This is a genomic window from Achromobacter sp. Root565, from assembly GCF_001427425.1.
Taxonomy (GTDB): Bacteria; Pseudomonadota; Gammaproteobacteria; order Burkholderiales; family Burkholderiaceae_B; genus Achromobacter; species Achromobacter spanius_D.
Genome location: NZ_LMGO01000005.1, coordinates 621,453 through 678,990, shown reverse-complemented (window position 1 = coordinate 678,990; position 57,538 = coordinate 621,453). Strand labels below are relative to the sequence as shown.

52 protein-coding genes and 2 tRNA genes (2 of these 54 only partly in view) are annotated in these 57,538 nt (G+C 64.7%); 29 read left to right on the top strand and 25 right to left on the bottom strand.

The genetic code is table 11. From position 1 onward, the window contains the following. From ASD71_RS19745 to ASD71_RS19720, 6 genes are all read right to left on the bottom strand, one after another. On the bottom strand, nt 1-1,137 hold the 5' portion of the coding sequence (locus ASD71_RS19745) for a hypothetical protein (protein WP_056568519.1). It extends 909 nt beyond the left edge of the window; only the first 1,137 of its 2,046 coding nucleotides appear in the window; its start codon is at nt 1,135-1,137; its stop codon lies off the left edge, out of view. Between the two features lie 9 nt (nt 1,138-1,146). Next, nucleotides 1,147-1,479, bottom strand: coding sequence for a DUF2304 domain-containing protein (locus ASD71_RS19740; RefSeq protein WP_056568516.1), 333 nt, complete (start codon nt 1,477-1,479; stop codon nt 1,147-1,149). Then, complete coding sequence (locus ASD71_RS19735; protein WP_200949452.1) at nt 1,476-2,132, bottom strand: glycosyltransferase family 2 protein; 657 nt, start codon at nt 2,130-2,132, stop codon at nt 1,476-1,478. Before ASD71_RS19735 ends, ASD71_RS19740 begins: the two co-directional genes overlap by 4 nt. 36 nt (nt 2,133-2,168) lie before the next feature. Then, nucleotides 2,169-2,534 (bottom strand): hypothetical protein, encoded by a 366-nt coding sequence (locus ASD71_RS19730; RefSeq protein WP_056568511.1) that lies wholly within the window; start codon nt 2,532-2,534, stop codon nt 2,169-2,171. After that, complete coding sequence (locus ASD71_RS19725; RefSeq protein ID WP_056568508.1) at nt 2,531-3,340, bottom strand: class I SAM-dependent methyltransferase; 810 nt, start codon at nt 3,338-3,340, stop codon at nt 2,531-2,533. Before ASD71_RS19725 ends, ASD71_RS19730 begins: the two co-directional genes overlap by 4 nt. Before the next feature lie 201 nt (nt 3,341-3,541). Next, a tRNA-Ser gene (locus ASD71_RS19720) sits at nt 3,542-3,629 on the bottom strand. Nucleotides 3,630-3,795: 166 nt separating this feature from the next. Between ASD71_RS19720 and ASD71_RS19715 the strand changes: the two genes are divergently transcribed. The 18 genes from ASD71_RS19715 to ASD71_RS19630 all read left to right on the top strand — a co-directional run bounded on the left by ASD71_RS19715 (nt 3,796) and on the right by ASD71_RS19630 (nt 26,774). Then, a complete protein-coding gene (locus ASD71_RS19715; protein ID WP_056568506.1) occupies nt 3,796-4,773 on the top strand; it encodes an NAD(P)H-quinone oxidoreductase in 978 nt (325 codons plus the stop codon). A 160-nt stretch (nt 4,774-4,933) separates the two neighbouring features. After that, nucleotides 4,934-5,680 carry a triose-phosphate isomerase gene (gene tpiA / locus ASD71_RS19710; protein WP_056321524.1) on the top strand — a complete coding sequence of 249 codons (747 nt, stop codon included), beginning with the start codon at nt 4,934-4,936 and terminating at the stop codon, nt 5,678-5,680. Nucleotides 5,681-5,701: 21 nt separating this feature from the next. Further along, the gene (gene secG, locus ASD71_RS19705) at nt 5,702-6,166 is read left to right on the top strand and encodes a preprotein translocase subunit SecG (protein WP_056568499.1); all 465 of its coding nucleotides are present in this window, start codon (nt 5,702-5,704) and stop codon (nt 6,164-6,166) included. A 77-nt stretch (nt 6,167-6,243) separates the two neighbouring features. Next, the gene (locus ASD71_RS19700) at nt 6,244-7,185 is read left to right on the top strand and encodes a LysR substrate-binding domain-containing protein (protein WP_056568497.1); all 942 of its coding nucleotides are present in this window, start codon (nt 6,244-6,246) and stop codon (nt 7,183-7,185) included. 81 nt (nt 7,186-7,266) lie between these two features. After that, nucleotides 7,267-8,664 carry a VOC family protein gene (locus ASD71_RS19695; protein ID WP_056568496.1) on the top strand — a complete coding sequence of 466 codons (1,398 nt, stop codon included), beginning with the start codon at nt 7,267-7,269 and terminating at the stop codon, nt 8,662-8,664. Between the two features lie 113 nt (nt 8,665-8,777). Further along, nucleotides 8,778-8,862: transfer RNA gene (locus ASD71_RS19690), tRNA-Leu, on the top strand. A 537-nt stretch (nt 8,863-9,399) separates the two neighbouring features. Beyond that, nucleotides 9,400-10,020 carry a YrbL family protein gene (locus ASD71_RS19685; protein WP_235512259.1) on the top strand — a complete coding sequence of 207 codons (621 nt, stop codon included), beginning with the start codon at nt 9,400-9,402 and terminating at the stop codon, nt 10,018-10,020. Between the two features lie 477 nt (nt 10,021-10,497). Continuing rightward, on the top strand, nt 10,498-11,898 hold the full coding sequence (locus ASD71_RS19680; protein ID WP_056568494.1) for an SrfA family protein: 1,401 nt from the start codon (nt 10,498-10,500) through the stop codon (nt 11,896-11,898). Between the two features lie 18 nt (nt 11,899-11,916). Next, the gene (locus ASD71_RS19675; protein WP_056568485.1) at nt 11,917-15,078 is read left to right on the top strand and encodes a virulence factor SrfB; all 3,162 of its coding nucleotides are present in this window, start codon (nt 11,917-11,919) and stop codon (nt 15,076-15,078) included. Nucleotides 15,079-15,096: 18 nt separating this feature from the next. Beyond that, the gene (locus ASD71_RS19670) at nt 15,097-17,796 is read left to right on the top strand and encodes a virulence factor SrfC family protein (RefSeq protein ID WP_056568483.1); all 2,700 of its coding nucleotides are present in this window, start codon (nt 15,097-15,099) and stop codon (nt 17,794-17,796) included. A 3-nt stretch (nt 17,797-17,799) separates the two neighbouring features. Then, nucleotides 17,800-18,792, top strand: coding sequence for a hypothetical protein (locus ASD71_RS19665; protein ID WP_156395231.1), 993 nt, complete (start codon nt 17,800-17,802; stop codon nt 18,790-18,792). Next, the gene (locus ASD71_RS19660) at nt 18,789-20,753 is read left to right on the top strand and encodes a vWA domain-containing protein (protein WP_200949450.1); all 1,965 of its coding nucleotides are present in this window, start codon (nt 18,789-18,791) and stop codon (nt 20,751-20,753) included. Before ASD71_RS19665 ends, ASD71_RS19660 begins: the two co-directional genes overlap by 4 nt. 8 nt (nt 20,754-20,761) lie before the next feature. Further along, a complete protein-coding gene (locus ASD71_RS19655) occupies nt 20,762-21,466 on the top strand; it encodes an ABC transporter ATP-binding protein (RefSeq protein ID WP_235512257.1) in 705 nt (234 codons plus the stop codon). Continuing rightward, entirely contained in the window at nt 21,466-22,677 is a 1,212-nt protein-coding gene (locus ASD71_RS19650) for an ABC transporter permease (protein WP_056568476.1), read from the top strand. The genes ASD71_RS19655 and ASD71_RS19650 overlap by 1 nt, the downstream gene beginning before the upstream one ends. Then, entirely contained in the window at nt 22,667-24,280 is a 1,614-nt protein-coding gene (locus tag ASD71_RS19645) for an SUMF1/EgtB/PvdO family nonheme iron enzyme (RefSeq protein WP_200949448.1), read from the top strand. The genes ASD71_RS19650 and ASD71_RS19645 overlap by 11 nt, the downstream gene beginning before the upstream one ends. 16 nt (nt 24,281-24,296) lie before the next feature. Next, a complete protein-coding gene (locus ASD71_RS19640; protein ID WP_056568473.1) occupies nt 24,297-25,034 on the top strand; it encodes a hypothetical protein in 738 nt (245 codons plus the stop codon). Then, on the top strand, nt 25,031-25,534 hold the full coding sequence (locus ASD71_RS19635; RefSeq protein WP_056568470.1) for a hypothetical protein: 504 nt from the start codon (nt 25,031-25,033) through the stop codon (nt 25,532-25,534). The genes ASD71_RS19640 and ASD71_RS19635 overlap by 4 nt, the downstream gene beginning before the upstream one ends. A gap of 34 nt (nt 25,535-25,568) precedes the next feature. Continuing rightward, the gene (locus tag ASD71_RS19630; RefSeq protein WP_156395230.1) at nt 25,569-26,774 is read left to right on the top strand and encodes a hypothetical protein; all 1,206 of its coding nucleotides are present in this window, start codon (nt 25,569-25,571) and stop codon (nt 26,772-26,774) included. A 22-nt stretch (nt 26,775-26,796) separates the two neighbouring features. On the opposite strand, the gene ASD71_RS19625 is transcribed toward ASD71_RS19630, so the two are convergent. From ASD71_RS19625 to ASD71_RS19570, 12 genes are all read right to left on the bottom strand, one after another. After that, a complete protein-coding gene (locus tag ASD71_RS19625; protein WP_056568463.1) occupies nt 26,797-27,429 on the bottom strand; it encodes a helix-turn-helix domain-containing protein in 633 nt (210 codons plus the stop codon). 86 nt (nt 27,430-27,515) lie between these two features. Further along, nucleotides 27,516-28,442: an N-carbamoyl-D-amino-acid hydrolase gene (locus tag ASD71_RS19620; protein ID WP_056568460.1), complete on the bottom strand. Its 927-nt coding sequence runs from the start codon at nt 28,440-28,442 to the stop codon at nt 27,516-27,518. Continuing rightward, the gene (locus ASD71_RS19615; RefSeq protein ID WP_056568458.1) at nt 28,439-29,899 is read right to left on the bottom strand and encodes an amidohydrolase family protein; all 1,461 of its coding nucleotides are present in this window, start codon (nt 29,897-29,899) and stop codon (nt 28,439-28,441) included. The genes ASD71_RS19620 and ASD71_RS19615 overlap by 4 nt, the downstream gene beginning before the upstream one ends. Nucleotides 29,900-29,937: 38 nt before the next feature. Further along, on the bottom strand, nt 29,938-30,936 hold the full coding sequence (locus ASD71_RS19610) for an ABC transporter ATP-binding protein (RefSeq protein WP_056568455.1): 999 nt from the start codon (nt 30,934-30,936) through the stop codon (nt 29,938-29,940). An 8-nt stretch (nt 30,937-30,944) separates the two neighbouring features. After that, nucleotides 30,945-31,952, bottom strand: coding sequence for an ABC transporter ATP-binding protein (locus ASD71_RS19605; protein WP_056568453.1), 1,008 nt, complete (start codon nt 31,950-31,952; stop codon nt 30,945-30,947). Nucleotides 31,953-31,960: 8 nt separating this feature from the next. After that, nucleotides 31,961-32,836 (bottom strand): ABC transporter permease, encoded by an 876-nt coding sequence (locus tag ASD71_RS19600; RefSeq protein ID WP_056568451.1) that lies wholly within the window; start codon nt 32,834-32,836, stop codon nt 31,961-31,963. 13 nt (nt 32,837-32,849) lie between these two features. Further along, on the bottom strand, nt 32,850-33,785 hold the full coding sequence (locus tag ASD71_RS19595) for an ABC transporter permease (RefSeq protein ID WP_056568448.1): 936 nt from the start codon (nt 33,783-33,785) through the stop codon (nt 32,850-32,852). 52 nt (nt 33,786-33,837) lie between these two features. Then, a complete protein-coding gene (locus ASD71_RS19590; RefSeq protein WP_056568445.1) occupies nt 33,838-35,409 on the bottom strand; it encodes an ABC transporter substrate-binding protein in 1,572 nt (523 codons plus the stop codon). A 69-nt stretch (nt 35,410-35,478) separates the two neighbouring features. Then, nucleotides 35,479-36,924 (bottom strand): M81 family metallopeptidase, encoded by a 1,446-nt coding sequence (locus tag ASD71_RS19585; RefSeq protein WP_056568443.1) that lies wholly within the window; start codon nt 36,922-36,924, stop codon nt 35,479-35,481. Nucleotides 36,925-37,042: 118 nt separating this feature from the next. Then, nucleotides 37,043-37,441 carry a RidA family protein gene (locus ASD71_RS19580; protein ID WP_056568441.1) on the bottom strand — a complete coding sequence of 133 codons (399 nt, stop codon included), beginning with the start codon at nt 37,439-37,441 and terminating at the stop codon, nt 37,043-37,045. 43 nt (nt 37,442-37,484) lie between these two features. After that, a complete protein-coding gene (locus tag ASD71_RS19575; RefSeq protein ID WP_056568440.1) occupies nt 37,485-38,621 on the bottom strand; it encodes an FAD-binding oxidoreductase in 1,137 nt (378 codons plus the stop codon). 117 nt (nt 38,622-38,738) lie between these two features. Then, complete coding sequence (locus ASD71_RS19570; RefSeq protein ID WP_056568437.1) at nt 38,739-39,230, bottom strand: MarR family winged helix-turn-helix transcriptional regulator; 492 nt, start codon at nt 39,228-39,230, stop codon at nt 38,739-38,741. Between the two features lie 133 nt (nt 39,231-39,363). On the opposite strand from ASD71_RS19570, the gene ASD71_RS19565 reads away from it, so the two are divergent. From ASD71_RS19565 to ASD71_RS19520, 10 genes are all read left to right on the top strand, one after another. Beyond that, complete coding sequence (locus ASD71_RS19565; protein ID WP_056568434.1) at nt 39,364-40,629, top strand: flavin-dependent oxidoreductase; 1,266 nt, start codon at nt 39,364-39,366, stop codon at nt 40,627-40,629. Beyond that, nucleotides 40,626-41,111, top strand: a complete 486-nt coding sequence (locus ASD71_RS19560) for a DUF3237 domain-containing protein (RefSeq protein WP_056568433.1) — start codon at nt 40,626-40,628, stop codon at nt 41,109-41,111. The genes ASD71_RS19565 and ASD71_RS19560 overlap by 4 nt, the downstream gene beginning before the upstream one ends. A gap of 44 nt (nt 41,112-41,155) precedes the next feature. Further along, entirely contained in the window at nt 41,156-42,121 is a 966-nt protein-coding gene (locus ASD71_RS19555) for a tripartite tricarboxylate transporter substrate binding protein (RefSeq protein WP_056568430.1), read from the top strand. A 73-nt stretch (nt 42,122-42,194) separates the two neighbouring features. After that, on the top strand, nt 42,195-42,725 hold the full coding sequence (locus tag ASD71_RS19550; protein ID WP_056568426.1) for a hypothetical protein: 531 nt from the start codon (nt 42,195-42,197) through the stop codon (nt 42,723-42,725). Between the two features lie 210 nt (nt 42,726-42,935). Continuing rightward, nucleotides 42,936-43,535, top strand: coding sequence for a nitroreductase family protein (locus tag ASD71_RS19545; RefSeq protein WP_056568423.1), 600 nt, complete (start codon nt 42,936-42,938; stop codon nt 43,533-43,535). Nucleotides 43,536-43,695: 160 nt separating this feature from the next. Next, a complete protein-coding gene (locus ASD71_RS19540; RefSeq protein ID WP_056568420.1) occupies nt 43,696-44,124 on the top strand; it encodes a VOC family protein in 429 nt (142 codons plus the stop codon). A gap of 13 nt (nt 44,125-44,137) precedes the next feature. Next, nucleotides 44,138-45,064 carry a LysR substrate-binding domain-containing protein gene (locus ASD71_RS19535; protein ID WP_056568414.1) on the top strand — a complete coding sequence of 309 codons (927 nt, stop codon included), beginning with the start codon at nt 44,138-44,140 and terminating at the stop codon, nt 45,062-45,064. A 136-nt stretch (nt 45,065-45,200) separates the two neighbouring features. Next, the gene (locus ASD71_RS19530) at nt 45,201-47,282 is read left to right on the top strand and encodes a DUF4387 family protein (RefSeq protein WP_056568412.1); all 2,082 of its coding nucleotides are present in this window, start codon (nt 45,201-45,203) and stop codon (nt 47,280-47,282) included. A gap of 127 nt (nt 47,283-47,409) precedes the next feature. Next, complete coding sequence (locus ASD71_RS19525) at nt 47,410-48,237, top strand: lysozyme inhibitor LprI family protein (protein WP_056568409.1); 828 nt, start codon at nt 47,410-47,412, stop codon at nt 48,235-48,237. A 273-nt stretch (nt 48,238-48,510) separates the two neighbouring features. Next, a complete protein-coding gene (locus ASD71_RS19520) occupies nt 48,511-49,353 on the top strand; it encodes an META and DUF4377 domain-containing protein (protein WP_056568406.1) in 843 nt (280 codons plus the stop codon). Between the two features lie 49 nt (nt 49,354-49,402). On the opposite strand, the gene ASD71_RS19515 is transcribed toward ASD71_RS19520, so the two are convergent. From ASD71_RS19515 to ASD71_RS19505, 3 genes are all read right to left on the bottom strand, one after another. Continuing rightward, nucleotides 49,403-49,846, bottom strand: coding sequence for a CopD family copper resistance protein (locus tag ASD71_RS19515; RefSeq protein WP_056569476.1), 444 nt, complete (start codon nt 49,844-49,846; stop codon nt 49,403-49,405). A 237-nt stretch (nt 49,847-50,083) separates the two neighbouring features. Further along, nucleotides 50,084-52,546 (bottom strand): penicillin acylase family protein, encoded by a 2,463-nt coding sequence (locus tag ASD71_RS19510; RefSeq protein ID WP_056568403.1) that lies wholly within the window; start codon nt 52,544-52,546, stop codon nt 50,084-50,086. 120 nt (nt 52,547-52,666) lie between these two features. Then, entirely contained in the window at nt 52,667-52,876 is a 210-nt protein-coding gene (locus ASD71_RS19505) for a hypothetical protein (protein WP_056568400.1), read from the bottom strand. Between ASD71_RS19505 and ASD71_RS19500 the strand changes: the two genes are divergently transcribed. Further along, nucleotides 52,875-53,924: a hypothetical protein gene (locus ASD71_RS19500; protein ID WP_056568397.1), complete on the top strand. Its 1,050-nt coding sequence runs from the start codon at nt 52,875-52,877 to the stop codon at nt 53,922-53,924. The two genes, ASD71_RS19505 and ASD71_RS19500, sit on opposite strands and share 2 nt — an antisense overlap. Before the next feature lie 12 nt (nt 53,925-53,936). On the opposite strand, the gene ASD71_RS19495 is transcribed toward ASD71_RS19500, so the two are convergent. From ASD71_RS19495 to ASD71_RS19480, 4 genes are all read right to left on the bottom strand, one after another. Next, a complete protein-coding gene (locus ASD71_RS19495; protein WP_235512251.1) occupies nt 53,937-54,815 on the bottom strand; it encodes a hypothetical protein in 879 nt (292 codons plus the stop codon). A gap of 161 nt (nt 54,816-54,976) precedes the next feature. Then, on the bottom strand, nt 54,977-55,309 hold the full coding sequence (locus ASD71_RS19490; protein ID WP_056568395.1) for a DUF4148 domain-containing protein: 333 nt from the start codon (nt 55,307-55,309) through the stop codon (nt 54,977-54,979). A 291-nt stretch (nt 55,310-55,600) separates the two neighbouring features. Further along, nucleotides 55,601-56,686: a LuxR C-terminal-related transcriptional regulator gene (locus ASD71_RS19485; protein ID WP_056568393.1), complete on the bottom strand. Its 1,086-nt coding sequence runs from the start codon at nt 56,684-56,686 to the stop codon at nt 55,601-55,603. A gap of 298 nt (nt 56,687-56,984) precedes the next feature. Continuing rightward, a protein-coding gene (locus ASD71_RS19480) for a DUF6138 family protein (protein WP_056568390.1) crosses the window boundary here: on the bottom strand, nt 56,985-57,538 show its final stretch. It continues 1,135 nt past the right edge of the window; the window shows 554 of its 1,689 coding nt (coding positions 1,136-1,689); the start codon falls outside the window, past its right edge; the stop codon is at nt 56,985-56,987.

Sequence of the window (57,538 nt, the reverse complement as noted above, 5' to 3'; positions counted from 1 at the left end):
GGCAGCCAGCGCCACCAGGATGATGGGCATGACGTTGTTGCGCATCAGGCCCGCAAACAGACCTGAGACGACGAGCGCGGTCAACATGCCCCACGAGGGCAATGCGTTCCTTGGCTGGCGAAACAGATTCAGCACCGCCCAAACAAAGAACAGGATGCCGGTCACGCAAAGCGGATCCTTGCCCAGGTTGGTGAAAAACGTGAAGTACTGCGGGGTGATGGCAAGAACCGTTGCCACGCCCAGATTGGCGGGAAACGATAATCCCCGGTGGCGCAATTCGCGCAGAACCAGCGCCATGCCAAACGCCGCCAGCACTGCCTGGATCGCGATCAACGGCAACGGAGAGCTGCTCATCGACGCGAATGAACGCATCAGATACGTCGTCGGATAGCCCAGCGGCTCAAACAGCTCGCCCCGTCCGGCCGCCTGGGCCCACTGGAGAGAGCCGTCATAGCTGACGTTGCCAGGCAGGAAGGCAATCAGCGTGGCGCCCGACGTGATGAGAAAGGGCAGGGCGCTGAACACAATCTCGATCCGGCGCGGGTGGGGCCGGGGCGTTTCATCGGCACGGGCAGGCCGCGTCATCTGCCAGGTAATGGCGGTGAGCAGGATCAGAATCGCCATGGCGGCAAAGATCCGGGTCGTCACGCCGAAGCGGGGCGCCTCTGCGCTGGCCGCGAAGGACGAGCCCGCGCCGCCAATGACCAACGTGGACAACGTCTCCTGGTCTGCGCGCAAGGAGATCAGGCGCTGATCGCCCGCGCCGTTGTCCACCGTGGCCGAACCGCCTTTTGCGTGATGCACGAACGTCAGATTGACCGGGGTGTTCCGCGCCACGATTTCCAGGGGGGCGGCCGGCGCCTGCGCGCTCAGAACCGTCGAGTCCGCGCCTCGGATGATTTGCCAGCCGCTTGCGGGGACGGTCAGGATTCCGCGGGATAGGTAGGAATCGAAGTCGTTGCCGTACAGCGCCACGGTGACGCTGCCTTCCTGCGATGTGGCAGGCGAAATCCTGACGCGATATTCCGGCTGCAACGCCCCAAGGTTCAACGACAGGTAGATGAGCGTTGCAGTCAGAATCAGTGCGAGCCAATGCCCCGCGGTGAAATGTTGCCACGCAGAGGGCTTGGTTGCCATGGCGTTTGTTCAGTCCAACGGTTTGCTGCCGGCGCGCGCATTCTGCAGCGCGACGTAACGCGCGAGATTGGTGATGGCCCGATGTTGCGTATTGATGTGGCGCGCGAGCAGGATCAACGCGTTGATGACCGCCACCAGAAGCAGAATGATGAAGAAGTCCAGGCCTCGGCCGATACCGAAGAAATGCGCGATCCGCGACGTGATCTCCGGATTCCAGACGAAGTAGATTCCCACCAGATACCCGAGGCAAAGCAGGATGCAGACCCAGGTCGGCCGGATGAAGGCAAAGCTGTAGACCGCCATGAAAAGAAATACGACGGTCAGCAAAATGCTGAAAATCATTTGGAGACTCTCCCCATCAGCAATTCCATCAGGATGCGGATCGCATTGGAGCTTCGTTGCCCCTTTCTGATGGAATATTCCGTATACACGATGGTTACCGGGTGCTCGATGAAGCGCACCTTGTGCGCCGCGATATGGTCGAGAATCTCTGACGCGTGTGCCATCCGGTTTTGCTTGAACTCGAACTCTTCGCAGAATTTGCGGGTCAGTGCGCGAAAGCCGTTGTGCACGTCGGTCAGGCGAATCCGCGCGGTAAGGCGTGTGTACAGCAAGGCGCTGGTCAGCACGAGCCTGCGTGAAAACGGAATATTGGTCTTGGTGCCCAGAAAGCGGCTGCCCAGCACGGCGTCGACTCCGCTCGCCTTCAGCGCGGCGAGCATGGGCAGGATTTCGCGGGCGTCATGCTGGCCGTCGGCATCAAACGTGATGATGTATTGGGCCTGCTGCCGCAGGGCATACGCGATTCCGGTCTGCAGCGCGGCGCCCTGGCCGAGATTGATGGGATGCGAGAGGACATGCGCGCCCGCGTCCAGGGCCGCCTGCGCTGTCGCATCCGACGAACAGTCGTCACACACGACGACGTTCCTGACGTACGGCAGCACCCCCGCAATCGTGTTGGCAATGACGCTGCCTTCGTTATAGGCCGCGATCACGACCCATACGTTGTCTTCGCAATTTGATGTCATGGTTCACTCCGTCCCCAGGATGATCAGCCCGATTCCGATAACTGCCAGGCCGGCGATAAAACGGGGAGTGAGCGTTTCGCCAAAAAAATACCAGCCGCCCAACGAGGCAACGGCCAGGCTGATGATGGTGAAGGGATAAGCGCGCGAAAGCGGGATGAACGTCAGCAGCCACACCCAGAAAATCAGCAGGACGCCGTAGCTTGCCGCGCCGAGCAGGAATGGCCAATCCGAAGCCAGCGAGAGCAGGCGTGCAAACAGCCCTTGGTGTTCGTTGGGCAATTGGCGCTGCGCGGAAAACTTGAGCAGCAGCTGACCGGTGCCCATGCCCACCGAGAAAAGCGTGACCAGCAGGATGTGAACCGCCTTCACACGGCCTCCCGCTTGCGGAAGACGAGCCGCATCGCGTCAAACAGATTGACCGGCACACCCATGCGGTGCATCCACGCAGGCAGCGTCGGCCGCAGCGAAACATACCGGAGCACCTGGTACACGATCAGGCCAATCGGCACCTTTTTCCAGGGATGGTCCATGTGAACCAGGTCGAGCCCCAGGCGGTCGCACAGCGCCTTCAGGGACTTCGGCGTGAAGAACCACAGGTGTTGAGGAGGCGTCATGAGGCGCCAGTTGCTGCCGGTGGCTTTTGCGACGGCGGAGGAGAAGTCGCCCGTCGTCATGAGCAGCAGTCCGCCCGGCTTGAGGGCGCCGGAAGCCGCTTCAAGCGACGCGACCGGATCGGGCAAATGTTCGATAACGTCCAGCAGGACCACGACGTCGGCATCCGTGAAGCGGGACAAGGCCTCTTTGGATACTTCGCCGTGGTAAACCTTGTCGTGTCCCCGGGCGTTGCAGCTTTCGACAGCCTCTTCACAAAGTTCGACGCCGCCGACCTCATAGGACGACGCCTTCGCCTCGTCGAGAAAATAGCCGTAGGCGCAGCCCAGCTCAATGAGGCGGCCGCTGCCCGCACCCAGCTTTTTCAGCAGCGCGATGTCTTGCCTGAACTGTGCGTGCAACACTTCGCTAGCCTGGACGTAATTTGAATACCCGTCCTCGCGGCCGCCATTGAAATACGAGGAATCGTAATAGGTGGCGGCATCGAATTGGCCGGGTTCAGCCTTGCCTGCGCCGCATCCCCGGCAGCGATAGATGGGTATTCCTGCCTTGTGATAGGCCAATTCGAACGCGGAGCTGGTTTGGCACAGAGGGCACGCAGGCACTGTAGGCATGGGAATAGTCGACTTTTGAGAAAGACAGATGTTCGGGCAATGCTGTCAGTGGCCGCCCCACGCCGGTTGATGCGTCAAGGAGCGCAGCGATTCGCTCGCGGGGGCTTGCGGCGGCCGCAGCCCGCGGAACATCCGTTACAACAAACGCTTTGGCGGAGGCGGTGAGATTCGAACTCACGAACGGTTGCCCGTTGCCGGTTTTCAAGACCGGTGCAATCGACCACTCTGCCACACCTCCCGTCGTCGCCATTCAGGCAAGGCTCCGACATTATCGGCTGGCCTGTCCTGCTTTTGCTGACGTTTTGCGGTTTTGCGGCCGCCAGGCAAACATTCTGCCCAGAACGGAAACGCGATATGCCGCAAAGGGCGCAATAATAATCCATTTGCTGCAAAGGAGGCACGCGATGCACGCTGTTGAAATTACCCGCCCCGGTGGCCCCGAAGTCCTCGTCCCCGTGGAACGCCCCACGCCCGAGGCCGGCGCCGGCGAAGTTCTGATCAAAGTGAGCGCTGCGGGCATCAACCGCCCCGATGTGTTCCAGCGCAAGGGCAACTACGCGCCGCCGCGCGGGGCGTCCGACCTGCCGGGCCTGGAAGTGGCCGGTGAAATCGTCGGCGGCGACGTGGCCGGCAGCGGCTTTGCCGTGGGCGACAAGGTTTGCGCCCTGGTGGCGGGCGGCGGCTATGCCGAGTACTGCGTCGCGCCCGTGGCGCAATGCCTGCCCATTCCCAAAGGCTTGTCCGACATCGAGGCCGCCGGCTTGCCGGAAACCTATTTCACCGTGTGGAGCAACGTATTCGACCGCGGCCGCCTGTCCGAAGGCGAGGCGCTGCTGGTCCATGGCGGCGCCAGCGGCATCGGCACCACGGCCATCCAGCTCGCCCGCGCGATGGGGCACAAGGTGTATGCGACGGTCGGCAGCGACGATCGCGCCCGCGCTGTCGAGGCGCTGGGCGCCGACAAGGGCATCAACTACAAGACGCAGGATTTCGTGAAGGAAGTGCTGGACGCCACGGGCGGACGCGGCGTCGACGTGATCCTGGACATGGTGGCCGGCGACTACATCGCCCGCGACATGCAGTGTTTGGCGGACGACGGCCGTATCGTCATCATTGCCCAGCTTGGCGGCTCGCACGCCAATGTGGATACCGCGCAGGTCATGCGCCGCCGCCTGACCATCACCGGCTCCACCCTGCGTCCGCGTCCGGTCGCCTTCAAGGGCGCCATCGCCCGCGCCCTGCGCGAACAGGCCTGGCCCCTGCTGGAAAAAGGGGCCATCAAGCCCATTGTCCACGCCACGTTCCCGCTGGCCGAAGCTTCCAAGGCGCACGCCATGATGGAAGGCGGGGAAAATATCGGCAAAATCATCCTGACAATGTAAGAAACGCGCGGCGTTCGGCGTATCGCCGCGCAACAGGATACAATCTCGGGTTTCGCCTGGAATTTTTTCCAGGCAGGCCCGTGGGCGGTTGCTGCACAAGGACTCTCTTTCAGGGCCCGCAGGTTCACCACCTCACATCCAATCGTCAGACAAATTCGCCATGACTTCAGTCGAAAACCGCGCCCGCCTCGTGCTGGGCAACTGGAAGATGCACGGCAACCTTGCCGAGAACGCCGCGTTGCTGACCGAGCTTCGTGCCGCGGATGCGGCGGGCCACTGCGAAATCGGCATCTGTGTTCCGTTTCCCTACCTGGCGCAGGCCGCTTCGGCGCTGACCGGCAGCAGCGTGTCCTGGGGCGCGCAAGATGTCAGCGCGCACGACAAGGGCGCGTACACGGGTGAAGTCTCCGGTTCGATGCTGAAGGAATTCGGCTGCCGCTGGGCGCTGGCCGGTCACTCCGAGCGCCGCGTGCTGCACGGCGAAACCGACGAGATCGTGGCTGCCAAGGCCCAGGCCGCGCTGGCCGCCGGCCTGACCCCCGTGGTTTGCGTGGGTGAATCCCTTGCCGACCGCGAAGCCGGCAACACGCTGGCGGTGATCGAACGGCAGCTCAAGCCCGTGCTGGCGTTGGGCGCCGATGCCGTTTCCCGCATGGTGCTTGCCTATGAACCCGTCTGGGCCATTGGCACCGGCCGCACGGCCTCGCCCGAGCAGGCCCAGGAAGTCCACGGCGCCATCCGCGCCGCCCTGCGTGCGCTCGGCGCCGCGCAAGTCCAGGTGTTGTACGGCGGCAGCGTCAAAGCCGCCAACGCCTCCAGTTTGTTCGCCATGACTGATATCGACGGAGCCCTGGTCGGCGGCGCGTCGCTCGTGGCCGAAGAGTTTTTGCGAATTGCCGCCATCTAAGTTTCCGTTCCGGAGTCTGTAATGCCCCTGATGCTCAAAATTCTGCTGGCCGTCCAAGTGATCTCGGCGCTGGCTATCATCGTCCTGGTCCTGCTTCAGCAGGGCAAAGGCGCCGACATGGGCTCCGCTTTCGGTAGCGGCTCGTCGGGTAGCCTGTTCGGCGCCACCGGCGCGGCCAACTTCCTGTCGCGCGCCACCAAGTGGGCCGCGGTCGTGTTCTTTGCGTCCACCGCCGGCCTGGCCTATGTCAGCCATAAGGGCACCAGCGGCCCCGCCGTGGATTCCGGCGTGATGCAAAGCTTCCCGGCCGACCGTTCGGTCCCGCAGGCTCCGGGTTCCTCCGTGCCCGCCACGCCAGGTGCATCGTCGGTGCCGGGCGCGTCCTCGGTACCTGCCGCTCCGGCTCCCGACGCCTCCGTGCCGGCGGCCCCGGCTGCTCCGGCTGGCGAAACGCCGGCGCAAGCACCTGCCGCTCCGGCAAAGTAAGGCGCAGCAGCAAAAAGGCCGGCGTAAGCCGGCTTTTTTTATGCTTGCCGCATTGAAGCGATCTGCCTGGAATAGCCATGGAAAAGCGATTGATGCCGTCGATGATGGCGCTGCAGTGTTTCGAGGCGGTGGCGCGGCACATGAGCTTCACGCGCGCGGCCGAGGAACTGCACATGACGCAGAGCGCGATCAGCAAGCAGATCGCGCAATTGGAGGCCCTGCTGCGCAACCCGCTGTTCCTGCGCGTGCGCCGCCGGTTGCAGCTGACGCCCGCGGGCGCGCTGTACCAGTCCGAGGTCAAGGCAATCCTGAATCAGGTCGACATGGCGTCGCGCGACATCCAGACCTACGGCAGCGAGACGCAGGTGCTGACCATCGGCACCCAGCCGACCTTCGGGTCGCGCTGGCTGATTCCCCGCCTGCAGCGCTTCATGGCCGCGCATCCGGACATCCAGTTGAAGGTGCGCAGCGAAACCCACCCGTTCGACCTGATGCAGGCCAAGATCGACATTTCGTTCTTCTTCGGCCATGGCGCGCTGCCCGGTGCGCAGTGCGTCGAACTGTTCGAGGCCGATGTCGTACCGGTGTGCTCGCCCGCCATCCTGCACGGCGGCAGGCCTGATAGCCTGGATGCGCTGAGCCGTCAGACGTTGATCCAGTGCGCTTCCCGCCCCGAGGCGTGGCACGACTATTTCTCCCGGCAGCAATTTCAGTCCGACCGCAGCTATCTCGGTCCGCGCTTTGACACCTTCTACATGTGCGTCCGGGCGGCCGAGGGCGGTTGCGGCATCGCGCTCACGCCGCGCCTCTTGGCCGAGGAAGAGCTGCAGGCCGGCAAGCTGGTCATCCCCTGGGATTACGTGCAGCCTAGCGACGGCGCGTATTTCGTGGCGTATTCCGAGCATTCGGCCGAGGTGCCGAAGATCAAGCAATTCGTGGCGTGGGTGCAGGACGAAGCCAGCCAGCCGGAGGGGCGGGGCGCGCCGCGCCCGCTGTCCATGAAAAAACGGACTGATTAAGCCGAATTTTTTCATTTGATCGGAGCCGGGCGGCGTGATGTGATGCGGGCCATCCATTTTCATCGATGTACCGAGCCCGTCATGAGTCAGAACTTCGTCAATCCCGATCAGATCCGCGCCTGGTTTTCGCGCGCCATGTCCGACATGTACAAGCAGGAAGTCCCGCTGTACGACACGCTGCTGGACCTGGTGGCGCAGGTGAACGCCCGAACGATGGCCGAGCAGCCGGAACTGGCCGCGCAACTGGCGCGCACCGGCGAGATCGAGCGCCTGGATATCGAACGCCATGGCGCCATCCGCGTCGGTACGCCGGAAGAACTGGCGAACATGCGCCGCGTGTTCGCCGTGATGGGCATGCTGCCTGTGGGCTACTACGACCTGTCGCCCGCCGGCGTGCCGGTGCATTCGACGGCCTTTCGCGCCACGCACGAAGCGGCGCTGCAGGCCAGCCCGTTCCGCGTCTTCACCTCGCTGCTGCGCCTGGAGCTGATCGGCGACGTGGCCCTGCGCGAGAAGGCCGCCCGCATCCTGGCCGCGCGCCAGATCTTCACGGACCGGGCCCTGGCGCTGACCGCCCGCTTCGAGGCGCAAGGCGGCCTGAACGAGGCCGACGCCCGGGAATTCGTGGCCGAGGCGCTGCACACGTTCCGCTGGCACAGCGAGTCCACGGTCAGCCTGGACGACTACCGCGAACTGCATGGCCAGCATCGCCTGATCGCCGACGTGGTGGCCTTCAAGGGCCCGCACATCAACCACCTGACCCCGCGCACGCTGGACATCGACGAAGCGCAGGCCGAGATGCCGCGCCGCGGCGTGTCGGCCAAGGCCGTGATCGAAGGCCCGCCGCCGCGCAAGTGCCCGATCCTGCTGCGCCAGACCAGCTTCAAGGCGCTGGAGGAGCCCGTGCGCTTTGCGGGCGCTGACGGCGCCAGCGCGGTCGGCAGCCATACCGCCCGCTTTGGCGAGATCGAGCAGCGCGGCGTGGCGTTGACCCGCAAGGGCCGTGCGCTGTACGACCAGTTGCTGGACCTGGCCCGCAGCCGCATCAGCGGCGCGCCCAACGAGGGCAATGCGGCGGCCTACATGCAGAACCTGCAGGACTGCTTTGCGGCCTTTCCGGACGACTACGCGGCGCTGCATGACCAGGGCCTGGCGTACTTCCGCTATTTCCTGACCGGCAAGCCGGGCACGCCGGAGGCGTCCGAGCTGCCGGCCTTGATCGAGCAGGGTTACATCCAGTTCGAACCGCTGGTGTACGAAGACTTCCTGCCCGTCAGCGCGGCCGGCATCTTCCAGTCGAACCTGGGCGACAAGGCGCAGGCCGAATACGCGCAGAACGCCAGCCAAACGGCGTTTGAAGCCGCGCTGGGCGCGGCGGTGATGGACGAGCTGGCGCTGTACGACGCCACGCAGGCGCGTTCGCTCGCGGCGTGTTTGCAGGCGCTCGGCGTGGAGGCGGGGGCGGCGGTGGCGGCCTGATCGGACTGGATTGCCGCCCTTACACGGATAAAGCGGGACAGCTTTCCCGCATTCAAAAATACGTGATAGAATGCTCGACTTTCCAGCAAGGTTCGCCTTGTTGAAGTGGTCAAGCCGACGTGGTGAAATTGGTAGACACGCTATCTTGAGGGGGTAGTGGCGAAAGCTGTGCGAGTTCGAGTCTCGCCGTCGGCACCAAGAAATTCCTCGCAATAAACCCGCATCTCTCTACAGAGGGTGCGGGTTTTTTGTTGGCTGGTCCAAAGAAGATCGGTGGAAATCGGGTAGCTAGCGCCCGGATCAGGCTGGAAAACAGATTTCCAGATACTGGAACAAAGCGCCCCGCAAGGCCCAGCCCCCCTGAAAACCGCGACAATTCAGGGGAAACCCCATCCGGCCGCGCGCCGGCGCTCGCTTGTGCCGCGGCTGCCCGGCGAATAACATGTCGCCAGCTAACTATCAAGCCAACATCGCAATCCGTCGCTCGCGCCCCAGGATCGCGCCAACTTTTTCAATGTTTTCCCGCACCTTCGAATCTCCGAGCCGACATCGGCATGACCGACCGCATCCTCATGCCGGAGCTTTCCGGCATTGGGCGAGGCCGCGTCCGTGCTGAACGCTTCGGTCCGGCCAAAGATAGCCAACAAGAGGACGACCCCGTGGAATGGCCTGCAAGTCATTCCCCGGCTGGCACTCGCTCCTGCGGAATCGGCCAGCCCGTTCGAGGTTCTGGATTTGAAGCCGCTGTCCATTGCCGCGGCGGGCAGCGAGCGCGACGTGTATCTGCATCCGGCAGACAGCTCCCTGCTGATCAAGATCGTCAATGGCGTGCGCCGCAGCCAGGCCAACCGTAAACGCCCCTGGTACAAGCGTTTCCGGCGTGACGCCTCGCATCGCGTGTTCATCATGGAAGCCGTCGAATACATCGCCACCACGGCCCAGCAGGGTGCGCATGGCGGCAATGTGCTGATGGCGCGCATCTTCGGCCTGGTGTTGACCTCGAAGGGTTTGGGCCAGGTGGTGGAACGTATCGTCGATGCGCATGGCAACCTGGCGCCGACGCTCAAGGAAGTGGTTGCACGTCAGGGGTTTTCGCCCGAACTGCGCTATCGCCTGCACGAATTCATCATGGCGCTGGTCGACGCGCATGTGGTGTTCAACGACGTCAGCGCCAGCAACATCGTCGTGGGCTTCAATGCCGAAGGGCGCGAAGGTCTTTATCTGGTGGACGGATACGGCTCCAAGCAGCTCATTCCGGTGTATTCCTGGAGCAAGGCGCTGAACGGCCGGCGCATCCTGCGCCGGTACGACACGATGGCCAAGAAGCTCTTGGCCGCGAGCGAACGCCGGCACTAGGCGTGCATTTCGCCGATGGGGCGTCCCCGCCTATTCATGGCGGATAAGCGTCACTCGCATTTACCTCCGATGTTCTCGATTTTTGCGCTGTCTACTCGACCGGACAGGAAGCGAGAATCTCGGGCGCGAGTTTCTGAATATCACTTCCTGATAGCGCCGGCAGCGCCTCCTCCTTGATATTGCTTTTGATGACTTTCAGCGCACAGGAGCAATAACTGCTGTTTCCGCTGCTCGCCGCAACACAGTTCTTTTCGAAATTGCGATCAAAGTCAGATTGCCGCGAGCAGCTAGTTAACATCACAAGCGTCAGAAACATAAAAATACATTGGCGCAAATTTTTGTGACGCATTGTTAGACTTATCCCTATAATTTCAAATTGTCCCGAATTAAACCACGGGGCCGTCCATGCCCGCGTGACGGAGATTGAGGGCTGTTCGTTCAGATTCTGGGCGATAAGAAGCAGAAACGTAACAAAACATGCTAGGCGTAAAATTACGTAGCGAAAACGTCGACCAGTTTGATGTCTTAGGCGAACGAGGGCAGGCCATACACCTTGTCGCCAGCCAAATCCTGACTGTATTGAAAGGCAAGCGGCCCGATCTGCTTGCCAATTTCGCCGTGCCGCAGCCCAGTGAAAACGGCACTCGCATCGATTGGTACGCGCCGGGTCCAGGAACCGTGGTTGCGTGGAACGCGGCGACTGAAACAGAGCAGTCGCGCGCATTGACCAGACTTGAATCGGTACGGGCTGGCGTGGCGCAGTTGCGGGAATCCGTCCAAGCGAAGGGCACCGGCAACGATGCCGCCTTGTTGGGCCAGTTGCTGAAATGGATCCTGCACCATCCTGACAACAGCTTTGTGTACCTCGTGGACGGCCAGCCGGTCATCACGTTCTGGGGTTTTGTGCACAGTGGCGCGGATCGATCCCTGGACCCTCTGCACGCCCTGCGGCCGAGCGCATTCGCGGAATCGGTCCCGCAGGCGCCTCTCGCAAGCACAGCGACCCAACCACCCTTGTCCTCGCCCGCGCTGCCTCAGCTAGTCGCGACCGCGCCTTGGTGGAAACGGTGGTGGATGTGGCTGCTCTTGCTCCTTGCCTTGCTGGCCTTGTTGTTTGGTTTGCGGGCGTGCATGCCAGGCCTCGCGCCCAGCGTGTCCTTGCCGGTCGATACCGCGCGAGCTCCGGCGCCGCGGGACGTGGCGCGGCCGCACGCCCTTCCGGAGCTGACGCCGCCGTCTGGGGTCTCACATTGGAGCGCGCCGGTGGCGAACGGCGGTGGCGCCAGCAGTGGCTTGCCCGCTACTGCGGGCAGTTCGCTGCCGGGAGGGACACCGCCGGCGCCCGCCATGGGTACCCCTGGCGGGGCTGCGCCTGCCGTTGCCGGTGCAGACCGCGGCGCGCCAGCGACGCCGCCTTCCGTCGCGGACGCCGCCAGTGTGCCTTCTACGCCGCCAGTCCCGGAGGCCTCCGCCAGCCCGAGCGACACCGCGCCGCCGGAAAACAAGGACGCCCTGCAGATTCCGGCTGACGCGGGAGAAGGGAATGCCGATTTCCTGAACGGCAATTGGCGCGCCGGCGCGGGTATTCAGGACCGCGACACCGGCCAGCCGCTGCGTCTGCACTACCAGTTCAAGAACGGGGAAGGGAACGTCACTCTCAATCGTCACAACGGAGTGCAGTGTTCTGCGCCGGTCAGCGCCGCCTTGAGCAAGGGCTCGTTGATGATCAGCAACAGCGTCGCGGCGCAGTGCAGCGATGGAGGCACCTACGAAATGCCCCAGATCCAGTGCCAGCCCGGCGCGTCGAGTATCGCGTCGTGCGCCGGCAATTATGGGGATACCCGATTCCCCATCTCCATGCGTCGCGCCCAACCCTAATCGTTAAGAGAATCTGCCATGTTGCCCCCAGTTGATACCTACGACGCCGACAAAGACAACGTTGAGCTTTTCGGAAACACGGGCGTCCAGTTCCTGGACCTGGCTTGCGCGCTGCCTGAACTCAAGCGGGAGCCGGAGGGTGAGTTCTGCATGCATCCCTCTGGCAGGATGCCCATCCGGCTTTACGTGCCGGACGACGGCAAGCCCGGCTATGAAGACAGGCCGGGCAACTTCTTCGAGACGAGGGCCGTCTTTTCCCTGCCGCTGCAGGAAAGCCTGGAGCTGTTCGACGGCTACTGGCTGCCTGCCCCCTTCTTTCGCTACAAATCCGACAGCCAGTTCGACCGGGGTCCGAAAAACTGGGCGCGCCTGCGCATCGTCAAGCTCGCTGAAGCTGACGCTAATGGCAATACGCACCGTTTGACCCTGGCCTTCGACACGCGCACGCGCGGGCGCGACGACGCTCGCGATTACATCGAGCCCTACGACGAAGACATGGAGACGGGCGCCTTGTTTCGCCTTGCCTTCAATCTCCACGAAATGCAGTGGTTCCTTGACGAACAGGAATGGGTCGTCAAGTGGCTTGAAAGTATCTTTCGCGAGCGCCGGGACGACCTCGAAAACCGGGAAATTGAAAAGGCGCTCGCAAAGAAGGAGCACATTGCCCACTACTTGAACCTCCTCAGCCTGATGCGCGAGGCAGCGCCCACCACGCGCTCCAACAAGGAGCTGAAGGATAAAGTCAGGATCAAGCTGCCGCGCATCAAGGTGCTGAACATGCTTGCGCCTGGCAGCAATGGCCGCAAGGTGATCCGGGGTGGAAGCGTGCCGGTCGACCTGGTGCTGGACGTGGGCAACTCGCGCACTTGCGGCATCCTGATCGAGGAGCACAAGCAAAACGACAACGGTTTGAACGACTACAGCTTCCTGACCTTGCGCGACATGACAAGGCCGGAGCATGTTTACCATCATCCGTTCGAGTCGCGCGTTGAATTCGCGCCGGTCAGCTTCGGCAAGGATGACCTTTCTCTGCAAGGCGGACGCGACGACGCGTTTGTCTGGGTCTCGATGGCGCGGGTCGGCACCGAAGCGACGAACCTGGCCGCGCGCAAGGAAGGCACGGAAGGGTCCACCGGACTGTCCAGCCCCAAGCGTTACCTCTGGGATGCCGAGGATGCCTACGAGACTGGCTGGCGGCCCAATGCTTCAACGATCAAGGGCGAAGCGCCTGAATGGGCGACGCTCGGGCCTTTGAAGAACCTGATCGACGAGAAGGGCATTCCTTTGTATGGACCGTGCCCGCTTTACGAAGGCGAGGAAACTTCAGGCTTTCCCGCGTTTGAGGCGCATTACACGCGCAGTGCGTTGATGGGCTTCATGTTGAACGAAGTGTTCGCGCAGGCGGTGTCGCAGATCAATAGCTGGTTGTATCGTTCGCGCAAGAAAGATCGGACCCTGCCTCGCTTCCTGCGTGCCATCATCCTGACCGTCCCCCCCAGCATGCCGCAGGTGGAGCGTGGCATCTTCAAGCAGCACGCGCAACGCGCACTCAGCCTGCTCTGGAAGAGCATGGGCTGGCACACCGGCGATGGCGACCCCGTCGAGGACAGCGAGGATGAGAAGCACGACCTGTTCGTCATTCCCTTGCCCAAGATCGTCATCAAGTGGGACGAAGCGACCTGCGGTCAATTGGTTTACCTGTACACGGAGGTCGTCACCAACTTCAACGGCTATGCCGAGGAGTTCTTCGATGCGATCGCGCGGCGCGAGAAGCCGGATCGTGAATGCATCACCGTGGCCTCCCTGGATATCGGCGGCGGCACGACCGACCTTGTCATCACCGACTACAAGCTGGACCGCGGCGCGCGGCAATCGGCCAACAGCTTCGTCCCGATCACCCCCACGCAGCGCTTTCGCGATGGCTTCAAGGTGGCGGGAGACGACATCGTCCTGGAGGTCATCCGCAAGTACGTGCTTCCCCAGCTGGAAGCCGCGCTCAAGGAGGCAGGCGCCCGGGAAACGGCGAGCCTTATGGAAATCCTGTGCGGAAGCACGGGCGATGACGAACGTCAGCGCCTTCTGCGCCAGCAGCTCACGTTGCAGTGCCTCTATCCCTTGGCGCTCGTACTGCTCAAGGAGTACGAAGGCTATGACCCGGAGAAGCCGGCAGAGCGCAAGGAACAGACCATCGGCGAGTGGCTGCACGATAAGCAGCCGCTTAGTAGCGCGGTGCGGGGATTCGTGGGCAAGGCACTCAATGAAGCCGCCGGGCAGCCGGTCGAGTTTGACCTGGAGGGCGTGGTCCTGACGTGCGACCCGCTCAAGATGCACTTTGACTTCCTGACCGACAACCTCGATATCTGCAATACCTTGCGGAACCTTTGCGAGATCGTCAATTACTTCGAGTGCGACGTGTTGTTGCTGACCGGCAGGCCGTCTGTCCTGCCGGGCGTGCAGGCCGTGATCCGCAAGGCCGTGCCGTTGCCGCCGGGGCGGCTGGTTTCCATGCACAACTACCGCACTGGCGACTGGTTCCCGTTCCGCAAGGCCGGACGCATCGACGATCCCAAGACCACGGCATCGGTAGGCGCCATGGTGATCTGGCTGTGCGAGAACAATCGCATTCCGACCTTCAAGATCAATACCGGCACGCTACGACCGAAACCCCTGATCCGCCATTTCGGCGAGATCGGCAACGACAACATGCTCAAGCACGGCAACGTGCTGTTTGCCGACATCCATACGCGGCAGTCCGATGACGGCAAGACGTCCATGGACCAGAGCATCGAGTTGCCCCTGGGGCCGGACGGCGACGTCATTCCGTTCAAGATGGAAAACACTGCGCGGCTGGGCTACCGGCAGCTCAAGGCGGAACGTTGGCCGGCGACGCCGATGTATGTCCTGGGCTTCGACCGGGAGTGGGAGCAGGAATACAAGCGCATGCAGGAAGCCAATCCGAACAGGACCCATGCCTCGGGCCGCGTGTATTTCAAGGTCGCCAAGCCCACCGAGCAGGAGCGCAAGGCGGGCTTGATCAGCGATCGGCTGCTGGTCGCCAAGACCGCACCCCTGACGGACGACGCGCGAGGCAAGCCGGAGGTGAGGCTGCAACTGAACACGCAGCTCCGGATCGGGAAGGCGAATTTCTACTGGCTGGATAGCGGTAGCGTGAAAGGTTGATTCAGGATTGATTGCGACATGAGCGAATCTCAGGAAAAAATTGCGAACCAATGGCGTGCGATTCATCGCGGCGCGGGCCGTGCAATTGCATGGATAGACGCCGTGCGCGGCAACTCCAAGCGGCTCGACGACAAGGCCGATGCCTTGATCCACGGGTTGCGCCGGACCAGCAACAAGGCGCGCAGCCTCGAGCGTGCGGCGGGTCACCCCATGGCCATCGGGTTCTTCGGCTTGTCCCAGGCGGGAAAGTCGTATCTGATTTCCACCCTGGCGGCGAGCGAAGACGGCCGCCTGGAAACGGAGTACGGCGGTCAACGCGTCGACTTCTTGACGTCGGTGAATCCTTCCGGCGGCGGTAGCGAGGCGACTGGACTGGTGACCAGGTTCACGCGGACCAAACCTGCCATCCAAGATGCTGCCTATCCCATCGAAGTGCGCCTGTTCCGGGAAATCGATCTCGCCAAAATACTGGCGAACGCATGGTTCAAGGACTTCGACCAAGGAAAGGTCGAATACAAGATCAACGGCAATGGCATCAAGTCGATCCTTGAGCGGTTTGCCGAGCGGGCGTCGCATGAGCCTCAGCCCGGCGTAAGCGCTGACGACGTCGTGTCCCTGTGGGACTATGTGTCCGAATCGTTCGGCAACCACGTCCAAGCGCTGGAAGGCGACCTTAAAAGCGGATACTGGCCGCAGGCGGTCGCCCTGGCGCCTCGGCTGTCTCCCGCCGACCGCGCGGAGTTCTTCTCGCTGTTGTGGGGCGAGGAAAGGGAGCTGACGAAGGTTTACGCGCAAATGGCCGAAAGCCTACGCGCCATCGGCAATGCCGACGTCGCGCATATCCCGCTCGACGCCGTGCAGGATCACAGCGACGGCCCACCCAGCATCATGAACGTCACGATGCTGGACCAGATCGGCGGCGGTGACGGCGCAACAATCAAAGTGCGCGCGGTGAAGGGGGGAGCATTGGGCGAGCCGGTCAGCATCCGGCGCTCGAATCTTGCTGCCCTGACGACGGAGCTGGTTTTTCCGCTGGTGAACCCGCCGCGGGAACGCAGCCTGGAAACGGTCGACCTGCTGGATTTCCCCGGTTACCGGGGCCGATACGACAAGGCCCGTTTGAGCGAAATTCCGAACAACCCGGTAGGCGAGCTGCTGCGTCGTGGCAAGGTGGCCTACCTGTTCGAGCTGTACACCGAAAATCAGGAAATGAACGGCCTGGTGCTGTGCACGCCGGCGCACAAGCAGCCCGAAACGAGCGCGGTAGTGCCCGTGCTCGATCGGTGGGTCAGGCGAACGCAAGGCGATTCGGGCCGTGATCGCGCCGAAACGTCTGGCTTGTTGTGGGCCGTGACCATGTTCAACGCGCGCGTCACGGACATGCTGCAGAAGGAAGACAAGTGGCACCAGGAGTGGAAGGGCTTGAACGACATTGCGTTCAAGATTTATGAAAGCCTCGACTTCATGCGTGACTGGAAAGGCGGAAAGCCGTTCAGCAACACGTTCCTCGTGCGCACGCCTTCCTACTCGGACTTCACGACCAAGGACGGCCACAGGGAAGTCGGCGTGTCTCCTGAGAAGCGGGATGCACTGAGCCGGATGCGAGAGAGCTTCGTCAGCGCCGATGTGCTGCGCAGCCGGTTCCCGCAGGCTGGCGAGGCGTGGGACGCCATGATGCAGCTTGACGACGGCGGTATGGGACGCCTGGCCGGCGCCATCGCGCAGATCAGCGACATCGGGTTCAAGCTCGATCGGCTGCGTTCCCAGGTCGAGGACGCACACCACACGATCGCCGATGTTGGCGTGGGCCTGTTTTACCGTGAAGGCAGCGATGTCGAAGCGGCACGAAAGAAGAAGCGGGAACTGGCTGACAAGGTCGCGCCCGTGTTGCGTGGCATCGCCGAGAACTCCAAGGCCTATTTCATCCTGTCGGAGTTGATGCACGCCCTGGAGATTCCGAGCGAAGCACTCCGCAATCTGTATCTGAACGGCGCCGACGTGCCGCAGGTGCGGCGGATAGAGGCCGAGGTGAAAGCGGCGCCCGCGAGCGCTGGAGACGATCTGTTTGCCAGCCTGCTGGACAGCGGCAGTGGCGGCGGAGACGACGCGCCTGCCATCGCCGCTGCGGATGTGCCCGTTGATACCTACGAACACTGGTTCGCCGATTCGGCGTTCAAGCTGTGGCTCAATCACTTGAGCGAGATTCCCGCCCGTACGCGCCAGCACGCGATGCTCAAGAACATTCCGCAGGATGTTCTGGAAATTGTCGTGGAAGAGCTGCGCAACGCCGCCTATCGGGACAATGCCAATGGCCACAACCTGCCCAAGCAGATGCTGCTTAGCCTGCTCGCGCGCTCGGACAGCGCCTCCAAGCGCGATCAGATGGTCATGAGCCAGGTGCTGCGCGTGCAAATGGTGCTGCGCGACTTCATTGCGTGGCTGGGTTACCCCGGCATGAACGACGACGACAAGCCTGCCAGCGCATCGGTGGCCAACGGCAAGGTCTTTGCAAAGACCACATCGCTTGACGCCGCCACCGGCCTGCCCGACCTGCCCGAGAAGAACGAAATGGGCAAGGGGCGCGAGTTTTTGAAGGACTGGGTTGCTTGCCTGACGGACATGATCGTCAAGAACGCAGGCTACACGGCCGGGCAGGAAATCAGCGATGAGCAGAACGAGGCGCTGGGCGCCATCATTGCGGACATCAGGAAAGGTTGATTTATGGCTGTATTTATATCTTTGAGTCCGCTGCCGAGCCGGCGCGCGGGTTACGCCGAACTCCAGATCGAAGGGTGGAGCGGCGATGCCGTCGAAGTCGAGCTGAGCATCCGGCGCAACTCCTCGCCGGCGCACCTGGATGCGCAAGGGACGTGGGGCGGCGAACAACAGTGGCTGCGCTTTGGCCATGGCCAGGCGCGAGACGGCCGGCTGGTCATCGAGATTGGTCCTTCGATCGTGGACGCGATGCTTGAGGCCAAGCGCAATTCCCAGTTCCTGATCGAAACGCGCAAGCCGGACGGTAGCGTGGCGCGCTATCCGGTTCGTCCCGTTCCAAATGATGTAACGCCGTCGACCGCGGCGGGCGAAGCGCCTGCGCAGGCCGAAGTCGTCAATGTCGCGGCCGCCCCGCAGCCTACGCCGTCCGAGCCGGCCGTCCTGCCGCCAGCGGTCGAACCCGCCGAACCGGCGGGCCAGCCTGAATCTGCGCCGCCCGAAGCGCGTAAGTCCAAGCCGGTGCTTGCCATCGTCGCTGCCGTGCTGGTGCTTTTGATTGCGGCCGGTCTGGCCGCCTGGTTCTTCCTCAAGAAGGGCGACGCGCCCGAGCCAGCGCCGAAGGCGGACATTCCGGCAGCCGCGCCGGCGGCTTCTGCAGCCGCTTGCTCGAAGGACAGTATGGGTACCGCTGCCGAAATGGTCTTCGTGCAGGACTGCGTGCGGGACGTCAAGGATTCCGCAGCGATGTTGTCGATCATCCAGGCCGCGCGAGACGCAGGCAAGTGCTCGATCGCACAGCGGCTTTACGCCAACCGCGCGCAAGCAGGTGATGCGCAGATTGCCCTGGCCTATGCACAGGAATACGACCCCGCGACCTACAAGGACAACGCCTGCTTCAAGGCAGATGCCGCGACCGCTACGTACTGGTACCAAGCGGTGCTGGAGAAGGACAAGGGTAATGCGGTAGCGCAGGCGCGCCTGAAGGAGCTGCCGAAATGAGGAAGATCGTTGCGGCAATCGGTCTGGTTGGCATGTCCTTCGCGGTCCACGCCGCGGCGCCCCTGTTGCAGGAAGGCAAGAAGACGCTTTACCAGCGCGTGCTGACCACGCCGGGCTGCCAGTTGCATGAGACCCCGCAAGGAAAGCCGGGCGCGATCCAGGCCACCTTCAGCCGCTTCTATGTCTACGCGAATCAGGAGGCTGGCGGCAAGCACTGGGTGCAGGTTGGGCCAGATTCATTCGGCAAGACGCTGGGCTGGCTTGACCGGGCCTGCACGGTGGACTGGAAAATGCAGATGTCGCTGGCTTTCACCAACCCAGCCGGCCGGGACCGTACCTTGTTCTTCAATGACCGGTCGGCGCTCGATTCGGTGCTCAACGCGATCGATCCTGTGGAGAAGATCGCGCCCGCGCGCCAGCAGCTCAAGACGTCGGGTAAGGCCCCGGGCGTCGTGGCGCAGGAGCCCGAGCTGTTCGTCGATATGGCCAAGAACTTCTACCTGCTGCCCATCCTCAGCGGCGAAGAGGTGATGACGGAACAAAGCATGCGCGTGCGCGTGCTCAACGTGGCGTCTGTCAGTGCGGCGGATCCCGTGAATGCGGCATCGGGCAGCCAAGACCAATCGACCGAGCAGGAACGCACCAAGCAGATCAAGGAATTCAGTTCGGCGGTCGTCTTCGTCATCGATTCCACCATTTCGATGGATCCTTACATCGAGCGCACGCGCGAGGCCGTTCGCAAGGTCTACGCAAAGGTCGAGGCGGAGAAGCTGGGCGACAAGGTCAAGTTCGGCCTCGTGGCATTCCGCTCCAGCACCAAGGCCGTGCCGGGTCTGGAATACGTAAGCAAGATCTACGCGGACCCGAACAAGATCAAGGACGGGGCGGACTTCATGGCCAAGGTGGCCGAACTGAAGCAGGCCAAGGTGTCCAGCAGCCTGTTCGATGAGGATTCGTACGCAGGTGTCATGGACGCCATCAACAGCATCGACTGGCGTCCGTACGGCGCGCGATATGTCGTGCTGATCACCGATGCCGGCGCTATCGATGGTGGCGACAAATTGTCCTCAACGGGCATGAGCGCGAGCCAAGTCCGGTTGGAGGCTGCCAAGCCTGGCGTTGCGATCTACACGTTGCACCTGAAGACGCCCTCCGGTTCCAAGAACCATGCCGCTGCCGAGGCGCAGTATCGCAACCTCTCGACATACGGCGGCAGCAACTTGTCCCTGTACTACCCGGTGAATGCCGGCGACGTGAACGAGTTCGGCAAGAAGGTCGATGCCTTGTCGGAAGCGATTACCCAGCAGGTGAAGTCGGCCTATCAGGGCGAGGATGCGGTGGGCAGCGCCGCCAACGCCACGGACCCGGGCAAGAAGCCCGCCAATGCCGACGACAAGATGCTCCAGGATGCCGAGCTCATTGGCAATGCGATGAAACTTGCCTACCTGGGCGAACGCATCGGCGCCAAGGCCCCGCCGGTGTTCGAGGCATGGATCAGCGATCGCGACCTGATCAAGCAGACCGTACCCACGACCGATGTGCGTGTGCTGCTGACGAAGGGGCAGCTAAGCGATCTGAACGACATCATGAAGAAGATCGTCGACGCGGCTAATCAAGGCTTGATTTCGCCGACCGACATGTTCAACCAATTGCGCAAGGTCGCGGCCACGATGGGCGCAGATCCCAATCAATTGCAGAAGTCCGACAAGAAGCTGGCGGAAATGGGATTCATGGCCGAATACCTGGAGGGACTGCCCTATCAGAGCGAGGTCCTGAACCTGGACGAGGCGACCTGGAAGAGCTGGGACGGCTTGGCGCAGGAAAAGTTCATCCGCAATCTGTCCACAAAGCTGCGGCATTACCAGGTCTACAACGCCGATGTCGATCGCTGGGTATCGCTTGCGCCAAACAGCGATCCCCGAGATTTCGTCTACCCCGTGCCTCTGGAAATGATGCCCTGAGTGGTTGGATGATGCTGGCTATTGATGACTTGCGGTTGCGGCGAGGGCAGGGCGATTCCACCTACGAGGTTCGGCTTCCGCGGTTACGCCTCGCGCGCGGCGAGGTGATGGCGGTCGTGGGAGGCAGCGGATGCGGAAAGAGCACGCTGCTGGAAGGTATCGGCCTGCTGTTGTCACCCGTGCAGATTCAGACCTACACGCTTGGCGACCAGCGCGGCGTGGCCGCGTTGATGATGCGCGATGACGAGTCCGCGCTGGCGGCCGTGCGGGCGTCCAGGATCGGCTTCGTGCTGCAGACCGGCGGGCTGCTGCCTTACCTGACGGTGCTGGAAAACATCGTTCTGCCACGCCACCTTCTTGGCCTGCCCGCACACAGCGCGCGCGTCCGTCATGCAATCGAAGTGCTCGCACTTGATGGCCTGCTTGATAAGCGGCCTTCCCAATTGTCCATCGGCGAGCGGCAGCGCGTTGCGGTGGTGCGGGCACTTTCGCACGACCCGGATGTGCTGTTGGCCGATGAGCCGACGTCTGCGTTGGATCCCGATAACGCCCGCAAGCTCTTTCAGCTTTTCCTCGACGTGGCGCGCGACGAAAGCATGGCTACGCTGGTCGTCTCGCACGATTGGGATCTGGTCCGCGAGTTTGGGCTGCCTTGCCTGACGGCGGAGTTGGAGCCAGGCATGAGCGTGTTCGGTCTGCGCGAGGCATCTTGATGCGCACCTGGCAGATATCTCGGCTGGCAATCAGGGACCTGTGGCACGACCGGTTGGTGTCGCTCTGCATGATCGCGACGCTCGTGGCGGTGATCGCGCCACTGCTGCTCCTCTTCGGGCTGAAGCATGGGGTTGTGAGCACCATGCAGGACGAGTTGATGCGTGACCCGCGCAACCTGGAAATCCGGATGCTCACCAGCGGCAGCTATGACCAGGCTTGGATTGACGAACTGGCAGGCCAGCCTGGTGTCGGCTTCACGGTGGGCATGACGCGTTCCCTGAATACACAGGCGGACTTCATCCGTAGCGCGACGAGCTTCCTGGAGAACGTGGAAGTCCTGCCCACGGCCCCCGGCGATCCGCTGATGAGCGGTGTGGACGTTCGCGCCTTGCCACCGTTTGGCGTGATCTTCAGCGCACAGGCCGCGCAGCGCTTGAAAGCCGCTTCAGGAGATGTACTGCGCATGCAGATCGCGCGCCGCCTGAATGGCGTGGATCAGCGCGCCGTGGTCGAACTCACCGTCCTGGCCGTGCTGCCAGGTCCCGCCTACGAACGCGCCGCCGCATTCGTGCAACCCGCCCTGTTGCGAGACATGGAGTGGTACCGGGACGGTTACGCCGTCGCCGCTTTGGGGGCGGCGGACGGCAATGACGTGGATGCCGCGAAGGTGCGCTTCGCACGTGCTCGCGTGTATGCGAAGGATCTGGACGCCGTGGAAGGCCTGGAGAAGCGCTTGAATGACCGCCGCATCGAAACCAGCAGCCGCTTGGCCGACATACGCAACGTCAAAGCCATCAACCACCTTCTGACGACCGTGTTCGGTGTGATTTCCATCACCGCGGTGGCAGGGTGCGTGGCGGCTTTGGTGGGGGCTTTCCTCGCCAGTGTCCGGCGCAAGCGGCGCGACATCTCGACGCTGCGCCTGTTGGGACTGCGTAGCCGGGACGTCGCCGTTCTGCTTGCGATGCAGGCAATCGCTCTGACCGTCGTGGCGATGGGCGCAGGTCTCGCCATTTACTTCACGGGCAGCGCGGTATTCAACAACATGTTGGGCGGCGTCCGAGAGGCGGGTCAGTTCGCCTGCCGGATCACGCCGCTGCATGGAGGCATGGCGTTCATGCTTGCCCTTGGTGTAGCGCTGCTGGCGTCGATGATCGGCGCGGCGAACGCCAAACGAATTCAACCCGCGGAGAGTTTGCGTGAAATCTGAACTGCTGGGCCGATGCGCCGTCCTTGTCCTGTTAGCGTTGCCCTCAAGCCAGGCGGCGGTCGCCGCGGAAGCGACAGCGCCAACCGCGAAGTGGGACGCGCGCTTCTATAACCCCAAGCCTGATGGCGCCGACATCGAGTTGCCGCTGCCGTGCAATGGCGCCATCGTCTTCCGGAAGATCGTCGTGCCGGTGGGTGGACCGCTGGCCGATCTTCCCATTCAGGTCGGGCAGGAAGGGGGCGCCTACTCTTTTATTGAAAAGAGCAGGCCGGCGTACATCGCAGGCGGATTTACCGAAACCTCGGCCGACAAGAAGTCCCGATCCAGCTATTACCTGATGGCAAAGTATGAGCTGACCACCAGTCAGTATCTTGCTCTGGCTACGCTCGCCAACGGCGATTCGGCCAAGTGCCCGGATCCACAGGCCGGCGATGGCCGGTTCCCCATTACGGGGGCGAACTGGTTCGATGCGATGCGGACTGCCCATCTGTACAACATCTGGCTGCGGCAGCATGCCAAGGGATTGCTGCCCCAGGAAGACAAGATCTCAGGATTCGTCCGCCTGCCCACCGAGGTCGAATGGGAGTTTGCGGCGCGGGGCGGCATCAACGTCAATGCCGCGGAGTTCGCAGAGGCGCGCTATCCGATGCCCGACGGAAAGATCAATGATTATGAATGGTTCGGCGGCACGCAATCATCGAACAGCAAGATCAACCGTATCGGTGTGCTTCGTCCGAACCCGCTGGGACTGCACGACATGCTGGGCAACGTCTCAGAGATGACGCTTGATGCGTTCCGGCTCAACAAGTTCGATCGCCAGAACGGCTCGGCCGGCAGCTTCGTTATTCGCGGTTCCGACTTCATGCAGCCGGAATCGGAGCTTCGTGCCGCGCTGCGGCGCGAAGGGAATCTCTACGACGAGGACGGCGAGATCAAAGACAAGACAGTGGGTTTGCGATGGGTGATCGCATCGCGCGAGATGACGAGCGCCAACCACGTCAAGGCGCTTGAAGAAAGCTATAGCAAGCTTGGAGACGGCCAAGTTTCATCGGACGCGTCCAAGAAGGGGGCTTCGGCGGTCAAGGAATTGAACACGCTGGCAGGCACGGTCACGGACAAGAAACTTAAAGATCAACTGGCCGGCTTGGAAGGCAAGCTGCGCGCGAGCAACCAGCAACAGGAAGAGGCACGCGACCAGGCCATACGCGCCAGTCTGAACCTCGGCGCATTCCTGTGCACCAAGCTCAAGGATGACGGCGAGCATCGCAATCTGCTGCGCAGTGTCTACAAGTCCAACTGCGAGGACGGCAACTCCGACGCCACTTGCGAGCGCCGCAAGCAGCTGCTTACCAGCCACGAGCGCCGGGTGGAGGGCGTCACGCAGTACTACGCCAGCAGCCTTGTCGACGCGGCCACCCTGTACGGCGGGGACAACCTGACCAAGCAGGTGCCGGTCCTGGACAAGATGTTCGAACAGAACAAGCAGCTCAACGGGCTGCGCCCCTACCTGACGACCTATTGGTCGCAACAGAAGGCATACCTGAGCAACAAGAAGATCGACCGCTCGGCGTGGCTGGATTCGTGCATGGCAGTCAACAAATAACAATCAAGGAGTTCTCATGGCTTTATTTGCAAAGAAGTGGAATCGCATTCCGGTCGTTCTGATGATGGTCTGCTCTTTGGGGATCAGCGGGTGCGCCAGCACGGGCAGCTCCCTGCTCAACAATGGCGTAAAGCCCGATCCGCGTCTGACGCAGGGCAGTGATGCCAAGTTCTTCAGCCAGTCGGGCCTGGAGGCCTGCATGTTGGGCGCGGCGGCCGGGGCGGCCGTCGGACTGCTGGCGGGCGGCAAAAATAAAGCAGCGGGTGCGGTCGTGGGTGCCGTGGCGGCTTGTGGCGTGGCATTGGGTGCCAACTACTACCTGGATGTTCGCCGCAGTCAGTACAAGAACACCTCGGATCAGCTCAAGGCGATGGGCGACGACATCAAGACTGATACGCAGAAGGTCCAGGATCGAAGCAACTCCATCGTGGCCGTGATGGCCGACGACAAGAAAAAGCTCGCCCAACTGCAATCCGAGATTGCAACGAAGTCCGCCGACCAAGGCGCCGCTCGTAAGGAGCTCGCGCAGATCGACGCCAACATTGGGGTCATCAAGAGCGACATCGATCGAATGAAGGGTGTCGCGGAACAGTATCGCCAGGCGGGCGTGCAAACTGGCGGCAGCGCGAAGGACACCAAGGAAATGCAAAAGGAATTGGCCGTGCTCGAGAGCAAGATTGCGAAGCTCAACAAAGAAGCGGACAGCTACTTCGCATTGCGCGGCGCCATCGATCTTGGGGAGGCAAAGGCATGAAGCGCTTGACGACGCGGATTGCGCGGGCTGCTCCGATCCTGGCGCTGGTCGTTCTGGCCGGTTGCGCCACGACGGCAGCTGATTGCGATCCTTCGAACACGAATGCCGGCTTCATCACAAAGATGAATTGCGACGTGGGCGGAGGCTATGGCAAACACGTGGCCCAGCGTGAAGACGACGTGCGGGCGGCTCAAGCCGAGAATGCGCAAGCCAAACAGGTGTTAGCCGATCTGGAGGCGCAACGGGCGTCAATCGGAAAGTCATTGGCCGAAAAGACCAAGGCGCGTAATGCGCTGTCTGCATCGGTCAAGAAGCTGCTTGACCAGGCAAGGGCAAAGTCGAAAGACAGCGAGGAGCTCAAGCGGCAGCTGGCGCAGTCGGAACGTGCACTGAAGACGCCCATCAACGTCAATGTTTCGGATGCCGCCCTGGAAGCGCAGATCAAGGCCAAGCAGGCCGAAGTGCTCAGGCTGCAAAAGAGCCTGGACCTCGTTCCCTGACAACCACCGTAAGCGCAACCTTCGAGACTACGCCATGCAACGCTTCTTGCGGGACCCGCGAGGGAATATGTCGGAGGCGTCGCTGGCCGGCACCTACGGCGAGCCGATCGAGCTGATCCGCAAGCATTTCGCGCCGGGCGTGGCGGCGGCCTATGCCATGCCCCGGCTTGGCGCGGACGGCGTCCTCGAGTGGTGGACCTCTCAGCAGGGGGCGGTCACGCAGTATGCCGCGCTGTCTGCTGACGCCCAGCAGGCGCTGCTTCGCGCCTACGATGCGCATGTCGCCACCCTGGGTGGCCTGGCAGAGGCCATGCGTGCGCGTGGGATGGCGGACCAGGCGTTGCGGATCGAGGCGCTGCGGACCCCTCCGGATCCGGACAAGCTGTATAGCGTGGACGGGCGGTTGCTGATGCGTTTGCATGAAGCGCCACCCGCGCCACCCGCTGCCGCCGAGCCGCCGGTCAAGTCCGTCGCGCCCTGGCGGTGGTTGGCGGCGGGGGCGCTGCTCGTCCTTGCGATGCTCCTGGCCGCCGCTTGGTGGTGGATGGGGCAGGCGCCCGCTCCGGTCGTCGCAGCTGTGCCTGCACCGAAGCCCCCACCGGAAGAGGAACCCGTTCCCGATCCTGAATGGCCCGCGGAGCTGGTGCTCGTGCTGGAAACGGCGTCGCGCATGCAGGCCGCGCCTCCAAAGACTGGCGGGCCTGCGCGGCTTGCCATCGGTCGTCATGAGATACAGCGGATCGTCGACCGCCTGCCCGCCGTCACGAACACGCAACTGGTGACGTTTCCTGCATTGCAGTGCGGGACCCCCCTGCGCCAGGGCGTTTTTCAAGCGGAGAATCGAGCAAAGCTGCTGGAGGCGGTGAAATCCACGCAAGGCGCAGGCAAGGCGGCGTTGGCCGAAGGGTTGAGAACCGCGGCAGCTTCCGTGGATGGCGTCAAGCGCGATGCCCTGGTGTTCATGTTCTTGGGTGGGTCAGACGAGTGCGGCCAGGATATTTGCGCGGTTGCCGCACAGCTCGTCCAGGAAAAGCCTCGGCTGCGGATCAATATCCTGGACTTGAGCGGAACGAAGTCGGTATACGCGTGTCTGGGCGGTCTGCCGCGCGTGGCCCGCTACGATTGGGGCTTGGTGACGCCGGACAAAAAGGGCGTGGACCTGTCACGCGAAGCAAGCAAGATGCTCGCGCCTGCAGCGGATTCCGCCACGACGTCCCAGGGCGCCTCCCCGCCGAAATGAGATGGCGCGCAGCTGCGCGCCATCATGCGCCCTTCAACCGATCCGGCACATCCTCCATATCGCTGCACACCGCCAGCACCTCGGCCGGCTTTCTGCTCAGCGACAGATACACATGGCCGATGCTGCTGTCGAAGTATGCCGACTCCAGCCGGTTCAGCACGACGCTGTCGCCGTTTTCGAACTGGATTCGCACCTTTCCCGACAAAACCACGACGAATTCCTGCCCGGGATGGCGGATGTAGTCTTCAAACTCCACGACCTTGCGCGAATCGATCATGGCGACCATCGGGAGCATCTTCTTGCCGGGGTATTCGCCCATCAGCAGGCGGTAGTGATAGTTCTCGGTGATGTAATCGCGGGCATCGCTGAGCCGGTTTTTGACGAAGGTGGGGGCGACCGCGGCCTGTGCGGCGTCGCGCAGCATGAACAGGCGCGTCATGTCGATGTCGAGCGCGCGGGCTAGCGCGGCGAATTTTTCGTAGCTGAGGGCGATCTGGCCGAGTTCGGCCTTCGATAGCGTCGATACCGCGATGCCGCTGGCCTTGGACAGCGCCTGCAAGGTCATTTTCCTGGCCTTGCGCTCGGCGCGCAGGCGGGCGCCCATTTCTTCCTTGCCCACGATTTCGGGCGGGGATGTGTTGCCGGTTGGGGCCATGTAGCGGTCTGGCTTTTAGGGTTGAGGGCTGGGGCAGGGCCCGCAAGCCCCGCCGCGTGTAGCCGGATTGTAAGGGGTTGGCCGGGTCAGGCGGGGGGCTGGGCGCCGGTGCGCTCGACGATCATCCGGTAGTGCTCGGGCCGGCGGTGGGCGGCGAAGTTGAAGATGTTGGCGCGGTAGTGATCCGACACCGACAGGTCGCAGACGAAATTGATGACCTCGTCGTCCTCGGAAAAGGTGCGCACCATGATTTCTCCGGTGGGCGCGACGATGCAGGATCCGCCGATCATGGGGTTGCCTTCCTCGACGCCGGCCTTGGCCGCGGCGGCCACCCAGCAGGCGTTCTGGTAGGCGCTGGCCTGCAGCGACAGCAGGTGGTGGTGCATGCGCAGGTGGATCGGCTCGTTCCATTGCACGTAGCCGGACGGGGTGTTGTAGCCCGCCATGACGACCTCCACGCCCTGCAGGCCCATGACGCGAAACGTTTCGGGCCAGCGCCGGTCGTTGCAGATGCACATGCCGATGGCGGCGTCCGGGGTCTGCCATACCGGAAATCCCAGGTCGCCGACGGCGAAGTACTTTTTTTCCAGGTGCTGCAGGGGCGCGCCGTCGACGGCTTGCGCGTCGCCGGGGATGTGGATCTTGCGGTACTTGCCCACGATCTGCCCGTCGCGCCCGACGAGGATGCTGGTGTTGTATTGCACGCCGTCCGCCAGCTCGGCGTAGCCGAGGTAGAAGCCGATGCCCTTGTCGCGCGCCGCGTCGAACAGCGGGCGGGTCAATGGCCCCGGCATCTCGGTTTCAAAAAACGCCTGCACCTCGGCGGGATCGTCGATCGACCAGCGCGGAAAGAACGTGGTCAGCGCCAGTTCCGGGAACGTCACCCAGGCCGCGCCGCGGCTGTGGGCGTCTTCCAGCAGGTCGATGAGCCGGCGCACGACCTGAACCCGGGTGTCGCTGCGCTGGACGGGACCGAGCTGCGCGACGGCCAGATGAAGTTTGCGAGCGCTCATGCGGCGCTCCGCGCGAGCACGCGGCCGGCGTGCTGGCCGGTGAAGGCCTGGTCTTGCCAGACGGGCGCGCCATTGACGTAGACCGAGTGGATGCCCGCCGCGCGTTCGGTAGGACGTTCGAAGGTGGCGGCGTCGGCCACTGTAGCCGGGTCGAAGACCACGAGGTCGGCGAAGTAACCGGGCTGCACCTGCCCGCGCTCGGCCAGGCCGAACTTGGCGGCGGTCAGGCCGGTCATCTTCCACACGGCGGTCTCCAGCGGGAAGAGGCCCAGGTCTCGCGAATAATGGCCCAGCACGCGCGGGAAGGTGCCCCACAGGCGGGGGTGCGGGCGTTCGTCGTGGGGCAGGCCGTCCGAGCCGATCATGGTGGGGCCGAACTTCAGGATGCGCTGCACGTCGGGCTCGTCCATCATGAAATAGATGGCGCCTGCCGGTTGCAGCTCGGGCACCACGTCGAATTTGGACTTGCCGCGTTCGGCGGCCACCTCGTCCAGGTCGCGGCCGCTGAGTTCGGGAAAGGGCTTGCACCAGGTGATGATGGTTCGGCCGGCCAGCAGCACGCGGTCCTGCTTGAGCATGGTGGAGCCGGCCACGTAGGGGTAGGCGTCCAGCGAGACGTCCTGCTTGGCCATCGCGGCCTCGATCAGCGGCAGGGTCTCGGCGGAGCGGCCGAAGTTGGGCTGGCCCATGACCTTGTGATGCGAGATCACGACCGGCACGTCCAGTTCGCGGCCAATGCGGAAGGTCTCTTCCAGTGCCGCCACGATGTGTTCGCCCTCGTCGCGCATGTGGGTGGCGTAGATGCCGCCGTGCGTGTTGAGCGGGCGGCAGACCTCGATGATTTCCTCGGTGGTGGCCTTGGCTGCCGGCGGGTAGAACGTGCCGGTGGAGATGCCGATGGCGCCGCTGGCCAGCGCATCGTCGGCCAGCGTCTGCATGGCCTGCACTTCGCCCGCCGTGGCGGCGCGCTGCAGGTCGGACATGACGGCGGCGCGCAGCGTGGAGTGGCCGACCATGCAGGCGGCGTTGACGGCGGCGGGCGTGGCGCGCAGGGCGTCCAGGTAATCGGAGAAACGTTCGAAGCGGTACGAGCCGCCTTCATCCAGCAGGTCCAGCGGCGCGGGCGGGCTGGCGTGGGCGTGGGCCAGCGGCGCCAGGCTGATGCCGCAGTTTCCCGTGACGACAGTGGTGACGCCCTGCGAGATCTTGGGCGTCATGTCGCGGCGCTTGAGCAGGTAGTTGTCGTCGTGCGTGTGCGAGTCGATGAAGCCGGGCGCCACCACTTTGCCCGTCACGTCGATGCGGCGTTGCGCGGCGCTGCCGGACAGGTCGCCCACGGCGGCGATGCGGTCGCCGCGCACGCCCACGTCGGCGCGCTGCCCGGGGGCGTTGGTGCCGTCGATGACGGTGCCGCCGGCGAGGATGTAGTCGAACGGGGTGGTGTCGGGCTGGGACATGCGGTTCTCCGGCTAGATGGGATCAGGCAATGCGGGGATCAGGCAAAGTGGCAGGCGACCTGCTGTTCGGTGGCGATCTGGCGGGGCTGGGGCGTTTCTTCGGCGCAGCGTGGCTGTGCCATGGGGCAGCGCGTGCGGAACGCGCATCCGGACGGGGGCGACAGCGGGCTGGGAATTTCGCCCTTCAGGACCTCGACGGGATTGCGTTCTCCCTGACGGGCGGACGGCACGGCGGCCAGCAGCGCGCGGGTGTAAGGGTGGGCTGGGCGGTCGAAGATGGCATCCCGGGTGCCGATCTCGACGATCTTGCCCAGGTACATCACGGCCACGCGGTGGCTGATATGGCGCACGACGCTCAGGTCGTGCGAGATGAACACATAGGTCAGCCCTAGATCACGCTGCAGGTCCATCAGCAGGTTGATGACCTGCGCCTGCACCGACACGTCCAGCGCCGACACCGGTTCATCGCAGACGATGAGGCCTGGATCCAGCGCCAGGGCGCGCGCAATCACGATGCGCTGGCGCTGGCCGCCCGAAAATTCGTGCGGATACTTGTCGGCGGCGTCGGGCCGCAGGCTGACGCGGGCCAGCAGTTGCGCCACGCGTTCGCGGATGGCCTCGCGGCCATGGCCGAAGTTGCGCAGCGGCTCGCCGATGATGTCGCGCACACGCATGCGCGGGTTCATCGACGAAAACGGGTCCTGGAAGATGAACTGCATGCGGCGGCGCATGGCGCGCAACTGGCTGCTGTCCATCTTGGCGAGGTCCTCGCCTTCCAGCAGGATGCGGCCTTCAGTGGGATCGGTCAGGCGGATCAGGCACTTGCCGGTGGTGGATTTGCCGCAGCCGGATTCGCCGACCAGGCTGAGGGTCTGGCCGCGCGGCACCGACAGCGAGATGCCGTCGACCGCGCGCAGCACCTTGGCGCCGCGCCCGCTGTCCACGGGAAAGTGTTTCTTCAGGCCGATGACTTCCAGCATGGGCACCGCGGTGGCCGCGGGTGCGGAAGACGCGAGGGGAATGTCGTGCAGGTTCATGGCGGGTCTCACGCGGTCAGGGCGGCGGGCGCGGGGGCGTCCTGGCGCGCCCAGCACCAGACGCGGTGGCGGGCGCCGGCGTCGGTGGCGGACGGCGCTTCCTCGGTGCAGCGCGGCAGGGCCTGCGGGCAGCGCGCGGCAAAGGCGCAGCCGCGCGACGCGGGCGTCCTGACGGGCACGATGCCGGGCAGCTCGGCCAGCCGGGCTGTGTGGTCCTGGCCGTCGACGAAGTCGGGCAGCGAACGGATCAGCGCCTGCGTGTACGGATGCTGCGGACGGTCCAGCACGTCGTCCACGCTGCCTTCCTCGACCTTGCGGCCGGCATACATGACGATCACGCGCTGGCACATCTGCGCGACCACGCCCAGGTCGTGCGTGATCAGCACGATGGCCGTGCCAAGCCGCGCCTGGATGTCGCGCAGAAGGTGCAGGATCTGCGCCTGGATGGTGACGTCGAGCGCCGTGGTGGGCTCGTCGGCGATCAGCACCTTGGGCTGACAGGCCAGCGCCATGGCGATCATGGCGCGCTGGCGCATGCCGCCCGAGAGCTGGTAGGGATACTCGCGCACGCGGCGCGCCGGATCGGAAATCTGCACCAGCTCCAGCAGCGCCTCGGCCTGCACCAGCGCCTCGCGGCGCGACAGGCCCTGGTGCAGCATGAGCGATTCGCTGATCTGCTTGCCCACCGTGATGACGGGGTTCAGCGACGTCATGGGCTCCTGGAAGATCATCGAAATCTGGTTGCCGCGGATGGCGCGCATCGATTTCTCGGGCAGCGCCAGCAGGTCACGGCCGTCGAATTCGATGCTGCCGCCCGCGACGCGCCCCGGGGCGCGCAGCAGCCGCATGATGGACAAAGAGGTGACGCTCTTGCCGCAGCCCGATTCGCCGACCAGGCCCAGCGTTTCGCCGGGCAGGAGGTCGAACGAGAGCTTGTCGACGGCCAGCACGGTGGTGTCGTCGCCGTCAAAACAGGTGGTGAGGTCTTGCACGCGCAGGACGGGTTGGGTTTGCATGTGCGCTCCTACAGCTTCTTGGCCAGGCGGGGATCGAGCATGTCGCGCAGCCCGTCGCCGACCAGGTTGACGGCCAGGACGGCCACGCCCAGGAAGAGGCCCGGATACAGGATGATGTGGAACGCCACGGCCACGAAGTTGCGGCCTTCGGCCATGATGTTGCCCCAGCTCGGAATGTGCGGCGGGATGCCCACGCCCAGGAAGCTGAGCACCGCTTCGGTCAGGATGGCCGAGGCCGCAATGAACGTGGCCTGCACCATCAGCGGCGCGAAGAGGTTGGGCAGGATGTGGCGCATCAGGATCGACGGCACACGGGTGCCGACCGACACGGCGGCCTCGATGTACGGCTGTTCGCGGATGGTCAGCACCAGCGCGCGCACCAGGCGCACGACGCGCGGCACTTCGGGCACGACGATGGCGATGATGACGGTGCCCAGGCCGCCCTTCAGCGTAGCCATCAGCGCAATGGCCAGCAGCACGCCGGGGATGGCCATCAGGCCGTCCATGATGCGCATGATGAGGGCGTCGATGCGGCGGAAGTAACCGGCCATCATGCCCAGCACCACGCCGGCCACCGTGGAGACGACCGCCACCACGATGCCGACCAGGAGGGAAATGCGCGCGCCCCAGACGGTGCGCGAATAGACGTCGCGGCCCAGCGCGTCGGTGCCGAACAGATGCTCCGCCGACGGCGGCTTCATGCGCGCCATCGGATTGATCTCCTGCGGGTCGACCGTGGCCAGCCACGGCGCGGCCAGCGCGATGGCGGCCAGCGCCAGCAGGATCGCGCCGCCCGCATACAGCATGGGGTGGCGGCGCACGGATCGGAAGGCGCGCCGCAGGCGTGGGCGCGCGGCGGGAAGCGGCAGGGTGGTCGTGTTCATGCGTTGCCTCTTCTCAGTAGCGGATGCGGGGATCGAAGAGCCGGTAGCTCAGGTCGACCAGCAGGTTGATCAGCACGTAGATGCCCGAGGCCACCAGCAGCACGCCCTGAATGACCGGATAGTCGTGGCGCAGCACGGCGTCGATGGTCAGGCGGCCCAGGCCGGGGATCGCGAACACGGTCTCGGTCACGACGACGCCGCCGATCAGGAGCGCCACGCCCACGCCGATCGTAGTGATGATCGGATTGGCGGCGTTCTTCAGCGCATGCCAGACGACGGGTCCGGACGACAGGCCCTTGGCGCGCGCGGTGCGGATGTAGTCTTCGGACAGGGCTTCCAGCATGGTGGCGCGCGTCATGCGGGTGAGCAGCGCCATGTAGACCAGGCCCAGCGACAGACAGGGCAGCACCAGGTGGCGCAAGTAAGGCACGAGGCCATCGGCCAGCGGCTTGTAACCCTGCACCGGCAGCCAGCCGAGCTTGATGGAAAAGCCGTACACGAGGCTGTAGCCGATCAGGAACACGGGGACCGAGAACGCACAGACCGCGCCCACCATCACCAGCCTGTCCAGCCACTTGCCGGCGTTCCAGGCGGCCAGCACGCCCAGCGGAATCGCCGCCAGCACGGCAAACAGCATCGTGAAGAGCGCGATCGAGATCGTCGGGCCCATGCGCTGCGCGATGAGCTGAGACACGGGCATCTGCGTGGACATCGAGGTGCCCAGGTCGCCCACGGCAATATGGCTGATCCAGATGACGAACTGCTGCAGGAGCGGCTTGTCGAGCCCCAGGTTCTGCCGGATTTTTTCGACGTCGTCGGCGGTGGCGTTGTCGCCCGCGATCACTGCCGCGGGATCGCCCGGCGATAGGTGTATCAGCAGGAAGACCACGACGGCCACGACGGCCATGACGGGTATGACGGCCGCGATGCGGCGCAGGATGAATTTCACGCTGGATTCCCCCCGGCTTGCGGCCGGGCGCGTGCGGCGCCCGGCGTCTGCCTTACGGTTTCTCGATGTTCCACATCACCGGAATGCCGGACTCGATCAGACCGGTCTGCTTCAAGCCGCGCACCGCGAAGACAGGCTTGAACTCGCCCCACATCACGTACGGCACCGTCTGGTAGGCGCGCGCCTGGATCTGCGCGGCGAGGTCCTTGCGCTTGGCGGCGTCCGTCTCGCGGATCCAGCTGGTGCGCAGGGTGTCCAGTTCCTTGTCGCACGGCCAGCCCGGCAGGCTGTTGCCGCAGGCGGCGGACAGCCAGGGGTTGGTCACCGGCGTGCTGGCGTCGAAGTAGCCGCCCCAGGTCAGGAAGATGTTCCAGCCGCCCTGGGCGGGCGGGTCCTTCTTCAGGCGGCGGCCGGCCAGCGAGGCCCAGTCCATCGACTGCAGATCCACGTTCACGCCAGCCTTCTTCAGGTTCTGCGCCAGCACCATGACCGCGGGGGCGCTCAGGTGATCAGTGGGGTACAGCAGCACCACCTTCTCGCCCTTGTAGCCGGCCTCTTGCAGCAGTTGCTTGGCGCGCGCGGGATCGGTCTTGGCGTAGGGCGCGGCGCCCGCGTCGGTCGCCAGGGGCGAGCCGCAGATGTACATGGTGGCGCAGTAGTCCACGCGGTACTTGTCCGGGTAGCCCATCGCGGTCAGCATTTCCTTCTGGCTGACCAGGTAGTACACGGCCTGACGCGCAAGCGGGTTGTTGAACGGCGGATGCAGCGAATTCAGAATCACCATGCCTTGCGAAGCGACCGACGTGCTCAGCGTGATGTCCGGGTTGGTTTCCAGCACCGGCAGGAAGTCGGGCGTGACCTGTTCGATCATGTCGACCTCGCCGTTCATCAGCGCGGCCGTCGAGGTGTTGCCATCCGGGATGTAGACCCACTCCACGCGGTCCACCTTGACGTTCTTGCCGCCCGCCAGGCCGTCCGGCGCTTCGGATCGCGGCACGTAGGCCGGGTTCTTCACGTAGACGACCTTGTTGCCGGGCACCCATTCATCGCGCTTGAAGAGGAACGGGCCCGAGCCGACCATTTCGGTGACCTGGGTGTTCGGATCGGTGGCGGCCAGCCGCTTGGGCATGATGAAGGGCGGCATGCCCGAGGGCTTGGACAGCGCATCCAGCACCAGGCCGAAGGGCTCCTTCAGCGTCAGCGTGAACGTGTTCTCGTTGGTGGCGGCGAATTCCGCGCCGGCCGCCATCATGGCCTGGCCGAGCGTGTCCTTCTTTGCCCAGCGCTGGATCGACGCAATGCAGTCCTCGGCCGTCACCGGCGTGCCGTCGTTGAATTTCAGGCCGGGACGCAGCGTGAAGGTCCAGGTCTTGCCGTCTTCGGACTTGGTCCAGGTGTCCACCATCTGCGGTTTGACCTGGCCCTTGCTGTCCTGGGCGAACAGGGTGTCGAACACCATGTAACCGTGGTTGCGCGTGATGTAGGCGGTGTTGAAGAGCGGGTCCAGCGTCTTCAGGTCCGCGTGCGGCACCAGCCGCAGCGTCTTGGTCTGGGCGAGCGCGCCGGTCGCGGCGCTCATGGCCAGGAGCGCCGCGGCTCCCAGCAGGCTGAAACGTTTGATCATGGATTTCCCCTTGTTGGTTCTGGTCTGCCGGTCATGGGCAGCAATGGTGGTTGGTCATGGGCCCCGGCCTCAGGCCTTGAACGGCCATTTCGGCAGCTTGCGCTTGAAGAATGGCAGCGTGTTGAGGTCATTCGTGATGGCGCCCGGCGTCTCGACGTAGATGACGTGGCGGCCCACCTTCGAGTACGAGGCGTAGAAGTGCTGCGACGACTTCACGATGATGAGCTTCATCGCGGCCAGGTCCACGCCGAACTGCGTGAAAAGGTCGGTGCCCATCGCCTGGGTGCGAGAGGTGGTCATCACGAGGGTCACGCCGCCGGTGCGCACGACGGCAACGTCGCCCAGCAGCGCGGGCGTGCCGGCCAAGCCGGTCATGACGGCGTCGCGCTTGAGCGCCAGGATCTCGCAGTCCAGGTCCAGCGGCTGGCCCGACACCGGCGCCACCTTGCCGCCGACGCGCAGCTTGATCTGCGCGCCTTCGCCCGCCTCGAAGCACAGCTGCACCGCAACCGGATCCCAGAACGGGCCGGTGGCGACGTCGGTGATGCCGCGCGCCAGCACGCGTTCCAGGATGAAGGTGGCATCGCTGGGCGCGCCGCCACCGGCGTTGTCGGCCGAATCGGCCAGCACCACCGGAAACTCCTTGTGCGCCAGCGCCTCATCCAGCGCTTCGTCCGCGCCGGGGTAGGGCGGCGCAAGCTGGTCGCGGAAACCGATGATCTCTTCGCCCAGCGTGCGCGCCAGCGCCTCGGCCTGCGTGGCGTCGCCGTCGGTATAGACCAGCACCTTCGATCCCATGTCCGGCGTGTCGCCCCACGGAAAGCCGTGCGCGATGGACACGGACAGCACGCCTTCCTTGCCCTCCATCGCGAGCAGGCGGTCCACGAAGCTGCGCATCGGCTCGCGGCTGGTGTGCATGATGGAAATCATCTCGCAGTCGTAGACCGCGCGCGTGGGGTTGATGCGGCCTTCGGCGCGCGCCACGCACAGGTCGACCAGGTCGAACGCGCGTTCCAGGATGTCGGTGTGGGGGTATTCCTTGAAACAGACCAGGAAGTCGGCGCTCTCCACCATCGCATCGGTCAGGTGGCAGTGCGGGTCGAGCTCGGCGCCGATCACGGTGCCGGGGCCGACGATCTCCCGCGCACGGCGCAGCAGGTCGCCTTCACAGTCGTCGTAGCCGTCGGCGACCATGGCGCCATGCAGGCCGAAGAGCGCGATATCGACCTTGCCCGCGCGGCGCAGATCGTCCAGCAGCTCATCGCGCAGCGTCTCGTAGGCGTGGCGGGTGGTGACGCCGGCCGGCGTTGCGCCCGCCGTCAGGCCCTCGATAAGCGTCCAGTCCTTGCCCGCGGCGCGCTGGCGCGCGGCCCACAGCGGGCCCGAGAACATCTGCATGCGGTCCGGATGCTGGCCGGCGGGGTAGTAGCCGCGCGCCCGGTAGGAGGCCAGGCCGGTCGGGATGGGGGAAAAGGTGTTCGTTTCGGTCGCCAGGGACCCGGAAAAGATTTTCATGAATGACGCTCCGCGCAAAAGTGGGGGCTTGAGGGCGCGGGCATCGGGGCGCGCGCTTGGGGGTGTCGCCCCGCCAGGCGTGGGCCTGGCGGTGTCATGCAATCGAACCAATACGGCTTCAGGCGGCCGCGGGGCCTTTGGCCTGGGCGTCGCCCAGCCATGCCTGCACTTCGATCTCGACGTCCACGTCCAAGGCCAGCTTGGCCTCGACGGTGGAGCGCGAGGGGAAATCGGACGGGAAATGGCTGCGGTAGGCCTCGTTGAATTGCGCAAACAGCGCCAGATCGGTCAGCCACACGGTCACGCGCACCACGTCCTTGAGGCTGGCGCCGGCCATTGCCAGCGTTTCCTTGATGCGCTCGATGGCGGCGTGGGTCTGTGCGGTGATGTCGCCGCGCACGACCTGGCCGTCGGCGTCCAACGGGATCTGGCCGGACAGGAACAGGAAGCCGCCCGCCTGGGTGGCGCGCGAAAAGGGCATGGGCAGGGGGCTGGGGTAACGGGTGATGGCGGTCATGTCGGGGTCTCGGTGATCGGGGTCTCGGTTGTCGAAAGCCGGATTAGCGCAGGCGCTCGGGCCGCACGGCGTCGGCATTGACGCCGTGCGCGTGCAGGTGATCGGGAAGGGGCTGGCGCGTCAGCAGCGCGGCCGCCAGCTCGGACGTGGCCGCCGCGGTCTGGATGCCATAGCCGCCTTGCGCAGCCAGCCAGAAGAAGGCGGGCGTGGCCGCGTCCCAGCCCACGACGAAATCGCCGTCGCGCACGAACGAGCGCAGGCCGGCCCAGGTGTGCTTCGGACGCCGAATGGTCAGCGTCGTGGCGGTTTCGATGCGGTAGATGCCGGTGGCCACATCCAGCTCTTCGGGCACGACATCGTGCGCGTCGACCGGGTCGGCATTCGCGGGCGAGCCCAGAAGCTGTCCGGCGTCCGGCTTGAAGTAATAGCTTTCGTCCACGCCGACCACGGCGGGCCAGTGCGAGAAATCCACGTCGTCCGGACCGCTGAAGGTGAAGGCAGTGCGGCGGCAGGGTTGCAGGCCGACGGGAGCCGCCCCGCATAGGGCAGCCATGTGGTCGGCCCATGCGCCCGCGGCGTTGACGACTGCGCGCGCCCGAATTTGGCGGCCATCGGCCAGGCTCAGCGTCCAGACATCGTTCTCGTGCACGGCGCGGACCAGTTCGGCGTTGTTGTGCAGCACGGCGCCCTGGCGGCTCATGCCGCGCAGAAAGCCCTGGTGCAGGGCATGCACGTCGATGTCGCGCGCATCGGGCTCTTCGATAGCGCCGCAGAGCTGGTCCTCGCGCAGGCAGGACACGCGGGCCACCGCTTGCGCGGCGTCGATCAGGGTGACGTTGGGCGACTGCCGGTGAAAATCTTCGAACGCATCCTGCAGCAGGTCCTTCTGATCTGGCGTTGCGATGTACAGCACGCCGCGAGGACTGAGCAGCGGATGCTCGCAGAAGCCTTCCGGCGGATGTTCGTAGAACGCGCGGCTGGCGCGCGTGAGCGCCTTGATCTGCGAGGTGCCGTAGGTCTCCATGAACATGGCCGCGGAGCGGCCGGTGGAGTGATAACCGGGTTGGGATTCGCGCTCCAGCACTGCCACGGACGCCGAGGCGCTCAGGCGGTAGGCCACGGAGGCGCCGGCGATCCCGGCGCCGACCACGGCAAAGTCGTATAGGGTTTCAGCAGTCATTTTGTCGGAAGCGAGAATTCTCTTATTTGATAATTCTCGAATACGATAGTTTTTTGACGGCGCCGAGGTAATAGGGGAATGCCCGGAGTGGGGCAAAGGCGCGATATCGGGGGCGCGTTAGCCCAGCTTGCCCAGCAACCCGATCAGCTTGCGCCGATCCGCCGCGCCTAGTTTTCCGCTGATGCGCGCGTCGTGCGCTTGCACGGCCTCGGTGATGGCGGCCAGTGCGTCATGGCCGGCCGGCGTCATGGCCAACGCGTAGGCGCGCCGATCGCGTTCGGCCTCCTGGCGTTCCACGTAGCCCAGTTCCTGCAGCTGGTTGACGATCTGCACCGCGCCCGAACGCGCGATGCCCAGGATGCGGGCCAGGTCGGTGAGCTTGAGGTTTTCGTTCGCGGCGATCAGCGTCAGCGCCGAGTAGCGCTGCGGCGTGATATCCCACGGCGCCAGCGCGGCCAGGAAGTCCTCGTAGATCAGTATCTGCGCGCGACGGATGGCGTAGCCGACCAGGTCGTCCAGGGCGCCGTACTGTATGCCGGGCACATGCGGATCGAAGTGTTCGCCGCGGGCAGCAGGGCGGCGAGGGTGTGGGGCGGAGGCTCTGGACATTGGGGGCGGATCGCGTACGGGCCTCAACACTAATGCAGGCGTCGCCGCCGCGCCACCGGATTGCGGGAAATCCCTCGTGCGAAATGCACGGCAATTTTGTTATGTTGCATAACAAATAAGACCAGGAGTAGACATGCAAATCGTCATTGCCGGCGCCGGTATCGGCGGGCTGACCCTTGCGCTGATGCTGCATCGGCGCGGCATCGGCTGCCGCATCTATGAAAGCGCGCAGGAATTGCGGCCCTTGGGCGTCGGCATCAATCTGCTGCCCCACGCGGTCAGCGAGATCGAACAGCTGGGACTCATGCCCGAGCTGGCCGAACGCGCCATCGAGACCTCGCAGCTTCACTACTACAACAAGCTTGGCCAGCCGATCTGGCGCGAGCCGCGCGGCCTGCAGGCCGGTTATCCGCTGCCGCAGTTTTCCGTGCATCGCGGCGAATTCCAGATGCTGCTGGCGCAGGCCGTGCGCGACCGGCTCGGGCCGGATGCCATCGTGCCGGGCATGGTGCTGGAATCGGCCAGCCAGGATGCGGGGGGCGTGCACGCGCAGTTCCGCCGCCGCGCGGACAACGTGCTGCAGACCGTGCACGGCGACATCCTGGTGGGCGCCGACGGCATCCACTCGGCGCTGCGCCGTCAACTGCATCCGGTGGGGGACGATCCGCGGTTTTCCGGGCGCATGCTGTGGCGCGCCGTGACCGAGGCGCCGCCGTATCTGGACGGGCGCAGCATGTTCATGGCGGGGCACCAGGACCAGAAATTCGTCTGCTACCCGATCTCCGAACCGCTGCGCAAACAAGGCCGCTCGCTCATCAACTGGATCGCCGAGCTGTCGATCCCCGGCGCGGAACTGCCCGCCACCGACTGGAACCGCAAGGTCGACAAGTCCGTCTTCGCAGACCGCTTTGCCGATTGGCGCTGGGACTGGATCGACATCCCTGCCATCATCGACGGCGCCGAGGCGATCTACGAATTTCCGCTGGTGGACCGCGACCCGTTGCCGCGCTGGACGCGCGGCCGCATCACGCTCTTGGGCGATGCGGCACATCCGATGTATCCCATCGGCTCCAACGGATCCGCCCAGGCAATCCTGGACGCACGCTGCCTGGCTGACTGGCTGGATCAGGCCGAGCGTGGCAAGGCGCGCTCGGCAGAGATCGCGCTTCTGGAGTACGAGGCCGAACGCCTGCCGCGCACCGCCGGCATCGTGCTGCGCAACCGTTTGAACGGCCCCGAGCAGGTGATGCAGATGGCCGAAGAACGCGCGCCGCAAGGCTTCGCGGACATCAATGATGTGATATCGGGCGAAGAACTGGCGGCGGTGTCGCTGCGCTACAAGCAGTTGGCGGGCTTTGACCCCGCCGCGCTGCGCCTTGCCCGCGGAGAAAAACCATGAGCGATCCCGATGCCATCAACGAACCCAAATCGCCCAGGCTGGAACACGTGACCACCGTCGTGGTCGACGTGGGCGCGCCGCAGGAAGTGGGCGATACGCCGCAGGGCCGGCGCCGCGTGATCCCGATCACCGGCGGCACGGTCGAAGGCCCGCGCCTGTCCGGCAAAGTGCTGCCCGGTGGCGCGGACTTCCAGATCATCCGCTCGGCCACGTTCACGGACATTCACGCGCGCTACGTGATCGAGACGCCCGCGGGCGAGCGCGTGTATGTCGAGAACACCGGCATCCGCACGGGCAGTGCCGAGGACATCGCGCGGCTGGCGCGCGGCGAAGCCGTCGATCCGGCGCGCATCTACTTTCGCAGCTATCCCCGCTTTGAGACGTCGTCGCCCGCGCTCGGCTGGATGAACGAAAGCCTGTTCATCGGCACCGGTGCGCGCTATCCCGACCGCGTCGAACTGCGCTTCTATCGCATTTGCTGAACCCGCGGCAGCCGCCGCGGCATTAAAAAAACCAGGAGACAACCATGCAAACGATGTTGCGCCGCCTGCTGGGCGGTTTGATGCTGTGCCTGCCGCTTGCGGCAGCCGCGCAGTTTCCCAATGGGCCGGTGCGCCTGAACGTGGGTTTTCCGCCCGGCACGGGGCCGGACATCGTCGCCCGCACACTGTCCCAGCACCTTGGACCGCTGCTGGGCGAAAGCGTGGTGGTGGAAAACAAGGTCGGCGCGGGCGGACAGATTGCCGCGCAGACGGTCGCGCGCAGTCCGGCCGACGGCCAGACACTGCTGCTGGGCGAAGTCGGCTCCATCAGCATTTCGCCCGCCACCTACCGCAACCTGAACTACGATCCGCCCCGCGATTTCGCGCCGATTTCCGAGGTGGTGCGTGCCGACTTCGTGCTGGTGGTGCCGGCCAGCTCGCCCTACAAGGACCTGGCGGCCTTCGTCGATGCCGCGAAAAAGGCGCCGGACCGCGTGAACTTTGCCACCTTCGGCGCGGGCACGCCGGGCCATTTCGGCGCGGAGCTTTTTGCGCGCGAGGCGGGCTTGAAGATCGAAGCGATCCATTACCGGTCGACGGGCGATGCCGTGTCGGGATTGGTGTCCGGGGGCGTGCAGGCGGCCTTCGTGACGACGGCGCTGGCCGCACCTCAGGTGCAGGGCGGCAAACTGCGCGCGCTGGCCACCACCGGCGCGAAGCGCTCGCCCGCTTTGGCTGACGTGCCGACCTTCGCGGAGGGCGGCCTGCCGGCGGTGAACTTCGGCGCGTGGTTCGCGCTGTTCGCGCCGGCCGGCACGCCAGACGCCGTGCTGACCCGCTTGCAGGCCGACAGCGCCGCCGCGCTGCGCCAGCCGGCCGCCGTGAAGACGCTGGGCGAAGCGGGATTCGTCGTGGTGGGCTCGGACCGGCAGGCGCTGCAGGCCTTGCTGACGGCGGAATCGAAGCGCTGGGCCGACGTGGTGAAGGCGACGGGGTTCCGCGCCGACTGACGGATCGAGGGGATCGGCAATTGTCTATAGTCACGGGTTCTTCAATCTTCGTGCTTCACAGGAGACCCGCTGCATGTCCGATCCCACATCCGATCCCACATACGATCACGTCCTTTCCCATCCGCCCCGTTGCCTGGACGGCGTGCGCACCGCGCCCGTGCCGCTGCTCGTGGAGGATCGGGGCGAGGTCGCTGTCGCGTTCCGCCTGCTGGGCGCGGACGGGGCGCAGACGGGGGAGATCTTCGGGTTTGACCTGCGCGATTACAACGAACACGTCCAGGACTACGAGTTCGTCTCTCCGCTGGCGGTCAAATGGGACGGCGCGCCGGATGGCGTCGTGGTGTTCGACAGCGACATCCACGGCTACCACGGCGAGCTGGATTGCTCGGCCAAGATCCGCGGCGAGGGAGCGGCCCAGGCCTTTGCATGCCCCGCCTGCCAGGGCACGCGGTTCAGCGTCTTCGCGCAGTTCGACTACGACGGCACGGACGAGCTCTGGGACGAAGACCCGGACACGGTACAGAACTTCTTCAGCAACCTGATCGTGGCGGGCCAGTGCGCTTCCTGCAATACGGTGACTCGCGTCCTGGACATGGACCTCTGACGAGACCAAACGACTGAAGGCGGGCCGTCGGGAGGCGGCCACCCGAAGGCGGCCGATTGCTCGCGCAGATCGCACGTTTCGGCCCCTTTGGCATCACCTGTGGAACAGTATGTTCCAGCCAAAGTGCGTTTGAACGGGTATTCGCGTCATGGTCGAGCCGGTAGAATGCCTTCCATCGTCATCTCTATCTACTGGTCGAAAGGTCAAATAATGAGCAACGCATATCTCGAAGCGCTCAAGCAGCGCCGCACGCAGTATTCGCTGGGCCGCAACCTGTCGGCCTCCAAGGAAGAACTGACCACGCTGATCCAGGACGCGATCAAGCACAGCCCGTCCTCCTTCAACTCGCAAAGCTCGCGCGCCGTGATTCTGTTTGGCGCCGAAAGCGACAAGCTCTGGAACCTGGCCACGGAAGAAGTGCGCAAGGTTGCGCCCGCCGAAGGTTTCGACAAGACCGAAGCCAAGCTCAAGAGCTTTGCCGCCGGCGTGGGCACGATCCTGTTCTTCGAAGACCAGGACGTGGTGCGCGGCCTGCAGGAAAAGTTTGCGCTGTACGCCGACAACTTCCCGGTCTGGTCGGAGCAATCGGGCGGCATGGCCCAGTTGTCCGTGTGGACCGCGCTGGCCAACGCCGGCGTCGGCGCCAGCCTGCAGCACTACAACCCGCTGATCGACGCCGCCGTCGCGCGCGAATGGAACGTTCCCGCCTATTGGAAGCTGCGCGCGCAGATGCCGTTTGGCTCGAACGAAGCCGGTTTCGGCGACAAGGCTTTCATGGACGATGCCGAGCGCTTCCGCGTGTTTGGCTGATCGAGCCCGGGGGCGTGCCGCGCACGCCCCACATGACCGCGGTCTTCAGGCCCGCATTGCCCGGCAGGGCAATGCGGGCCTTGTCATTTGATCGAGCCCCCATATCGGCCGCACCGGATGGCGCTATAGTCGACCGATCCCCCACCAGGAAGGAGTCGTCATGCAGACCAACGAGATCCATCGCGGCCGCCTGATCGATCACATTCAGCTTGTTGTGCGCGACCTGCCGGCCAGCCAGCGTTTCTACCAGGCGGTGTTCGATGCGCTCGAGGTGCCAATGGGCGGCACGGCCGACGATTATTTCTGGGCGGACGAGCTCTTCGTCTCATCGGCCGACAGCCAGGCCGCGCTGGGCCAGTTGACGGGACGCCACCATCTTGCGTTTCAGGCGCGCGATCAGGCGATGGTCGACGCGTTTTACAAGGCGGCGCTGGCCCACGGCGGCAAGGACAACGGCGCGCCGGGATTTCGCGAATATCACCCCGGCTACTACGGCGCCTTCGTGCTGGATCCGGACGGCAACAACATCGAAGCCGTGTTCCATGGCGAAGCCCAGCGCAGCGCGCCATCGGTCACCGTGACATTCTGACCGGAGCGTTTCCGTGCAGCTGCGCCATCTCCGGTACTTCGTGAAGATCGTTGAGGCGGGCAGTTTTTCCCGCGCAGCGGCGCTCATCCCGGTGGCGCAGCCCGCGCTTAGCCAGCAGATCGCGGCACTGGAAGAAGAGTTGGGCGTAACGCTGTTGCATCGCAGCGCGCGGGGCGCGCGTCCCACGGCCGCGGGCGCCGCGCTCTACACGGAGGCCGCTTCCATCCTGAGCCGCATGGAGCGCATCCCGCAGATCGTGCGCTCGCTCAGCGGCGACATCCAGGGCGTGGTGCGCATCGGCATGTCGTCCACGCTGGCGTCGTTTCTGGCCGGCGAACTGATGGAAAAATGCCGCACGGCGCTGCCCAAGATCAGCCTGCGCTTCAGCAGCGATGCCAGCGGTCAGCTGGGCGTCCGCATCCGTGACAGTTCGCTGGATCTGGCGCTGGTGTTCGAGGACGAACCGACCACGGGTTTTGCGCGTCAAGCGCTGTTCCGGCAACGGCTTTTCGTGATCAGCCCGCGCAAGCCCGGGCGCCGGCCGTCCGCCATGCGCTTCGAGCAACTGGCCGACATGCCGCTCATCCTGCCCGCGCATCCCAACATGACGCGCAATCTGCTGGACCGGCTGTTTTCCGAGGCCGGCATCACGCCGCAGGTGGTGGCGGAAACCGAGGTTTTTTCCGGCATGCTGTCGGCGGTGCAGGCGGGCATCGGCCACACCATCCTGCCGCTGGGCGACTTCTCGGGCCAGCCGGGCAACGCGATGGTGTCGGCCGTGCTGATCGAACCGCCGGTTTATCTGACGGCGGCGGTCATTGCGTCCAATGACGTGCCGCTGGCGCCGCCCGCCGAAGCGGTGCGCACGCTGCTCAGCGAGTTCGTGATGCAGCACGTGCAGGAAAAAGGTCTGGCAGGCGCGGAGCCTCTGCCTTCCTGACGGGCCGCTAAAAGGCCATATCCGCGGCCGATACCCGCATATCAACATAGTATTTTTTCTGTTGCGCCGGCAGGCGCAATCTTCACTCCCATGCGGCAACCGCAATGTCTGCGACCTGCAGAACTGGAGAGTGATGATGGCAAAGCTGGTTTATCGCGTGGTGTCCGCGTGCGGCGCGCTGGGATATGGATTTCCCCGTGAATCGCTGCAAAAGGCGCTGGAAGGGCGGATCGACGCCGTGATCTCGGATGCGGGATCGATGGACGCCGGCCCCTATTACCTGGGCACGGGAACCGAGTACTTCGAACGCGAGGCCGTGAAGGCGGACTTTCGCCACATGGTCGAGGCGGGCGAACGCATCGAGGGTCCGGTCATCCTGGGAAGCTGCGGCATGGCGGGCGGCAACCGCAACCTGGACTGGATGATCGACGTCGCCAAGGAAGTGTTTGACGAGCTGGGGGTGGCGGACCGAACCGTGGCGGTCATCCGGTCCGAGCTGGACCCGGCCAGCGTGATCCGCGAATTCCGCGCGGGCGCGCTTCGGCCCACGGGCGCCGGGCCGGAGCTGGATGCAGCGGCGCTCGAAGAGAGCACCATCGTGGGTCAGATGGGCGTGCATCCTCTCATCACCGCGCTGGAAAGCGGCGCGAAGTATGTGCTGGCCGGCCGCGCGTGCGACATCGCGCTGTTCGCGTCCGACATGATCCGCCGCGGCATCGACCCGGGTCTGGCGTACCACGTTGGCCACGTGCTGGAATGCGGCGCGCTGGCCTGCGATCCGGGCTCGCCGTCCGATTGCCTGGTCGCCGAAATCTACGACGACGGCACGGCGCTTTTCGTGGCGCCGGACTCGGGACGGCGCTGCACGCCGTATTCGATTGCGGCGCACTCGCTCTACGAGGAAAGCCATCCGCAACTGCAGTTCTATCCCGAAGGCATCCTGGCGATGGAACACACGGAATTCTTCGCGCGCGACGCCCGCACCGCCGGCATCCGCAACAGCCAGTTCGTGCATGCCGGCAAGCCGTGGCCGTGGAGCATCAAGCTGGAGGGCGCGCGGCGGCTGGGCAAGCGCAAGGTGTCGCTGGTTCACCTGGATCCCGCGGACCTGCCGCGTGTGCCTGGCGACGTGCTGGTCTATGGCCGCAATGGCGTCCAGGCCGTACCGCTGCGCGAGGGCGAAAAGGAGCTGGGCCTGATCGTCGAAACGTGCGCGGCGACGCCGCAGGCCGCCGAAACGCTGGCCAGCCTGCTGACCCACTATCTGATCCACTATGGTTACGCGGGCCGCAAGGCCACGGCCGGCAACATCGCCTATCCGCTGTCGCCCAATCTGGTGAGCTTCCGGCGCGAGGACGGGCAGTACGGCGCAGTGGTTCCCAGCGGCACGCGCGATCCGGTATTTCAGGCCAATTACCCGATGATCAAGGACGCGGTCATCACGCTGGTCCAGGCGGAATTTCCGGACGCGCTGCGCGCCGCAACGTGGAAAATCCATGAGGCAGACGCGAGCCATCCGGTCGCGCTGGTGCGCACCATCGACCGGGATCCTCGCGTGCTTGCCGATCGCCATCACGCGGAACTGCAACGTCTGCTTTCGCTGGCCGCCGCGCGCGACGGCTCGCGGCTGGACATGGATGCCGGCGATGCCTACGAATGGACGCTGTACCACCTGCTGCTGAACGAGGACATCATCAAGAACCGCATGTTCCCGATCACGTACTTCCGCGCCAACGGCGCAACGTGGACGGAAAGCGGATCCGGCCGGCCGCGGTATTACGACATCGGCATCACGGAATACACGGGCAACCTGGACGATCGCACGCTGTCCCTGATCGCCGATGCGCCGCCCGAAGGCACGCCCCAGCGCGAACAGCCGCTGCTCGACATGGCCGTGGTGGTCCGCAGCAAGGACGCGGGCATCAACCGGCTGACGTTCGACATCGTGTTTAACTCGGCCGCCGATTACGAGGCCGCATTGCGCTCGAACGTGTTCTGCCCGGCCAACGTGGCTCGGGTGCTGGGCGTGGCGCCCGAGCGCGTGGTCGGCACGTTCTTTGTGGATAGCTGCAACGCCATCAAGCTGACCATCGACCGCCCGAACATTTCGGCTTCGCCGGATGAGCGCGACGTGTTCGGCGCGCAACAGCAGGCCGTCGTCGAGCGTCTGTCGATACCGCATTACGCGGAACGGCTGGCGATGGCGTCGGCGCTGTAGCGCGCGTTGACGACGCCGCCGATCGCGAACGGGAAGGGCGATCGGCGGCTTGCCGTTTTCGGCGCGGGGGCGGTTTCATGCCAGAATTGCGGGCTGTCCAACCGCCATCGAACCCGAGAAGAATCCGATGAAACCTGGAATTCCCGCACTACGGTTGTTGTCCCTGGCTGGCTTGTTCGCATTGTCCGCGCCCGCGTTGGCCATTGATTGCAAGAAGGCCTCCACCGGCGTCGAGAAGCTGATCTGCGCCGATCGCGGCGCGGTGTCCGCCGATGCGGAATTGAATCGCAGCTACAGCGCGCTATTGAAAGCCGCGCCCGATGCCGAGATACGCACCATGCTGGTCGACGGCCAGAAGCGTTGGCTGGCGGCGCGCGACAACGCACTGGAAAGATTGATCGAGTCGCCCGACCTCCTGCCCGACGGCAAAACCCCCGCACAGGCCGCGCGCAGCCTGATGCTTGCGCGCAGCGCCGAGTTCAAGGAAAAGGCCAAGGGATCTGACACCCCGGTCCTGATCGCGCGGGCGCTGGAACAGCGCAAGTTCCGGGCGCAGTTCACGGGCGGTCCGTTTGCCGGTTTCGCGTCCTCGTGCGACGTGCTGCCGCCCGACTACAACAACTACTCCTGCTTTGCGACCCGCCATTACCAGCACAATGACCGCGTCTGCTCGATCGACGAGTACTGGGCTTCCGGCGGCGTCTACACGAAGCGCTACGTGGCCAACGTGGTGAATGGCAAGCCCAAGGTCATCGCGTCGTGCTCGTTCAGCAGCGCCGATGAGGCGTGCGACGACGGCAATGGCAAGACCCGTTGGAACCGATCCCCGGCAAAGCCTGATTTCAGTTATGCCGACACGCCGCTGCCGAAGATCGACGGCGACATCTTCGACACCGACGACTACGAATGGGCGCAGGCTTGCCTGGCGAGCCCGGTGTATCCCGAGGAAAAGTAGCGCTTGCTGGCGGGCGCTGCCGCGCAGGTGTCAGACGAGGAAGGTGTCAGACTGTAATTGCGCGCGCGCCGGCCGTGAGGGCTTGGCCGCGCCCGCAGGATGGACATTTCCCGTGTGCAGCACGCGGCGCGCGGACGTTTCAATCGGGCCGCCCGGGAGCTGATCGGCCGCAAGATTTGGAAACGGACTGCTCCGCGCAGCGGTAATTCCGTCCACGCCACGGACGTAGAATCCCGCTTTTCATCAGGGCCACGCGGCTGACAGGAACCAATCATGAAAAAAACCATCCTTCTTGCATCCGTTTGTGCGGCGCTGCTGTCTGCCTGCGCGCCCACGACCTCTCCCCGCGAAGGATCGTCCGCCATGCCTGATTCCGCCACCACGTCGGCCGCCACGTCCGCCACTACATCCGCTTCCACTCAGGCCAGCCTGAGCGCCTACCACTGGCGCCTGACCGCCGCCACCGATGCCGCGGGCAAGTCCATCGCCGCGCTGCAAAAGGGCGTCGAGCATCAGGTGCGGCTTACCTTCAAGGACGACGGCGTGAACATCCGCGGAGGCTGCAATGCGCAGTTTGGCGGATACACGTACAAGAACGGCGTGCTGACCATCGCGAACCTCGCGTCGACCATGAAGGCATGCGAACAAAGCCTGATGCAGCTCGATGCCGAGATCGGCCAGCGTCTGAAGGGCGATCTGCGCGTGACGCTGTCGGGCGACAAGGCCGAGCCGGCGCTGGACCTCACGACGCAGGACGGCAGCGTGCTGAAGTTCGTGGGCGAACCCACGCCGGAAACGCTGTACGGCAGCGCGGGCCAGATCATGTTCCTGGAAGTGGCGGCCAAGCGCGCCGAATGCAGCCATCCGATGATTCCGCATTACCAGTGCCTGATGGTGCGTGAACGCAAGTTCAACGACGCCGGCATCGCGTTGCCGGCGCCGGACAAGTGGCAACCGTTGTACCAGTCGATCGAGGGGTTTGAGCACCAGGACGGCGTGCGCACCGTGCTGCGGGTCAAGCGCTACGACTGGAAGAACCCGCCCGCCGATGCGCCGTCCAAGGTTTACGTGCTGGACATGGTGGTGGAGCAGGACGCATCGGGCAAACGCAAGTAAGCGAGGGGGGCGTTAGCGCGATCAGCGCGGTTAGCGCCCTTGGGCCCGATCACCAGGTGATGTAGAACATCGCCTTGGCCAGCACCACGATGGCGAGCATGTGGCAGAACACGCTCAGGTGCAGCCGGCCTTGCAGCGCGCCGGTGAGCTTGCGCCGGCGGGCCATCACCAGCGCGGTTGCCACATGAACCAGCACGCTGACCGCCAGCGCGATCTTGATGGAAAGCAGCAGGCCGAACGATGAGGCCAGCGGCGCGGACAGCGCGCCGCGGTGCTGCCAGGCCAGTCCCAACCCCGCCAGATACAGCACCACCACCGACCACGGCACCACCGAACGCACGCGCGGCCCGAGCTGGCTGCCCAGCGCCTTGCGCACGTCGGCCGGCAGGCGCCGGTGCACCGGTTCAAGGAACAGCACCTCGAACGTCACCGTGCCGACAAACAGGAAGGCCGCAAGCAGGTGCAGGATGAGCAGCGCGGGATAGAGGGTCATGACGGCATTCTCCGCCCGCGGATAACGGCGCGAAATGACAAACATCAAGGGCGCAGGCCCGGGTTGAATCCAGCGGTTCATTGACCCCGGTGTCAGACACCCGTTGTGACGCCGCCACACACTCGGACCCAGGTGTCAGACACCCATTGAGACGCCGCCGCAGGCTGACGACCATCTCCGACGGGTGTCTGACACCGTCCCAAGCAAGCAGCCCGACAAAACAGCCGGGAACTCAGCTCACTTACCCGCCGGCTGCAGCGTCAGCGTGTCCGACCGCTGGCTGTCCACCTTTGCCCGGCTGAATGCCATCGGGAAATACTCGCCCGTCGACCAGCCTTTCAGCAGGTCCTGGTAATGCGGGCTGCGCGGATCCGCCGATTGGCCCGGCACGTTCTGCACGCGCGAGTTGTCCCAGTCGGCCACGTCGATCACCTGGCGGTACGACGCGCCGCTGGTCACGCGGTAGTCGCTATTGCGGAACGTCGCGCGGTGCACCGTGTCGTTGTCGCCGCCGACCGGATAGCGCGGCGTGCCCCACGCCTTCGCGGTGTCCGGCGGCAGCAGGCTGGCCAGACTGTGATCGAACTGGATGTGGTGCAGCTTGCCCCACTGCCATTGCTTCGAATCCGGCCCCATCTTCGCGGTGAGCTTCGTGAGGCCATCTGCCAGCGCCTGCAACAGCAGGGCGTCGCGGCCCTGATCCGGACGAGGACCAAAGGCGGCATCGGGCGTGGCCAGCTTTTCCAGGGTCTTGCGGGTGGAAAGCTCGCCGAACGCCGCGCGCCCGTTTGCCGGCACATACAGGTCGGTCACGCGCTTGACGACCTCGGGCAGCCAGAAGGCGTAGACCGTGGCGGCCCGGGAGTCCGTGGCCATGCGATAGTCCCAGTCCTTCAGCAGGCTCAGCGCCGACCCGATGTTTGCGTCCGCCGAATTCAACGATTTGGCGTAGCCGCCCAGCGTGCGGGCAGGAATCGACAGGTTGTCGAACTGCAGGTCCTGAGACTGCTGCACGGTCAGCCCCTTGCCGTCGGCCACGACCTCGCGGATTCGCTGGATGCGGAAGGGTTCGGCCCAGGTGCGCGCCGACATGTCCTTGTACGGATAGTTGGCGGGCAGGTTGTACTCGTTGGCCGTGGCGACATAGCCCTCGGGCGGATTGAAGGCACGGGGCAGGGAGCTGCCGGGCAGCACGCCGCGCCATTCGAAATCGCCATTGCCGGGCACGGGTAGCATGCCGGACCAGTCGTTGCGCGGACGGATGGGCGCGATGCTGCCGCCGAACCAGCCGATGTTGCCGTCTACGTCGGCATACACCATGTTTTCGCTGGGCGTGTAGTGCTTTTCCATGCCGGCCACGAATTCGTTCCAGTTCTGCGCCTGATTCAAGCGCAGGCTGGCCAGATAGGCGGCCGTGCCCGGGAATTCCAGGTAGGCGGCGCGCAGGGCGTAGGCCTTGCGCCGCACCGGGTCTTCATGGATGACGGGTCCGTGACGCGTGAACTTCAGGCTTCGCATGGCGGGCGACGCGCCGCGCACCGGGATGTTCTCGTCGATCTGGCGCATCTTTTCCCAGCGGCCCTGGTAGCGGTATTCGCCGGGATTCGCGGGGTTGGTGTCGTAGACGTACAGGTCTTCCTCGTCGCCGAACGCGAAGATGGTCAGGCCGAACGCGATGCGGTCGTTGTGCCCCATCGAGACGCCGGGCAATGACGGTTCGCCCGCGCCGATCACATTCCAGCCGGGCGCATTCAGGTGCACCATGTAGCGCAGCGACGGCATCGTGATGGAGCGGTGCGGGTCGCCCGCCAGGATGGGCTTGCCGGTGGCGGTGCGTTCGCCGCTCAGCGTCCAGTTGTTGCTTTCGTAGCGCGGCGCCAGCGGATCGAAGGCCGGATCCAGCGACGCGAGCCTGCCCTCGGACAACGCGCTGGCCAGCTTGACGCGTTCATCCGCGGCAAGCGGGCTGCGCGGGAAGTCGCCCGCCTCGAACTTCTGGCCGTCCCGCGCCAGCCGGTAGGTGCTCAGAACGGACTTGTTGATCTGACGCACATCCAGGCCGGCCGGCACCTGCAGCGCCAACGGCGGCTCGAAGGTGCTCAGCCCCTGAACGGTGTTCAGGCCCAATGCGGCGATCTGCTCGGACATCCGCACTTCCTCGCTGACGTTGCGCGTCAGGCCGTAGATGCGGATCAGCGAGGTCTCCGGACTCCAGTAGCCGGGCTCGGTGCCTGTCAGCTTGAATTCCGGCGGAAGCTGGTCGGGATTGGCCTTTACCCAGTTCACGTAGGCGTTGATGCCGTTGGCGAACGCGGTGAGGATGGCCTGGCCTTCGGGGTGGTAGCTGGCGAATTCCGCCTGCATGTCGCCGCGGTACAGGAAAAGGCGCGCGGCGCGGTCCTGCTCGACGAAGCGCGGGCCGAATTGTTCGGCCATCTTGCCTTCGCCCTGGCGGCGCCATAGGTCCAGTTGCCACAGGCGGTCGCGTGCGGCCGAAAATCCCTGGGCAAAGAACAGGTCCGCCTGGTTCTTGGCGTAGATGTGGGATACGCCGTGTCTGTCCCTGACGATCTCCACGGGCTGCGACAGCCCCGCCATGGCAATCGTGTCCTTCTTGCCGCCTGGCGAGGCGCAACCCGCCAGCACTGCGATCAGGCCGCTTGCCAGCAATGCGGCGGCCCTGCGCTTGAACGTACGCATAGACTTCTCCTCCGGTTATTGATCTTTTCTCTGCCGGCGGTACGCAGGACGCTGGAAGCCGCGCCGAACGCAACACCATGCAGCGACTACAACTAAAGCAGAAGCGTGTGGAGAACTGTTTTATTTGATTAGATCTGGCAGGACTTGTAACGCTTCGTTGAACACCGCCCACTGGGGGAAGCGCAGCCGGCTGATAGCCGGTCCGCAAAATGCGCGCGCAGGCATGAAATTTTTGGTCACGACATCGCGAGCCGGCCGGTAAACTCGGGCGCCCCGAATATCGTCGGCGCGCCCCAGTTCCGCCGTCACCGCAACTAGCCATTCATTCATGCCGATCTCCGACCTCGCACGCAGCCTGTCCCGTCCCATCCTTGCCGCCGATGACCTGGAGTCGATGGAGCAATTCTTCCAGCGGCCCGAAGTTGGCGCCTTTTTGACCCATGCCCGCAACCCGGCGCACACCGCCGCGGCCCTCCAGGAATGCGCCGATCTTCTGCCGCAACTGCATCCTTCCCATGCGGCGGCGCTGGCGCTGATGGGCGGTTCGCTGGTGGAAAGCGGCGCCGATCCCGCCATTCTGTTTCCCACGCTGCACGCGCTGCTGCGCGACTGGCTGCAACGCCTGCGCCCGTTCTGCGCGCAGGAAGTCGAAGACGACGATGACGAGGTCGAGGAAGCCGATCGCCAGGCTTGGAGGGATGCGCAGGCCAGGTTGGCGCAGGTGCCGCAGGATGCGTTCTGGGAGGTCGAAGCCTTGCAGGCCGCCGTCGACGTGCTGGTGCTGCCCATGATGACCATGTTGTTGCGCCACCGCGGCAATCACCAGGCTTTCATCGCCGATGAGGCGCTGATGGGTTTGCTGTATGCCATGGCCACGGTCAACGACAGCCTGCCGTTCGACCAGCTGCATTTCCTGTGGCTGGCGTCGCGGGTGAGCTATGAAGACGAACTGGTGGTGGTCCTGCCGGCATCCGGGACCGGATTCGTCGCCGAGGCCCATGCCATCAACAACACCTTCCACGCCTTCACGCTGCTGCAGATCCTGATCGGCGAACACGCGCAGGCGTTGGGCGTGCAACGGGAGATCCCTCCGCGCACGCCGGACATGGACGGCGACACGGCCGACTTCCAGTGGCTGCAGGCCGGCGCCTACGCCGGGGGCGAACTGAAGAACATGCTGAAGTGGGCCTTGGGCGAAGCCGCGCTGCGCGACCATCCGTCCCGGCACGGCAGGCGCGTGCTGATCGCGTTGGAAACGGACGAGGGGACCAAGCGCAACTGGTCGGGATTCAACGGCGTGATACACGAAGCCCAGCAGCCGTCCATGACGTTCAAACGCTATCTGACGCCGGAGGATGTGGCGTCGTATCTGGCGTGAGCTGGCGCAGGTTCAGCTCCGCTCGAACATCTTGTCCACGCTGTCTTGCAGGTCAAAGACGTCCGACGCGGCATACAGGCCAACCGACTCGCGCAGATGGGCGGTGCCGGGCGGGGTTTCCATGCAGGCCTTGATAAGCACGAACTGGCCGGCCGGATCCGGCATGAACTTCATGCCGGCGACTGACATCCGTTCGATCCGCACGCTGCCGTCGTTGTAGCGGCGGCCGCGGGCGGGCTTGTCGCGTAGTTCGTCGATGGCGGGCACATGGTCAAAGACTGCGTCGTAGAACTCAATGACGGCGCTTTGATTGGTTTGCGCGCAATGGTGCACATAGGCGGCGTAGTAATGGCCGTCGAGCCGGTACGACACCACGTCGCCCGCGCGGTAGAACGTCAGGCTGTCGGGCAGGCCGGGGGCGCGCTTGAGCGGCGCGGGCGGCGTGTGCAGGAAGGCGGTCTTGATGGCGGCGGTCTTGCGATGAAAATCGTCGCTCAGGGCCACGGCATCGTTCAGGGCGTCGATGGCGGCATCTGCGCGGTCCGCGATGCCGGCGTCGGCGATGCCGTACTTGTGCAGCAGGATGGCCAGCGCGACGGCGGTCTTGTCGCGATACAGGGGCGAGGCCGCGTCGTCGCCGGCCTGCAGCACGCAATTCCAGCGGCGCAGCAGGGGCGCCAGCACGCTGGCCGACGGGTTGGCCGCGATGCTGGCGTCATGGCGGGCGCGCGCCATGGTGTCCGCCAGCAGGCGCGCAAGGTCTTCATCCAAAGTCTGGACCAGGATGTCGGCGGCGAGTTTCTTCAGCGCCTGGGCGTGGGTGATGGCGGTCATGGTGTCGATGTTGGCCGTGGCGCGCCGCAGGTCTTCGATGTAGCGGGTATCGGTCATGCCAAAAGGCGGGGGCCGGATAAAGAAGAGGCTGGAGGATAAAGGGCCATGGTGTCCGCCCAGTTACCAGATGCAAGCCGATCCGCCGAATGGTTGCGAACACGGCGGCACGCGGCGGGCAAGGTGCCTCGCCGTCGCGCGCCGTCACTGCGTTGCAGATGTCACCACCGGCGCTGCGAGCCGCTCTGCGGCTGCGATGCCGGCTGGCCCATTCCACTGGTCCGGATGGTGGTTTCGTATTTCTTGTAGTCCTCGATATACGTGGGCGAGTTGATGTTCGGGCTTTCCTCGCCGGCCCATTGTTCTTCCAGGCCGGCTTCGCGCCATGCAGCCAGGTCGCGTTCGACGTCAGCCCGGGTGGGCGTGAAGTCCGAGGGGGGCGCCGCGGTGGTCGGCGCCGTGGAGGCGGACTGCGCGCCGGCGGGGCCGGACAGCAGGGCAAAGGCCGCCAGCGCAGCGGGAATAAGGGCGCGGAATGGCAGGACAGGCTTCATGAATGGCTCCTTGTGGTCGCGTGGGGGCGCAGCGTTGGGGCCGGTGTCGTTCGGGCGTGCGCGATGGCGCCGCACGGCCGAGGGCAGCTGCGGGGCCGGATGGGTGGAGTCATGGGCGGGCGGGGCGGGAGGCGCCGGTTTGCGGGCCTGCCGAATAGCGAGCGCAGACGGGATGGTGACCCGACGGGCGCGTGGCGGCCCGGGTCTCATGCCTTCATGCTCATCGTAGGGCCGCATGGGTGCAGGCCACATACTCAAAATTGAGTACGCCGCGCGGCGCGGCCGCTCGTGTTACAGCAATGACGCCAGGCGGACCAGTTCGGATTGGCGGCTGCACTCCATCTTGGTCAGCAACGATGCCACCTGCTTGCGCACCGTCAGGACCGAGGCGTGGCGCAAGGTGGCCACTTCCTCGACGCTGTGGCCGGCCGCCAGCCCGGCCAGCACCGCGGCTTCGGCATGCGTGATGGAGAACACCGATTGCAGCTTGGTGACGTCCGGCATCGCGAAGGCGCTTTTCTTGCGCATGCGCACCAGCAGCATCCGGCCACCGATGAGGCTGAGCGCATGGGGCGCCGTGCTGATGTCCACCCAGAACAGCTCGCCCCAGCCGGAGGCCGTGGCCATCGAACGCATATGGCCGTCGCCCGCCACGGCGGCGCAGTGCGCATCGAACAGCCGCTGCACCTTGGCGTCCGCGTGGCGCAGCCGTCGGCCATGCAGCGTCCAGCCGTTCACGTCGTCCAGAAAACCCACGGCCAGCGGCGACAGTTTGTCGACGATGCAATCCACGCTGATCAGCAGCACCGCTTCGTTGACCTCGGAAAACGCGCTTTCCAGCGACTTCCAGCCGATGGCGCGGTTGCGTTCGCGTTGCGACAACTGATGGCGCAGCACGCGGAAGTACCGCGCGTAATCGCCGGATTGCAGCCGGTCGCTCGCCTTGGCATCCACGGAAGAACGCTGAAAGCCGATCGCGGCGTGCAGCACGGTGTTCGATTCGATGATGAGCGACAGCAGTTGCTCCATGCGATGCCTGACCATGAAGTCCGCGTAGAACTCGGTGCGGTGCAACTGCGCGGGCTCGTACAACCGCGCGGTGTCCAGCCAGGTGCCGGCGGGAGCATTGCGGCCGTCCTGCTCAAGGATGTCGCAGGTGGAGTAATGCTCCTGGTATTCCGAGGTGCACGCGTCGGAGAATCCGATGGCGGACAGCGTCAGCAGTTCGTTCCTGGCGTCGAACACGATGAGCGTTCCGCTGTCGGCCCCGACAAGATCGCGGGCCGTGCCAAGAATGTCGCGCCATGGCGGCTCGGGGTCGGTCAAATGATCGACGGCCTCGACGGCGCGGCGCAATGCGATTCGATGATCGGGCATGGCGTGCCTCCAACGCTGGTTCAAACGTAATCGCTGCTACGTGTCACACATGGTTGTAGGTGGCGCCGGCCGGCAAGGCATGGCGGCGCACCGCTGCTGCGGATCAAAGCGGTGGGCGCGCCGCAAGGAACGTGCGGTGATGGCGGCAAACCCAGGGCCGATTATCGTCGCAAATTTGCGCGCGATGATGATTTCGCCGGGTTTGTCCGCAAGGAAAATTGCGTGTTGATGCGGCGATACCGGGATAATTCAACCGCTGCGGAAGTCCCCGTAAAACTGCCGCGCGGCACGGCTGAGCTTACTGCGCCAGCAGCCGTAGCAGCAGCGCCTTTTTCGGCTCGTCGGCCTTGCGCGCCAGCGCGGCCAACTTCTTGTCGGATCCGTACAGCCGTTCGCGCACATGCGCCCTGTGGTGTTCGGGCAGCTCGGCCAGCGCGTCAGCCAGCAGGGCGAGTGTCTGCGCATCTTCAATCGCGAACCCGGCAGGCGGCTTGAAGCCATCCGTGCAGACGCACAGGCATGCCACGGCGGTGGCAAGAGTGTCCGGCGTCAGCCCATGCTGTTCGAGGAACACGGTGGTGTAGCGATCTTGCACCGACTGGTGTTCGTCGTCCACCAGATCCATGTAGTGGCGCAGCAGCGCAAAGCGGCCGGCGTCGGCCAGGCCCAGCGCGAAGGCCGCGTACGTGCCCGACAGGCAGGCCTTCTCGGCCTCCGAGTCGGTGTACCACTCATAAGGCTGGATGGCGGCGCGCGCGTAATTCTCCAGCGCATCGTGCGCCTCGAGGTGCTGCGCGGCGTTGGCAAAGAAGCGATGCGTGTCGGACTTGGCCAGGCCTTTGATGGGCAGGT

Bases quoted from the DNA above. Each gene is read 5' to 3' on its own strand.
- ASD71_RS19740 (WP_056568516.1), bottom strand. From the start codon at position 1,479: ATGATTTTCAGCATTTTGCTGACCGTCGTATTTCTTTTCATGGCGGTC.
- ASD71_RS19715 (WP_056568506.1), top strand. From the start codon at position 3,796: ATGCACGCTGTTGAAATTACCCGCCCCGGTGGCCCCGAAGTCCTCGTC.
- tpiA (WP_056321524.1), top strand. From the start codon at position 4,934: ATGACTTCAGTCGAAAACCGCGCCCGCCTCGTGCTGGGCAACTGGAAG.
- secG (WP_056568499.1), top strand. From the start codon at position 5,702: ATGCCCCTGATGCTCAAAATTCTGCTGGCCGTCCAAGTGATCTCGGCG.
- ASD71_RS19700 (WP_056568497.1), top strand. From the start codon at position 6,244: ATGGAAAAGCGATTGATGCCGTCGATGATGGCGCTGCAGTGTTTCGAG.
- ASD71_RS19695 (WP_056568496.1), top strand. From the start codon at position 7,267: ATGAGTCAGAACTTCGTCAATCCCGATCAGATCCGCGCCTGGTTTTCG.
- ASD71_RS19680 (WP_056568494.1), top strand. From the start codon at position 10,498: ATGCTAGGCGTAAAATTACGTAGCGAAAACGTCGACCAGTTTGATGTC.
- ASD71_RS19675 (WP_056568485.1), top strand. From the start codon at position 11,917: ATGTTGCCCCCAGTTGATACCTACGACGCCGACAAAGACAACGTTGAG.
- ASD71_RS19670 (WP_056568483.1), top strand. From the start codon at position 15,097: ATGAGCGAATCTCAGGAAAAAATTGCGAACCAATGGCGTGCGATTCAT.
- ASD71_RS19665 (WP_156395231.1), top strand. From the start codon at position 17,800: ATGGCTGTATTTATATCTTTGAGTCCGCTGCCGAGCCGGCGCGCGGGT.
- ASD71_RS19660 (WP_200949450.1), top strand. From the start codon at position 18,789: ATGAGGAAGATCGTTGCGGCAATCGGTCTGGTTGGCATGTCCTTCGCG.
- ASD71_RS19655 (WP_235512257.1), top strand. From the start codon at position 20,762: ATGATGCTGGCTATTGATGACTTGCGGTTGCGGCGAGGGCAGGGCGAT.
- ASD71_RS19650 (WP_056568476.1), top strand. From the start codon at position 21,466: ATGCGCACCTGGCAGATATCTCGGCTGGCAATCAGGGACCTGTGGCAC.
- ASD71_RS19640 (WP_056568473.1), top strand. From the start codon at position 24,297: ATGGCTTTATTTGCAAAGAAGTGGAATCGCATTCCGGTCGTTCTGATG.
- ASD71_RS19635 (WP_056568470.1), top strand. From the start codon at position 25,031: ATGAAGCGCTTGACGACGCGGATTGCGCGGGCTGCTCCGATCCTGGCG.
- ASD71_RS19630 (WP_156395230.1), top strand. From the start codon at position 25,569: ATGCAACGCTTCTTGCGGGACCCGCGAGGGAATATGTCGGAGGCGTCG.
- ASD71_RS19625 (WP_056568463.1), bottom strand. From the start codon at position 27,429: ATGGCCCCAACCGGCAACACATCCCCGCCCGAAATCGTGGGCAAGGAA.
- ASD71_RS19620 (WP_056568460.1), bottom strand. From the start codon at position 28,442: ATGAGCGCTCGCAAACTTCATCTGGCCGTCGCGCAGCTCGGTCCCGTC.
- ASD71_RS19615 (WP_056568458.1), bottom strand. From the start codon at position 29,899: ATGTCCCAGCCCGACACCACCCCGTTCGACTACATCCTCGCCGGCGGC.
- ASD71_RS19610 (WP_056568455.1), bottom strand. From the start codon at position 30,936: ATGAACCTGCACGACATTCCCCTCGCGTCTTCCGCACCCGCGGCCACC.
- ASD71_RS19605 (WP_056568453.1), bottom strand. From the start codon at position 31,952: ATGCAAACCCAACCCGTCCTGCGCGTGCAAGACCTCACCACCTGTTTT.
- ASD71_RS19600 (WP_056568451.1), bottom strand. From the start codon at position 32,836: ATGAACACGACCACCCTGCCGCTTCCCGCCGCGCGCCCACGCCTGCGG.
- ASD71_RS19590 (WP_056568445.1), bottom strand. From the start codon at position 35,409: ATGATCAAACGTTTCAGCCTGCTGGGAGCCGCGGCGCTCCTGGCCATG.
- ASD71_RS19585 (WP_056568443.1), bottom strand. From the start codon at position 36,924: ATGAAAATCTTTTCCGGGTCCCTGGCGACCGAAACGAACACCTTTTCC.
- ASD71_RS19580 (WP_056568441.1), bottom strand. From the start codon at position 37,441: ATGACCGCCATCACCCGTTACCCCAGCCCCCTGCCCATGCCCTTTTCG.
- ASD71_RS19575 (WP_056568440.1), bottom strand. From the start codon at position 38,621: ATGACTGCTGAAACCCTATACGACTTTGCCGTGGTCGGCGCCGGGATC.
- ASD71_RS19570 (WP_056568437.1), bottom strand. From the start codon at position 39,230: ATGTCCAGAGCCTCCGCCCCACACCCTCGCCGCCCTGCTGCCCGCGGC.
- ASD71_RS19565 (WP_056568434.1), top strand. From the start codon at position 39,364: ATGCAAATCGTCATTGCCGGCGCCGGTATCGGCGGGCTGACCCTTGCG.
- ASD71_RS19560 (WP_056568433.1), top strand. From the start codon at position 40,626: ATGAGCGATCCCGATGCCATCAACGAACCCAAATCGCCCAGGCTGGAA.
- ASD71_RS19555 (WP_056568430.1), top strand. From the start codon at position 41,156: ATGCAAACGATGTTGCGCCGCCTGCTGGGCGGTTTGATGCTGTGCCTG.
- ASD71_RS19550 (WP_056568426.1), top strand. From the start codon at position 42,195: ATGTCCGATCCCACATCCGATCCCACATACGATCACGTCCTTTCCCAT.
- ASD71_RS19545 (WP_056568423.1), top strand. From the start codon at position 42,936: ATGAGCAACGCATATCTCGAAGCGCTCAAGCAGCGCCGCACGCAGTAT.
- ASD71_RS19540 (WP_056568420.1), top strand. From the start codon at position 43,696: ATGCAGACCAACGAGATCCATCGCGGCCGCCTGATCGATCACATTCAG.
- ASD71_RS19530 (WP_056568412.1), top strand. From the start codon at position 45,201: ATGGCAAAGCTGGTTTATCGCGTGGTGTCCGCGTGCGGCGCGCTGGGA.
- ASD71_RS19525 (WP_056568409.1), top strand. From the start codon at position 47,410: ATGAAACCTGGAATTCCCGCACTACGGTTGTTGTCCCTGGCTGGCTTG.
- ASD71_RS19520 (WP_056568406.1), top strand. From the start codon at position 48,511: ATGAAAAAAACCATCCTTCTTGCATCCGTTTGTGCGGCGCTGCTGTCT.
- ASD71_RS19515 (WP_056569476.1), bottom strand. From the start codon at position 49,846: ATGACCCTCTATCCCGCGCTGCTCATCCTGCACCTGCTTGCGGCCTTC.
- ASD71_RS19510 (WP_056568403.1), bottom strand. From the start codon at position 52,546: ATGCGTACGTTCAAGCGCAGGGCCGCCGCATTGCTGGCAAGCGGCCTG.
- ASD71_RS19500 (WP_056568397.1), top strand. From the start codon at position 52,875: ATGCCGATCTCCGACCTCGCACGCAGCCTGTCCCGTCCCATCCTTGCC.
- ASD71_RS19505 (WP_056568400.1), bottom strand. From the start codon at position 52,876: ATGAATGAATGGCTAGTTGCGGTGACGGCGGAACTGGGGCGCGCCGAC.
- ASD71_RS19495 (WP_235512251.1), bottom strand. From the start codon at position 54,815: ATGACCGATACCCGCTACATCGAAGACCTGCGGCGCGCCACGGCCAAC.
- ASD71_RS19490 (WP_056568395.1), bottom strand. From the start codon at position 55,309: ATGAAGCCTGTCCTGCCATTCCGCGCCCTTATTCCCGCTGCGCTGGCG.
- ASD71_RS19485 (WP_056568393.1), bottom strand. From the start codon at position 56,686: ATGCCCGATCATCGAATCGCATTGCGCCGCGCCGTCGAGGCCGTCGAT.